Annotated in this window: 55 protein-coding genes (1 of these 55 cut by a window edge); 29 read left to right on the top strand and 26 right to left on the bottom strand. The window is 71.6% G+C overall.

The genetic code is table 11. The annotated features are described in order from the left end of the window. From ACFYL4_RS24895 to lpdA, 5 genes are all read left to right on the top strand, one after another. On the top strand, nt 1-438 hold a 438-nt coding region (locus tag ACFYL4_RS24895; RefSeq protein WP_387521503.1), incomplete at its 5' end, for a glycoside hydrolase family 15 protein. Between the two features lie 818 nt (nt 439-1256). Continuing rightward, on the top strand, nt 1257-2363 hold the full coding sequence (locus ACFYL4_RS24900; protein WP_387521505.1) for a winged helix DNA-binding domain-containing protein: 1107 nt from the start codon (nt 1257-1259) through the stop codon (nt 2361-2363). 84 nt (nt 2364-2447) lie between these two features. Further along, on the top strand, nt 2448-4094 hold the full coding sequence (locus ACFYL4_RS24905; RefSeq protein ID WP_387521506.1) for a hypothetical protein: 1647 nt from the start codon (nt 2448-2450) through the stop codon (nt 4092-4094). A 148-nt stretch (nt 4095-4242) separates the two neighbouring features. Continuing rightward, on the top strand, nt 4243-5172 hold the full coding sequence (locus tag ACFYL4_RS24910) for a DedA family protein (RefSeq protein ID WP_387521508.1): 930 nt from the start codon (nt 4243-4245) through the stop codon (nt 5170-5172). Nucleotides 5173-5304: 132 nt separating this feature from the next. Continuing rightward, on the top strand, nt 5305-6711 hold the full coding sequence (lpdA, locus tag ACFYL4_RS24915) for a dihydrolipoyl dehydrogenase (protein WP_387521510.1): 1407 nt from the start codon (nt 5305-5307) through the stop codon (nt 6709-6711). 66 nt (nt 6712-6777) lie between these two features. Here the strand turns inward: lpdA and ACFYL4_RS24920 are convergent, their stop codons facing one another. From ACFYL4_RS24920 to ACFYL4_RS24950, 7 genes are all read right to left on the bottom strand, one after another. After that, on the bottom strand, nt 6778-7749 hold the full coding sequence (locus tag ACFYL4_RS24920) for a dimethylarginine dimethylaminohydrolase family protein (protein WP_387521512.1): 972 nt from the start codon (nt 7747-7749) through the stop codon (nt 6778-6780). A 200-nt stretch (nt 7750-7949) separates the two neighbouring features. Beyond that, entirely contained in the window at nt 7950-8306 is a 357-nt protein-coding gene (locus ACFYL4_RS24925; RefSeq protein WP_387521514.1) for a hypothetical protein, read from the bottom strand. Next, nucleotides 8296-9147, bottom strand: a complete 852-nt coding sequence (locus ACFYL4_RS24930; protein WP_387521516.1) for an ABC transporter ATP-binding protein — start codon at nt 9145-9147, stop codon at nt 8296-8298. The genes ACFYL4_RS24925 and ACFYL4_RS24930 overlap by 11 nt, the downstream gene beginning before the upstream one ends. Then, nucleotides 9144-10061: an ABC transporter permease gene (locus ACFYL4_RS24935; RefSeq protein ID WP_387521518.1), complete on the bottom strand. Its 918-nt coding sequence runs from the start codon at nt 10059-10061 to the stop codon at nt 9144-9146. The genes ACFYL4_RS24930 and ACFYL4_RS24935 overlap by 4 nt, the downstream gene beginning before the upstream one ends. Then, complete coding sequence (locus ACFYL4_RS24940; RefSeq protein ID WP_387521520.1) at nt 10061-10915, bottom strand: ABC transporter permease; 855 nt, start codon at nt 10913-10915, stop codon at nt 10061-10063. Before ACFYL4_RS24940 ends, ACFYL4_RS24935 begins: the two co-directional genes overlap by 1 nt. Continuing rightward, nucleotides 10912-12045, bottom strand: a complete 1134-nt coding sequence (locus ACFYL4_RS24945; RefSeq protein WP_387521522.1) for an ABC transporter substrate-binding protein — start codon at nt 12043-12045, stop codon at nt 10912-10914. The genes ACFYL4_RS24940 and ACFYL4_RS24945 overlap by 4 nt, the downstream gene beginning before the upstream one ends. A gap of 237 nt (nt 12046-12282) precedes the next feature. After that, a complete protein-coding gene (locus ACFYL4_RS24950; RefSeq protein WP_387521524.1) occupies nt 12283-13254 on the bottom strand; it encodes a LysR family transcriptional regulator in 972 nt (323 codons plus the stop codon). Nucleotides 13255-13551: 297 nt separating this feature from the next. On the opposite strand from ACFYL4_RS24950, the gene ACFYL4_RS24955 reads away from it, so the two are divergent. Then, entirely contained in the window at nt 13552-14235 is a 684-nt protein-coding gene (locus tag ACFYL4_RS24955; RefSeq protein ID WP_387521525.1) for a hypothetical protein, read from the top strand. 127 nt (nt 14236-14362) lie between these two features. Here ACFYL4_RS24955 and ACFYL4_RS24960 read toward each other — a convergent pair whose 3' ends face one another. After that, the gene (locus ACFYL4_RS24960; protein WP_387521527.1) at nt 14363-15139 is read right to left on the bottom strand and encodes a DUF4352 domain-containing protein; all 777 of its coding nucleotides are present in this window, start codon (nt 15137-15139) and stop codon (nt 14363-14365) included. A 238-nt stretch (nt 15140-15377) separates the two neighbouring features. After that, nucleotides 15378-16970 carry an OmpA family protein gene (locus ACFYL4_RS24965; protein WP_387521529.1) on the bottom strand — a complete coding sequence of 531 codons (1593 nt, stop codon included), beginning with the start codon at nt 16968-16970 and terminating at the stop codon, nt 15378-15380. A 260-nt stretch (nt 16971-17230) separates the two neighbouring features. Between ACFYL4_RS24965 and ACFYL4_RS24970 the strand changes: the two genes are divergently transcribed. The 5 genes from ACFYL4_RS24970 to ACFYL4_RS24990 all read left to right on the top strand — a co-directional run bounded on the left by ACFYL4_RS24970 (nt 17231) and on the right by ACFYL4_RS24990 (nt 22047). Continuing rightward, nucleotides 17231-17860 carry a fasciclin domain-containing protein gene (locus tag ACFYL4_RS24970; RefSeq protein WP_387521531.1) on the top strand — a complete coding sequence of 210 codons (630 nt, stop codon included), beginning with the start codon at nt 17231-17233 and terminating at the stop codon, nt 17858-17860. A gap of 123 nt (nt 17861-17983) precedes the next feature. Beyond that, nucleotides 17984-19744 carry a molybdopterin-dependent oxidoreductase gene (locus tag ACFYL4_RS24975; RefSeq protein ID WP_387521533.1) on the top strand — a complete coding sequence of 587 codons (1761 nt, stop codon included), beginning with the start codon at nt 17984-17986 and terminating at the stop codon, nt 19742-19744. A 123-nt stretch (nt 19745-19867) separates the two neighbouring features. Further along, entirely contained in the window at nt 19868-20527 is a 660-nt protein-coding gene (locus ACFYL4_RS24980) for a fasciclin domain-containing protein (RefSeq protein WP_387521534.1), read from the top strand. A gap of 192 nt (nt 20528-20719) precedes the next feature. Then, on the top strand, nt 20720-21313 hold the full coding sequence (gene sigK / locus ACFYL4_RS24985) for an ECF RNA polymerase sigma factor SigK (RefSeq protein ID WP_387521536.1): 594 nt from the start codon (nt 20720-20722) through the stop codon (nt 21311-21313). Nucleotides 21314-21321: 8 nt separating this feature from the next. Next, on the top strand, nt 21322-22047 hold the full coding sequence (locus ACFYL4_RS24990) for an anti-sigma factor domain-containing protein (RefSeq protein WP_387521593.1): 726 nt from the start codon (nt 21322-21324) through the stop codon (nt 22045-22047). 147 nt (nt 22048-22194) lie between these two features. Here ACFYL4_RS24990 and ACFYL4_RS24995 read toward each other — a convergent pair whose 3' ends face one another. Together ACFYL4_RS24995 and ACFYL4_RS25000 are read right to left on the bottom strand one after the other, a co-directional pair. Next, nucleotides 22195-23544, bottom strand: a complete 1350-nt coding sequence (locus tag ACFYL4_RS24995) for an MFS transporter (RefSeq protein WP_387521538.1) — start codon at nt 23542-23544, stop codon at nt 22195-22197. Between the two features lie 258 nt (nt 23545-23802). After that, entirely contained in the window at nt 23803-25080 is a 1278-nt protein-coding gene (locus ACFYL4_RS25000; RefSeq protein ID WP_387521540.1) for a CynX/NimT family MFS transporter, read from the bottom strand. A gap of 202 nt (nt 25081-25282) precedes the next feature. Between ACFYL4_RS25000 and ACFYL4_RS25005 the strand changes: the two genes are divergently transcribed. From ACFYL4_RS25005 to ACFYL4_RS25025, 5 genes are all read left to right on the top strand, one after another. After that, nucleotides 25283-25768 (top strand): Lrp/AsnC family transcriptional regulator, encoded by a 486-nt coding sequence (locus ACFYL4_RS25005; protein WP_357769316.1) that lies wholly within the window; start codon nt 25283-25285, stop codon nt 25766-25768. 130 nt (nt 25769-25898) lie between these two features. Beyond that, entirely contained in the window at nt 25899-26738 is an 840-nt protein-coding gene (locus ACFYL4_RS25010; protein WP_387521542.1) for a DMT family transporter, read from the top strand. A gap of 151 nt (nt 26739-26889) precedes the next feature. Next, nucleotides 26890-27573: a hypothetical protein gene (locus ACFYL4_RS25015; RefSeq protein WP_387521544.1), complete on the top strand. Its 684-nt coding sequence runs from the start codon at nt 26890-26892 to the stop codon at nt 27571-27573. A gap of 49 nt (nt 27574-27622) precedes the next feature. Next, nucleotides 27623-28597, top strand: coding sequence for an amidohydrolase family protein (locus ACFYL4_RS25020; protein ID WP_387521546.1), 975 nt, complete (start codon nt 27623-27625; stop codon nt 28595-28597). After that, nucleotides 28582-30153 carry a long-chain-fatty-acid--CoA ligase gene (locus ACFYL4_RS25025; RefSeq protein WP_387521548.1) on the top strand — a complete coding sequence of 524 codons (1572 nt, stop codon included), beginning with the start codon at nt 28582-28584 and terminating at the stop codon, nt 30151-30153. The genes ACFYL4_RS25020 and ACFYL4_RS25025 overlap by 16 nt, the downstream gene beginning before the upstream one ends. 117 nt (nt 30154-30270) lie before the next feature. Here the strand turns inward: ACFYL4_RS25025 and ACFYL4_RS25030 are convergent, their stop codons facing one another. Further along, nucleotides 30271-31065, bottom strand: a complete 795-nt coding sequence (locus tag ACFYL4_RS25030) for a VOC family protein (RefSeq protein ID WP_357769308.1) — start codon at nt 31063-31065, stop codon at nt 30271-30273. A 108-nt stretch (nt 31066-31173) separates the two neighbouring features. Here ACFYL4_RS25030 and ACFYL4_RS25035 point away from each other — a divergent pair, with 108 nt between their 5' ends. From ACFYL4_RS25035 to ACFYL4_RS25045, 3 genes are all read left to right on the top strand, one after another. Next, complete coding sequence (locus ACFYL4_RS25035) at nt 31174-32100, top strand: PfkB family carbohydrate kinase (RefSeq protein ID WP_387521551.1); 927 nt, start codon at nt 31174-31176, stop codon at nt 32098-32100. Nucleotides 32101-32232: 132 nt separating this feature from the next. Next, complete coding sequence (locus ACFYL4_RS25040; RefSeq protein ID WP_357769305.1) at nt 32233-32484, top strand: type II toxin-antitoxin system prevent-host-death family antitoxin; 252 nt, start codon at nt 32233-32235, stop codon at nt 32482-32484. Beyond that, nucleotides 32481-32741 carry a Txe/YoeB family addiction module toxin gene (locus ACFYL4_RS25045; RefSeq protein ID WP_387521553.1) on the top strand — a complete coding sequence of 87 codons (261 nt, stop codon included), beginning with the start codon at nt 32481-32483 and terminating at the stop codon, nt 32739-32741. The genes ACFYL4_RS25040 and ACFYL4_RS25045 overlap by 4 nt, the downstream gene beginning before the upstream one ends. Nucleotides 32742-33026: 285 nt before the next feature. Here ACFYL4_RS25045 and ACFYL4_RS25050 read toward each other — a convergent pair whose 3' ends face one another. From ACFYL4_RS25050 to ACFYL4_RS25060, 3 genes are read right to left on the bottom strand one after another with little or no spacing between them, the layout of a single operon-like run. After that, nucleotides 33027-33545 carry a GNAT family N-acetyltransferase gene (locus tag ACFYL4_RS25050; RefSeq protein WP_357769301.1) on the bottom strand — a complete coding sequence of 173 codons (519 nt, stop codon included), beginning with the start codon at nt 33543-33545 and terminating at the stop codon, nt 33027-33029. Nucleotides 33546-33559: 14 nt separating this feature from the next. Next, the gene (locus ACFYL4_RS25055) at nt 33560-33811 is read right to left on the bottom strand and encodes a Smr/MutS family protein (protein WP_357769299.1); all 252 of its coding nucleotides are present in this window, start codon (nt 33809-33811) and stop codon (nt 33560-33562) included. After that, complete coding sequence (locus tag ACFYL4_RS25060) at nt 33748-34734, bottom strand: hypothetical protein (RefSeq protein ID WP_387521556.1); 987 nt, start codon at nt 34732-34734, stop codon at nt 33748-33750. The genes ACFYL4_RS25055 and ACFYL4_RS25060 overlap by 64 nt, the downstream gene beginning before the upstream one ends. A gap of 102 nt (nt 34735-34836) precedes the next feature. Between ACFYL4_RS25060 and ACFYL4_RS25065 the strand changes: the two genes are divergently transcribed. Then, complete coding sequence (locus ACFYL4_RS25065) at nt 34837-35457, top strand: MerR family transcriptional regulator (RefSeq protein WP_387521558.1); 621 nt, start codon at nt 34837-34839, stop codon at nt 35455-35457. Nucleotides 35458-35652: 195 nt separating this feature from the next. Here ACFYL4_RS25065 and ACFYL4_RS25070 read toward each other — a convergent pair whose 3' ends face one another. Continuing rightward, nucleotides 35653-36024, bottom strand: a complete 372-nt coding sequence (locus ACFYL4_RS25070) for a hypothetical protein (protein WP_387521560.1) — start codon at nt 36022-36024, stop codon at nt 35653-35655. A gap of 191 nt (nt 36025-36215) precedes the next feature. On the opposite strand from ACFYL4_RS25070, the gene ACFYL4_RS25075 reads away from it, so the two are divergent. Next, a complete protein-coding gene (locus ACFYL4_RS25075) occupies nt 36216-36374 on the top strand; it encodes a hypothetical protein (protein WP_387521596.1) in 159 nt (52 codons plus the stop codon). A gap of 99 nt (nt 36375-36473) precedes the next feature. Further along, entirely contained in the window at nt 36474-37397 is a 924-nt protein-coding gene (locus tag ACFYL4_RS25080; RefSeq protein WP_387521562.1) for a helix-turn-helix domain-containing protein, read from the top strand. Between the two features lie 30 nt (nt 37398-37427). On the opposite strand, the gene ACFYL4_RS25085 is transcribed toward ACFYL4_RS25080, so the two are convergent. Then, complete coding sequence (locus tag ACFYL4_RS25085; RefSeq protein ID WP_387521563.1) at nt 37428-37916, bottom strand: GNAT family N-acetyltransferase; 489 nt, start codon at nt 37914-37916, stop codon at nt 37428-37430. Between the two features lie 145 nt (nt 37917-38061). On the opposite strand from ACFYL4_RS25085, the gene ACFYL4_RS25090 reads away from it, so the two are divergent. Then, nucleotides 38062-38604: an RNA 2'-phosphotransferase gene (locus ACFYL4_RS25090; RefSeq protein WP_387521565.1), complete on the top strand. Its 543-nt coding sequence runs from the start codon at nt 38062-38064 to the stop codon at nt 38602-38604. A 186-nt stretch (nt 38605-38790) separates the two neighbouring features. On the opposite strand, the gene ACFYL4_RS25095 is transcribed toward ACFYL4_RS25090, so the two are convergent. The 3 genes from ACFYL4_RS25095 to ACFYL4_RS25105 all read right to left on the bottom strand — a co-directional run bounded on the left by ACFYL4_RS25095 (nt 38791) and on the right by ACFYL4_RS25105 (nt 41680). Beyond that, nucleotides 38791-39615, bottom strand: coding sequence for a class I SAM-dependent methyltransferase (locus tag ACFYL4_RS25095; protein WP_387521567.1), 825 nt, complete (start codon nt 39613-39615; stop codon nt 38791-38793). A 26-nt stretch (nt 39616-39641) separates the two neighbouring features. Next, nucleotides 39642-40493 (bottom strand): SURF1 family protein, encoded by an 852-nt coding sequence (locus ACFYL4_RS25100; protein ID WP_387521569.1) that lies wholly within the window; start codon nt 40491-40493, stop codon nt 39642-39644. A 140-nt stretch (nt 40494-40633) separates the two neighbouring features. Then, nucleotides 40634-41680 carry a chaplin family protein gene (locus tag ACFYL4_RS25105; protein WP_387521570.1) on the bottom strand — a complete coding sequence of 349 codons (1047 nt, stop codon included), beginning with the start codon at nt 41678-41680 and terminating at the stop codon, nt 40634-40636. Nucleotides 41681-42569: 889 nt separating this feature from the next. On the opposite strand from ACFYL4_RS25105, the gene ACFYL4_RS25110 reads away from it, so the two are divergent. Then, nucleotides 42570-43685: a CapA family protein gene (locus ACFYL4_RS25110; RefSeq protein WP_387521572.1), complete on the top strand. Its 1116-nt coding sequence runs from the start codon at nt 42570-42572 to the stop codon at nt 43683-43685. 84 nt (nt 43686-43769) lie between these two features. Here the strand turns inward: ACFYL4_RS25110 and ACFYL4_RS25115 are convergent, their stop codons facing one another. Both ACFYL4_RS25115 and ACFYL4_RS25120 read right to left on the bottom strand, forming a co-directional pair. Continuing rightward, nucleotides 43770-45656, bottom strand: a complete 1887-nt coding sequence (locus tag ACFYL4_RS25115; protein WP_387521595.1) for an amino acid transporter — start codon at nt 45654-45656, stop codon at nt 43770-43772. Between the two features lie 345 nt (nt 45657-46001). Continuing rightward, a complete protein-coding gene (locus ACFYL4_RS25120; RefSeq protein ID WP_387521574.1) occupies nt 46002-46997 on the bottom strand; it encodes a GntR family transcriptional regulator in 996 nt (331 codons plus the stop codon). A 295-nt stretch (nt 46998-47292) separates the two neighbouring features. Here ACFYL4_RS25120 and ACFYL4_RS25125 point away from each other — a divergent pair, with 295 nt between their 5' ends. After that, nucleotides 47293-48462, top strand: coding sequence for a DUF418 domain-containing protein (locus ACFYL4_RS25125; RefSeq protein ID WP_387521576.1), 1170 nt, complete (start codon nt 47293-47295; stop codon nt 48460-48462). Nucleotides 48463-48485: 23 nt separating this feature from the next. Here the strand turns inward: ACFYL4_RS25125 and add are convergent, their stop codons facing one another. Next, nucleotides 48486-49523 carry an adenosine deaminase gene (gene add / locus ACFYL4_RS25130; protein ID WP_387521577.1) on the bottom strand — a complete coding sequence of 346 codons (1038 nt, stop codon included), beginning with the start codon at nt 49521-49523 and terminating at the stop codon, nt 48486-48488. 164 nt (nt 49524-49687) lie between these two features. On the opposite strand from add, the gene ACFYL4_RS25135 reads away from it, so the two are divergent. After that, nucleotides 49688-50317, top strand: a complete 630-nt coding sequence (locus ACFYL4_RS25135) for a hypothetical protein (RefSeq protein ID WP_387521579.1) — start codon at nt 49688-49690, stop codon at nt 50315-50317. Nucleotides 50318-50404: 87 nt separating this feature from the next. Here ACFYL4_RS25135 and ACFYL4_RS25140 read toward each other — a convergent pair whose 3' ends face one another. Beyond that, a complete protein-coding gene (locus ACFYL4_RS25140; RefSeq protein ID WP_387521581.1) occupies nt 50405-51865 on the bottom strand; it encodes an aldehyde dehydrogenase (NADP(+)) in 1461 nt (486 codons plus the stop codon). Between the two features lie 463 nt (nt 51866-52328). Here ACFYL4_RS25140 and ACFYL4_RS25145 point away from each other — a divergent pair, with 463 nt between their 5' ends. From ACFYL4_RS25145 to ACFYL4_RS25155, 3 genes are all read left to right on the top strand, one after another. Continuing rightward, nucleotides 52329-52919, top strand: coding sequence for a TetR family transcriptional regulator (locus ACFYL4_RS25145; protein ID WP_357769361.1), 591 nt, complete (start codon nt 52329-52331; stop codon nt 52917-52919). Continuing rightward, complete coding sequence (locus ACFYL4_RS25150) at nt 52913-53806, top strand: alpha/beta hydrolase family protein (protein ID WP_387521583.1); 894 nt, start codon at nt 52913-52915, stop codon at nt 53804-53806. The genes ACFYL4_RS25145 and ACFYL4_RS25150 overlap by 7 nt, the downstream gene beginning before the upstream one ends. 206 nt (nt 53807-54012) lie before the next feature. Further along, nucleotides 54013-54636 (top strand): HD domain-containing protein, encoded by a 624-nt coding sequence (locus tag ACFYL4_RS25155; protein WP_387521585.1) that lies wholly within the window; start codon nt 54013-54015, stop codon nt 54634-54636. Between the two features lie 61 nt (nt 54637-54697). Here ACFYL4_RS25155 and ACFYL4_RS25160 read toward each other — a convergent pair whose 3' ends face one another. Together ACFYL4_RS25160 and ACFYL4_RS25165 are read right to left on the bottom strand one after the other, a co-directional pair. Continuing rightward, complete coding sequence (locus ACFYL4_RS25160; protein WP_387521586.1) at nt 54698-55456, bottom strand: sulfite exporter TauE/SafE family protein; 759 nt, start codon at nt 55454-55456, stop codon at nt 54698-54700. Between the two features lie 225 nt (nt 55457-55681). Then, nucleotides 55682-56587 carry the 3' portion of an SPFH domain-containing protein gene (locus ACFYL4_RS25165; RefSeq protein WP_357769354.1) on the bottom strand. The gene runs 21 nt beyond the window's last position, so 906 of the gene's 927 nt are visible here — the last part of the coding sequence; its start codon lies off the right edge, out of view; the stop codon is at nt 55682-55684.

The raw sequence follows: 56587 nt of genomic DNA on the forward strand, positions 1-56587 counted from the left end.
CTGGAGAAGGGGTGGAACGAGCAGGCGCAGGCCTACACCACCGCCTATGACGGTACGGATCTGGACGCGGCGTCGCTGCACATCGGTCTGGCGGGGTTGATCGATCCGGCTGACGAGCGGTTCCAGGCCACGGTGACGGCGGTGGAGGCGGAGCTGCGGTCGGGGCCCACGGTGTACCGGTACCACCGTGATGACGGGTTGCCCGGTGGTGAGGGCGGGTTCCATCTGTGCACGACGTGGTTGATCGAGGCGTATCTGCTCACGGGCAGGCGTGCCGAGGCCGAGGAGTTGTTCAAGCATCTGGTGGACTGCGCGGGGCCGACGGGGTTGATTCCGGAGGAGTTCGATCCGGTGACCGAGCGGGCGTTGGGCAACCACCCGCAGGCGTACTCGCACCTGGGGCTGATCCGCTGCGCCCAACTCCTCGACCAACACTGATCCTCGACCAACACTGACCCAGACCCCACGAAGCGCATCGCGGTGAGGGGCGTTCCCACCGGGAACGCCCCTTCCGCTTTCTGGTCGGTTGTGGTTGTTGTTTGTGGCGGGCACTGGGGTCTGTGGTTGATGTGAGCTGTGGGTACGGGGGTTGTGGTTGTTGTGTGTGGGACCCTCTACGGCCAACCCGCTGATCCCTTTGGGCCGGTAGGTCCTGTGCGGGTTACTGCGTACCCCTTGTGTGTTGAGGACTCTGGTCAGGGCGGGGTGTGTGGATGGTGCTCTGCCCGGACCGCACTTGGCGGACGTGTTCTCGTGTGACACGACTGGCGGTTCAGGGCCAAGCACGGCACCGGGCCACCCCCCAGGACAACCGATGTGTTCCAGAGATGCGTGTCCCCCGGACTGGTAAAAACCCCGCCGTCCGAGCGCCCGCCTACCGCTCTACGGCCAACCCGCTCTACTGAACCCAGCACTCACGTGCACGTTTGTACCCCGCTGTGTCTGAGGGGGTTTGCGCCGTGCGGCTTACTACCGCGCATGTCTGAGGTTCCAACCCCCCGGGGGTGAAGGGGGAACCTCGCCTTCAGCCGCACCCCGCTGTGTCTGAGGGGGTTTGCGCCGTGCGGCTTACTACCGCGCATGTCTGAGGTTCCAACCCCCCCGGGGGGTGAAGGGGGAACCTCGCCTTCAGCCGCACCCCGCTGTGTCTGAGGGGGTTTGCGCCGTGACCGGGCCGGACGCGGCGTGGTACACCCGTCCGCGTCGTAGGCCCGGGATAGGGTTCCGGCACGTTCCGCACACCGGGAGGGACCACCATGACCGCGACCCTCAGCCGCCGCGAACTCAACCGCGCCACCCTGGAGCGCCAGTTCCTGCTGCGCCGCACCGATCGACCGGCCACCGAGGTGCTCGCCCGGCTGGCCGGACTCCAGGCCCAGACGCCGCACACCTGGTACATCGGGTTCCAGAGCCGTATGGAGGACTTCGACCCGCACGAGGTGGGCCGACTCCTGACCGACGGCGCGCTGGTGCGCATGTCCCTGATGCGCTCCACCCTGCACCTGGTCTCCGCCGAGGACGCCGCGTGGATGCGCCCCACCACCCAGGAGGTCATGGAGCGCGACCTCGCGCACGGATCGCACGGCAGGGCCACCGCCGGTGTGGATCGGGACGAGGTGGTCGCCCTGGGCCGCAAGATCCTGGAGGAGCGGCCGCTCACCCCCAAGGAGTTGGGCGAACAGATCGGAGCCCGGTGGGAGGGCGTGGACGGCGCCGACCTGGCCTACGTGGTCCGCTGCCTGCTTCCGGTCGTGCAGCTTCCGCCGCGCGGCGTGTGGGGCGCCTCCGGGCAGCCGGTACTGGCCCCCGCCGACACCTGGACCGGCCTGCCGCCGGCCCCCGGACCGGACCCCGGGGCGCTGGTCCTGCGCTACCTGGCCGGATTCGGCCCGGCCAGCGTACGGGACGTGCAGGCCTGGTCCGGGATGACCAGGACGAAGGCCGTGGTGGACGGGCTGCGGGAGCGGCTGGTGTCCTTCCGCGACGACTCCGGCACGGAGCTGTTCGACCTGCCCGACGCCCCGCGCCCGGAGGCGGACGCCCCGGCGCCGGTGCGCTTCCTCTACGACTTCGACAACCTGCTGCGCGGGCACGCCGACCGGAGCCGGGTCGTGTCCCGGGAGAACCTGAGCCGGCTCTCCGCCCGCAACGGCATGCCGCCCGCGACGGTGCTCGTCGACGGCGAGGTGGCCGCCTCCTGGAGGGTGGACCGGAGCCGCAGCACACCCGCGCTGGACGTCACTCCCTTTCGCGCGTTCAACTCTTCGGAAAACGAGGAGATCACCGAAGAGGGGGAGCGTCTACTCGCCTTTCTCTTCCCCGAGGACGAGGACGCGCGACTCCGTTTCACGCTTCCCGCCTGAATCGACCACCACCCGGGAATCGACCGTTTTGTGCACGTGCGTCCTGACCACGGAGGGCGCGTGTGGGTATGACAGGATTCTGGGGTGACTGAAGAGTTCCGTGCCGCGTTCCAACGCGTGCTCGACACCGCCGCCAGCCAGGCACCCGGCTTCCCCGAGGCCGTGCACGACGTGTTCCGGCTCTCCTCCCAGGTGCCCCGGGAGGAGCTGGCCATCGCGCTGGAGGCGCTGACTCCGGTCCTGGGCGACAGCGAACCCCACGCGGGAGTGGCCGCCGACCTCTCCGTCCTGGCCGGGGCCCTGGTCGAGTCCGGAGCGCCCGCCGGCCAGGTGGGCCTCGAGGTACTGCGCCAGCTCGGCAGCTACGGCCAGGCCGCGGTCGCCTTCCTCCACGCGTGGGAGAAGACCGGCGGCGGCCCGCTCCCCGCCCCGAACGACGTGGGCGAGGGCGAGGAGGCGCGCGTCGAGCAGGTCCTGGGCGACAACGCCCCGCTGGCCACCGTCGGCTGGTGGACCTCCCTGCGCTACGGCCTGGCCGCCAAGGCCATGCTGGGCGACTCGGGGGTGCGCGCGGCCGTACGCGCCGACCCCGGGGCGCTGCACGAGCTGGGCCAGATCGTGCAGGCCCTCTCCACACGGCTCAGCGAGTTCGGCGAGACGGCCGAGCTGCTGCGCATGTCCGAGGTGGACCGGCTCCTGGTGCTGGACCGGGCGTCCTGGCGCGGGTTCCGGGTCGCCTTCGACGGCCTGAGCGACAACTTCCAGCTGCACACCCTGCTCGCCGACGCGCTGATCGGCAAGGAGGGGCACCGCCTGCCCGGTACCCGGCCCGACCCCCGCTGGGTCGCGGCCTCCCTGGACGCCGCCGTGGACCCGCTGGCCGACGTGGTGCGTGGCGAGTGGGACCTGGTGGGCGGGGACGGCACCTGGGTGGGGAACGAGGCCTGTCCCGGCGACGTCCCGCTGGTGGACGGCGAACGGGTGCTGGTGCTCGAACCGCAGTCGCTGTTGCACTCCTGGCGGGCCGGGCGCCGCCACCCGCACGTCCCCGGTTCCCTCACCGTCCTGGCGGAGCTGCACCCGGACGAGGCCGCGGTCTGGTGGGCCCGCGTCCACCCGGCCGGGTCGGTCCGCCACCCGCAGGCACCGGCCATCGAGAACGACGACACCGGCGCGCACCGGCGCCCGCCCACGCACTTCGGTGTGGCCGCACACTTCGCCGAGGTGGACTCCGGCCCGATGTCGGCGCCCTTCGCCGCCCTGGACCCGCACCTGGACGCCCCGGGCGGCGAGTTGTCCGCGTCGTTCGAGGACATCACGATCAACCCCGGGGCGGGCGCGGCCTTCCCCGACTCCCCCGCGTCTCTGTTCGACCCCCCGGCACGGCCGCCCGAACCCGTGGACGACGCCGAGGACGAGCCCGACGACTTCACCGTGCCCGCCGCCTGGTCGGGCGCGCTCACTCCCACGGCGCCGGGGACGGACGACCCGACGGAGTTCCCCGGCTCCCTCTCTGAGCCACCGCTCGACGAACCGCTGTGGCGCGACCCCCGCCCCCTGCCTGACCCCGGCGCGGACGTCCGCCCGGCCAACGCCCCGGCCGCGGACGACCCGCGCGACACCCCCCTGCCCCCCGGCGCCCGCCTGCTGCCCCCCATGCCTCCCGGGGTGTCGGACGGCAGCACGTGGGCGCCGCACTGGAAGTGGCCGATGGGGCCGCCCGGGCGGTGACCCGCCCCCGACCGGGCCGTTCCGTGCCGCCGCGCCCTCCCGTACGCGGCCGCGTGACAACTGTCATCCCCCGAGCACCGCACCGCTCACAGCCTGACGGTGATGGGTGGGACTGGAGCGCGGTGCCCGGGCGCGAAATCATGGGGACATGACGACGACGAGGGACACCCCCCGGGAGCACGGGCCACAGGACACGGCTCCCTCCCCCCGACCCACCCGCGAAGAGGCGCTCCAGCGGGCGGGCCGCGCCTGGGACGAGGAGGAGAGCCGCAGGGCCAAGGAACAGTGGAGGAACCAGCGCCCCTGGCCGAGCACCATGAAGCGGCAGGACAAGGTCCTCGCCTGGATGCTCGTCGGGATTCCGGCGTTCTTCCTCCTCACGATGCCGCTGCGCCCGCTCTTCATCGCGGACCACGCCCTCCCCCTAGCGTTCGTCACCGGCAGCCACGCGGCCGTCGGCGCCGCCGCGGCCTTCGCCAGCATCGGTGAGGCGCCCCTGTGGCTGGTGATCGTCGCGGGCGTCGTCGGCAAGATCAAGATCGACTGGCTGTTCTGGTGGGTGGGCCGCCGCTGGGGGCAGGGCATGATCACCTTCCTCGTGCCCAGCGAGCGCGGCCGCCACTTCGCCGAGCGCCTCCAGACCATGAACCCGTGGGTGATGCGGATGCTGATCCCGCTGAGCTACCTGCCCGGCGTCCCCGGGGGCATCCCCCACATCGTGGCCGGGGTGAACGGCATGCGGCTGAGCACCTACATGCTGTTGGACGCCCTCGGCGCCCTGTTGGTGACCGCGGTCGTGGCGGGCATCGGGTACGGCTCGGGCCAGGCCGGGGTGGACGTGGTCCTGTTGATCGACGGCTACGCGGTCTGGCTGATGTTCGCGCTCATCTTCGCCATGGCGGCCGTCCCCGCGATCAGCGGCATCAGGGACATGAGTGTCCGCAGGGCGCGGGTGCTCAAGGAGGTCGGCGCGGCCTACGACGCCGAGACCGAGCGCCTGGCAGCCCGGGAGAACGACGAATCGGACTCCGCCGTTCGCACCCCATCCGCACCCGCCGCCACCAGCGAGGACTCCTGAAAGTCAGCACGGCCTCACGTACGGTCGCGCGCGAAGGCGGACTCCTTGACTAGGCTGGCGATCGGCAATCCGACACCCCGGGCAAGCCGGCTGCGCTGGGTGCGTCACAAACACACTCAAGGAGATCCCGTCATGGGACAGCAACACTTCGATCTGGTCGTCCTCGGCGCCGGGCCCGGCGGCTACGTCGCGGCGATCCGCGCCGCCCAGCTGGGCCTCAGGGCGGCCGTCGTCGAGGAGAAGTACTGGGGCGGCGTCTGCCTGAACGTGGGCTGCATCCCCTCCAAGGCGCTGCTGCGCAACGCCGAGCTCGCCCACCTGTTCCACAACGAGGCCGACCTGTTCGGCATCAAGGTGAACGGCACGGTGGAGTTCGACTACGGCAAGGCGTTCAGCCGCAGCCGCGAGGTGGCGGACGGCCGGGTCAAGGGCGTCCACTTCCTCATGAAGAAGAACGGGATCACCGAGCTCAACGGGCGCGGCACCTTCGTCGACGGCCACACGATCGAGGTGCGGGCCGAGGACGGCTCCACCGAGACCGTCACCTTCGACAACGCGGTGATCGCGGCGGGGTCCTCCACCCGGCTGATCCCCGGCACCTCGCTGTCCGAGCGGGTCGTCACCTATGAGGAGCAGATCCTCAGCGAGGAGCTGCCCGGCAGCATCGTCATCGCGGGCGCGGGCGCCATCGGGGTCGAGTTCGCCTACGTGATGCGCAACTACGGCGTCGACGTGACCATCGTCGAGTTCCTCGACCGGGTCGTGCCGCTGGAGGACGAGGAGGTCTCCAAGGAGATCGCCCGCGCCTACAAGAAGCTCGGTGTGAAGGTCCTGACCTCCACGAAGGTGGAGTCGGTCGAGGACACCGGGTCCGGGGTGCGGGTCACCGTCACCGGTTCGGACGGCAAGCAGAGCACTCTGGAGGCCGACAAGCTCCTCCAGGCGATCGGCTTCTCCCCCAACGTCGAGGGCTACGGCCTGGAGAAGACCGGTGTGGCGCTGACCGAGCGGGGCGCCATCGAGATCGACGGGCGCGGGCGCACCAACGTCCCGCACATCTTCGCGATCGGCGACGTCACCGCCAAGCTCATGCTGGCGCACACGGCCGAGGCGATGGGGATCGTGGCGGTGGAGACCATCGCCAACGCCGAGACGCAGGAGATCGACTACCGGTTCATCCCGCGCGCGACCTACTGCCAGCCGCAGATCGCCAGCTTCGGCTACAGCGAGCAGGAGGCGCGCGAGGCGGGCTACGACGTCCAGGTCGCCAAGTTCCCGTTCATGGCCAACGGCAAGGCGCACGGTCTGGGCGACACCCGGGGCTTCGTCAAGATCATCTCGGACGGCCGGTACGGGGAGTTCCTGGGCGCCCACATGGTGGGCCCGGACGTCACCGAGCTGCTGCCCGAGCTGACCCTGGCCCAGCAGTGGGACCTGACCGTGCACGAGGTGGCGCGCAACATCCACGCGCACCCCACGCTCAGCGAGGCGGTCAAGGAAGCGGTGCACGGTCTGGCCGGGCACATGATCAACTTCTGATCCGCCGAAGGCTCCCCGTGTGAGGGAGGCGGGGCCGGTCCCTGGCGGGGTCGGCCCCGTCGTCGTTCAGCCGTACCGGGCCAGCGGTTGGGTGCTGCACCGGAAGGCGCCGCCCAGGGAGCGGGTGGCGCGCAGGTCCACGTACTCGACGCGCACCCCGAAGGCCTCCAACCGTTCGCCGACGTCCTCGAACTCCGGGTCCGTGACGTAGGTTCGCGGGTTCAGTGGGAGCCCGTTGGCGGCCAGCGCGGTGGCCTGGTCGAAGCTCACCGGAATCGAGTCCCACGAGTCCAGGGACTCCGGCACTCCGTCGAGGAGCGCCTCCTCGCACACGATCATCAGTCCTTCGCGGACCAGGCCCAGCGCGCAGTCGAGGTGCAGCATCCCCGGGTGCAGGCGCACCTCCTCCACGACCCGGCCGTAGGGTGCGAGGAACTTGCGGAGCCAGGCGATCCCGGCCGCGTTGGTGGCCAGCCCCGACGTCCCCACGTACACCCGGCGCCCCAGGACGAGGACGTCTCCGCCCTCCAGGAAGGGCCCGGACCCCAGAATGGCGTCCCCGGGATCGGGGACCTCCGGAACGGGGACCGCCACGCGCACCGAGGCCGCGGGGTCCACCCGTTCCCGGAGGACGTCGCGCAGGGGCAGGACCTCGCCCCGCCGATAGGGGAACCTCAGGGAGCCCTCGATCACGAGGTTTCCCACGGTGATCAGCGGGTCGCGGACGAAGAGGTTCGCGTACCCGCGTCCCTGGGAGACCGCCTTCTCCTGGTCGGTGAGCAGACGGGGGAACAGGACCTCCACCCCGTGGGAGACCAGGAGCGATCCCAGTTCCTCGCGTTCACGCCGCAGGACCCGGGCGAAGTCCGGCAGGTCCCTGTCCAGGTCGGCGCCGGGTGTGGCCGCATGGGCCGCGTCGCCCCCGAGGAAGTCCGTGTCCCACGTCTCGGGCGGGGTCTCTGGCAGCCCGAGCTCGGAGCGGGACAGCACCACCGTCCTCAGGGTGGAGAACTCGTCGTCGACCCTTACCTCGGGCATGGGCGCTCCCTCGCGTCACCGTCGTGCGGTGCGCCTCACTCGGGCGTCACCCGCGCACTCGACCTCCCCATCATCGTGCAGGCCCGGTTCGACGGGCCCGGCTCACGAGCGTACGGCGTGTCCCCGCGGTGGAGCGCGGCCCCGCCCCGCCCCACCGCGCCGTCCCCACGTCCGGTGTCCGGTTCCCCGCCCCACCGCGCCTATCCGCGCGCGTCGGACTCCGGGGCGGTGAGGGACTCGATCCAGTACTCACGGGCCAGGGCGTCGACCCCGGCCGGGGACACACCCCGCAGGTGGACCGTGGTGTCGGTCGTCCCGGCGACCCGTCCGTGGTCCTGGAGCCGGAGGAAGTGGTACCGCTCCGGCGCGAACCCGAGGACCACGTCCACGTCGAACCTGCCCCGCTCGTCGGGGGCGTCTCCGAGCCCCGGCTCGGCCTTCCCGACCGCCTGGACCCCCAGCCACCCCTGGTAGAGGAGGACGAGCAGCAGCACCAGCGCGATCCGGCGCAGGGTCGCGCCGCGCAGCGCCCGCGCCCCCAGGGACCTAGCCGACATCGCCGACTCCCCCCTCGGTTCCCCCGGAGGCGTCCCCTCCGGCTCCCGGGGCGGCCTCACCCCCGTCCTCCCGCTCGGCGTCCACGGCCAGGAGTTCGTTGATCCGCGCCACGGCCGCCCGGAACCCGGGGTCGTCCACCGCCGTACGCCACGAGCGCGGGCGGGGCAGGTCCACGGTGACGCTCTCCCGCACCGTGCTCGGCCGCGACGACAGCACCACGACCCGGTCGGAGAGGAAGACGGCCTCGTCGATGTCGTGGGTCACGAAGAACACCGTGGGACGGCGCTCCTCGAAGATCCGTGTGAGGTCCTCCTGGAGCCTGCGCCGGGTCTGCGCGTCGATGCTCGCGAACGGCTCGTCCATGAGCATCACGGCGGGCTCGTTGGCCAGGACCCGGGCCACGCCCAGGCGTTGGCGCATCCCGCCGGACAGCTCGTGCGGGTAACGGTTCTCGAACCCCGCCAGACCCACCAGCTTGAGGAACTCACGGCCGCGCTCCTCGCGCTCACGCCGCCCCACACCCTTCATCCGCAGTCCGAAGACCACGTTGCCGAGCACCGACTTCCACGGGAACAGGGCGTGCCCCTGGAACACCACCCCCCGGTCGGGCCCGGGGCCGCGCACCTCGCGGCCGTCCACCGACACCGTCCCGGAGGTCGGGGCCACGAACCCCGCCACCGTGTTGAGGACGGTGGTCTTGCCGCAGCCGCTCGGGCCGAGGACCGACACGAACTCGCCCCGCTCCACAGCGAAGGACACGTCGCCGATCGCGACGACCTCGTCCCCCGTGTAGGAGTCGGTGTAGACCTTCTCCAGGTGTTCGATCACCAGCGCGGTCATCCGTCGCCCTCCATCCTTCGCACCATCCCCCACCGCTCCACGGTGGCCCGCTCGAACGGCGCCAGGACCAGCGCGTCGAGCATGTACCAGAGCACCCCGAGCACGACCATGCCAAGGAACACCTGGCTGACGTCGCCCACCCGGCGGGCGTCGAACATCATGAACCCGATCCCGCTGGTGCCGACGATGATCTCCGCCGCCACCAGCGCCCGCCAGCCGTAGCCCAGGCCGGTGCGCACGCCCGTGGCCACGGACGGCAGCGCGCCCGGCAGGATCACCTCGAAGAACACCCGGACCCGGCCCGCGCCGAGACTGCGCGCGGCCCGGACCAGCTCCTTGGGGACCTGCTCCACCCCGGACACCACGCTCAGCATGAGCGGGAACACGATCGTGTAGACGATGACGAACGTGACGGCGGTCAGGCTGAACCCGAACCACACGATGACGATCGGCAGCCACGCGATGTCCGCGATCGCCTGGAAGAACAGCAGGATCGGCCACACCGCCCGGCGCAGCCGCCAGAACAGGGCGGTGAGGAAGCCCATCGGCAACCCGATGAGCAGTCCGAAACCGACCCCGTAGGCCAGCCGCTCCAGGGAGTCGCCCAGGTATCCGGGCAGGACCCCCTTGCGCAACAGCTCGACGAACTCCACGACCACCCGGTCGGGGCCCACGAAGAACGCCTGCGGGAACACGCCGCTCTCGGCCAGCGCCCACCACAGCGCGACCACCGGAACGAACGGGCCCAGCGTGCGGAAGGCCGGGCTGCGGGTCAGCCGCAACCACACCCGCCTGTGCAGCGGGGCCCGTCTGCGGACCCCGCGCGCCGTCGCGGCTCCCGTCCGGCTCGTGCCCGCCCCGGACGTTGCGGGCGCGGACGTTCCCGGCCCGGTTCCACGCGTCTCGGTCGACATCAGTGGCCACCCCCCGTCATGCCCCACCGCAGTACCGTGTTCCGCTCCAACGGAGCGAGCAGAAGACGGTCGGTCAGGAGCCACAGGACTCCGATGACCACCATCGAAGCGACGATGACGTCGGTGGCGTAGAAGGTCTGGGCCAGGAAGAGCGCGTACCCCAGGCCCGCGCTCGTCGCGATGATCTCCGCCGCGACGAGCCCGCGCCACCCGTAGCCGAGGCCGATCCGCAATCCGCTGACCACGCTCGGCAGCGCGCCGGGCAGCAGGACCTCCCAGAACATCCGCCAGGGCCCCGCCCCGAGGGACCGGGCCGACCGCAGCAGTTCCTCCGGGATGCCGCGCACGCCCAGCATCGTGTTGTAGGCCAGCGCGAAGAACATGGCGTTCCACACGATGAAGATGACGGCGCCGTTCCCGTACCCCAGCCACAGGGTGGCCACCGGAATCCAGGCGATCCCGGCGAGGGCCACGGAGAAGCGCAGCAGGGGCGTGAAGAAGGCCGACAGCACGCGGCTGGTTCCGAGGGCGATCCCGAAGGGGATCGCCGTGGCGATCGCGATGACGCTCCCGACCAGGACCCGGTAGAGGCTGGCGCTCAGGTGTCGGAGCAGGTCACCGCTGAGGGCCATGTTCCACAGCGCGGCGCTGACATCGGTGACCTGGGGAAAGATCCGTTTGGGCACGCCGGTCACACCGACCGCCGCCGCCCACACCCCGGTCAGCGCCACCAACGGGAGCACGAACCAGAGCAGTCCGACGACCCGCTCCCCCGCACGGCCGCGCCTCGGTGCGGCCGTGCGGGGTCGCGTGGCGGTCCCGCGTGCGGGACCGCCTGCGGGGCCGCTCGTCATACGGCGCACGCGTCCTGGTCGACCTCGCGGACGAAGGAGTGGTCGGACTCGATCTCGGCGGTGTTCGGGGTCTCGGCCAGGTCGTCGAACAGCTCCGGGTGGTTCTCCTCCACGGACAGGATCGGGGTGGGCTTCAGGTGGTCGTTGATGTCGAAGTCGTAGGAGATGACCTCCTGCTCCTCCAACAGGTTCGCCACGGTGTCCATGGCCAGGAAGTTGCAGGCGGAGAACCGGGCGTCCAGCTGGGCGATGTTGAACTCCATCGCGGTCTGGGCCACCTCGAGGTCCGTGCCGGTCAGCCAGCGGGTGGCGGTGTCGGCCGCCTCCTCGGGGTTCTGCCGAATCCACTGGTCGGAGGCGGCGCGGGCGGCCAGGAAGGCCTCGACCATCTCCGGGTTCTCCTCCAGGTAGTCCGGAGTGGTCGCGATGTAGCCGACGTAGGGGATGTAGCCGCCCCCGCGGACCACCTCGTAGGCGCCCTCCACCTGCTCCTCGATGGTGATCGGCCAGGGGTCCCAGTTGACGGTGGCGTCCACCCCGCCGGTCTCCAGCGCCACCGGCATGTCCGGCGGAGCGGTGTTGACCAGCTCGACGTCGTCCACGTCGATACGCAAGTCCTTGAGGATGCTGAGCAGGTAGAGGTGGTTGATGGTGCCCACGCTCGTGCCGATCGTGGCGCCTTCGAGGGTGGACAGGTCCTCGGGGTCGATGTCGGAGTCCTCGGACGCCACGATGCCCATGGTCTCGTCGATGCTGCGCTGGGTGGAGGAACCGGAGTAGTTGCCGACGAAGACCAGGTCGACGCCCTCGGAGACGGCCACCAGGCCCGGAACTCCGACCTGGATGATGTCGACCTCACCAGCCTCCAGGGCGTTGATCGCGTCGACGCCGGTGGGGAACGGGTCCGCCAGGGTGACGTTCAGACCGTGGTCCTCGAAGTGCCCGATCTCGGTCGCGACCGGTAGGCCCAACTGGTCGATCGCGGACACGTACCCGGCGGTGAGGGAGCCGTCGGCCGTGCTCTGCCCACCTGACACGTCGTCGTCGACGGTGGCGCCGCCGCCGCACGCGGTGGCGACCAGGACAGCGGAACAGGCAAGGGAGAGCGGTGTGAGCGGAAATCGCTGCATGGGGGTTCTTCCGGTAACTGGGGGGGTCGCCCTCATCCGGGCGCGCGTACCGCTTCAGCCGATGAGCACGGACCTGGGGCCCGCCCGCCGACGGAGAGGGAATGGAGGAAGCGCGAACTGCTGCGGGGAGGATGCGCTCCCGCGCCTTTCGTGCTTTCGACACACGACCGTACCGGGGACGGGACAGAACGTGAAGAACCATTCGCTTATATCCTTATTCGGAAAACGAATACTCCCTTACCCAGGCACGACGCTCTCGACCCTGTTCGCTTTGTGCGCACGAACGGGAATCGTTCCGGCAGGTCGGCGGGCCTCGGAAACGGCTTGGAGTATTCTCCGCGCCGCCGGGGTGAGCGCCCGGGCGGTGTCCCAGCAGACCGCGACGCGGCGCTGCGGGGAGCTCTCCAGGAGCCGGACCCGCACCCCGGTGGTGTCCGAGCTCTGGGCGGCCAGCCAGTTGGTCACCCCCACACCGATCCCCCGGGCCGCCAGTGACACGAGTGTCTGCGGCTGGTTGGTCGCCTGGACGGCGTCGATCGCCAGACCGTGTTCCTGGAAGGCCTGGTAGGACTCCAGCTCCGCCGCCCCCGGAGCGTCGAGGCGACCGATGGTGACGATGGGGTACGCGGCGATGGCCGCCAGCGGAAGCGGATCGGGGACCTCCGAAAGCGGGTGGTCGTCCGCGTGTACGGCCACCAGCGGCTCCGCCCACAGGGCCCGGCTCGCCACGGAGGGTGCGGGCTTGGGGCTCATGGGCCGCAGGCACAGGTCGACCCCGCCGGAGGCGAGCGCCTCGTCCAGTTCGAGGGGTGCGTGCTCGGTGAGCACCACCCTGATGTCCGGGTCGCTGCCCGCCAGCGAGCGCAGGAGGTCGGGCACGAAGGCGGCGCTGGCACTCGGGCACGAACCGAGGATGACGATGCCCTGGGCGCCGCCGCGCCAGGGCGCCATCGCGGCTTCGGCCTCCTCCAGGGAGCGCAGGACGTTGCGGGCCTGGACGGCCAGGGCGGCCCCCGCCTCGGTGAGTCGCACCGGGCGTTTCTTGCGGTCGAAGAGGGATTGTCCGATCTCACGTTCGAGCGCAGCGACATGTTGACTAACGCGCGGCTGTGACCTGCGAGTCGACTCCGCGGCGGCGACGAAACTACCGGTTTCGACCACCGCCAGAAACGAGACGAACCACTCCAGGCGAATGTCCGCGTCGAGCATGGCGGGAGGATCTCCGGTTTATGTGGGGGGACGTGGAGAGCACTCACGATACCGCCCCAAAAGGCAAATCAAGCACCGTACCGACCACCTGGCACACGAGGGCCAGCGGCAACTCCCTTTGCAGACTATTAACGATTCTGATTCTGACATTCCAGAAACCGACCGCCGGGAGCGGATCGCCCCGTCCCGGCGGCGGGACCGCGCGGGACGTCCCCGGGGCGCCGGACTTGCTAAGTTTCCGTGTGTCCCCCGCCGGAGCGGCCTCCAGCCCGGCGCACCCCGAACCGAAAGCCACCCATGCGCCTGATCCCGTCCACTCCCCTCTCGTGCCTGGGCACGGCCGTCGCCGCAGTCGTGATCGGCGGTGTCGTCCTCGTCGGCTGCGACGTGGTCGACCTCGACCTGGACCTGAGCCTGTCAGCGGGCGGCGACTCCCCCGAAGAGGAGGCGAGCGCCAGCCCGAGCCCCGAGGAACAGACCGAGGAGGAGGCGCAGGCGTCGTCCTTCGGCCTCCCCGAGTCGTGCGAGGCGGCCGGAGCCGCCCAGATCGTCGGAGACCTCGCACCGGGGCAGGTGGTGACCGAGGAGAGCGGGGAGATCGAGGGGATCGAGGACGCGGAGCAGCTCTCCTGCACGTTCAGCGACGGGAGCACCGAGCCCGGGACGCCCTCCTTCACCCTGGTGTTCACGTCGGGCGCGGACCCCAGCGCCAACCCGGACGTCGTCCGGGTCCCGGGGGCCGAAGCGGAGATGAACTGGGAGGTGGACGTCGACGTGGACGTGGACACCTACCACACGGAGGACTCCGACGACCTGGGCGGCGACCTGGAGTACGTCGGCACGGTCGACGGTTCCAGCCGCCACCTGTACCTCCAGCTGCCCGGTGACTTCTACGTGACCGCGATCGCGTACTTCGAGGACGTCGAGCGCGGCGACCTGGAACGGGTGGTCTTCCAGGCCGCGGGCCAGATCCGCGACTAGAAGACGAGAACGACCGAGGGGCCGCCGACGTGTGTCGGCGGCCCCTCGCGGTGTCTCACGGGGCACACGGCGCGGAGGGTGCGCGGTGCCAGCACCGGTGCGCGGAGGAGGCCCCGGCCCTCCCGGCCTAGCCGACGTCGGCGGAGAGGGTCTCCTGGAGGCCGAACAGCTCCTCCATCTCGACGGACACGATGTCGAGGTCGTCGCCGACCACGGCGATCTGGCCCTCCAACGTCTCGCCGGGGGCGAGGCTGACGGCGTCGAGCTGCTCGATCTCGGCGAACATCGCCTCCGCCCAGTCGGAGCGGACGGTCCCGTCGGCGAGGGTCACGTTGAAGTAGATCGGGTTGACCTCGATCGATTCGTCGCTGTTGTTCTCGATGGTGATGTCGATGGCGGTGTACACCGTGTCGTCGATCGTGTCTCCGACGGTGCCCGCGACGGAGGCGGTCAGTACGACGCCGGTGGCCTCCTCGGTGGTCTCCTCCTCCGTGGCCTCGTCGGTCTCCTCGGTCGCGGCCTCCTCCGACTCCGAGGAGCTGGACCCGCCGGAGGACGAGCTGTCGTCTCCGCCGCCCAGGACCGACACGAGCCCGACGACGAACAGGAGGACGAGGATGACGCCGAGGCAGCCCCCGCAGCCGATGCCGATCTTCTTGCCGGTGGACATGCCCTGCTTCGGGGGCTGACCGTAGGGAGGCTGGTCGCCGTACGGAGGCTGAGCGCCGTACGGAGGCTGCTGCCCGTAGGAAGGCTGGTCACCATACGGAGGCTGCTGGCCGTAGGAAGCCTGGTCACCGTACGGAGGCTGCTGGCCGTAGGGCTGCTGGGGGTCGTACGGCGCCTGGCCCCCATACGGCTGCTGGGGGTCGTGCGGCTGCTGGGGACCGTTGGGATAGGCCATGAGGCTCCCTCTCTGGGAGTGCGGCGAACGGGAGCCGCAGGGGACGACGTGTGCGCCGATCTGACGTGGATCGCCCGGGCCGGGTTCCCACTCCGCACATCGCGAACCGACGTTAACCGACCATGGTGACGATTCACCACGCGTTCCGGACCAATGCGGACATCAGCGGCCGACGCCCCGCGCGCCCGGGAAACGCGGGAGGGGCCGCCGTCGTCGGCGGCCCCTCCCGGTTCACCGGTCAGTAGTCGACCGGGATCTCCTCGAACTCACCGAACGGGCCCGCCCGCAGGGTCAGTTCCTTCACGTCCACCGGCGGCGCCGGGTACACCGCCACCAGCTCGTGGGTGTTGCCCGGCTGGATCACGTGCACCTCCTCGGCGAAGCTGCTGTAGCGCCCCTCGCCGAAGTCCATCTGCGCCACGTACCGCACCAGGCCGTTGTCCGGCTCGAACAGCTGGAACCCGCCCAGGGTGCCCTTGTTGAACTGCTCGGGTCCGCCCGCCACCGTCTCGGAACCGCCGAGTTCGGGGGCCAGCGGCCGGTCCGTGGTGTTGGTCATCGCCACCGTGCCGATGACGTACGCGCCGTCCCGCCGCAGCGGGTAGACCTCCAGACGGATACCGTCCTTCTCCCCCTCGGCGACCACCGAACCCGGGTCGTCGCTGTACGGCGCGGGCCAGGTGACGTTGCGCTGCGCGACGCCCAGGCCGTCGTCGTCGTACTCCTCGTCCTCCGTGGCCTCCACCGTCGGGTTGAACACGTACGAGAACTCCACACGGCGGTTGCGCGCCCGCGCCTCCTCGTCGTCCGGGCCTCCCTCCCGCGCGATCGGCTCGCGCTTGCCCCGGCCCTCGACCTCCAGCCTGTAGTCGGTGCCGAGCTCCTCCGCCAGGAGGTCGCGGACGGTCTCCGCGCGCTCCACCGACAGGTTGTCGTTGTAGGAGGCGTCGCCGATGCCGTCGGTGTGCCCGATCACGGTGATGGTGGGGTCGTCCGGGTCGACGTTGTTCGCGAGGGTGGTCGCGGCGCGCCGCACGACGTCGGCAGCGGTCTCGGTGAGGTCCGACCGGTCGAACTCGAACATCACGTCGGAGTGCAGCGAGATGATCTCGCGGTCGCCGTCACGCGTGGTCGAGGCGATCTCGGAGTCCACGAAGCTCTGCACCCACCCCTCGTCCGCGACCGCGTCCTCGTCGGGGCGCCGGTTGGCGAAGGTGAGGTTCTCCCCGCGCCCGGGCGGGTTGTCGAGGCTGAGGTGGTCCGGCCCGTTCGGGTTCTCGGGGTCCGCCCTCTCCTCGTCCACGTCCTGGACGGGGATGCCGGTCATGGCACCGAGGCCGCTGCCGACGAAGGTCACCTGGGCCACCTCGTCCGGAATCCTGGGGAAGTACCGGGTGTACTCGTTGGTGACCCCGTCGTGCACGGGGTACAGACCGTCCTCGTTGGGGCTCTCGGAACCGTACTTGAGTCCCCCCTCGTCGAGGAACTGCCGGTACACGCGGCCGGTCAGGGGGTCGACCAGCGTGTGCGCCATGCTCAGGTTCCGGTTGGGACCGGCGAAGTCGTCCAGGTAAGTGACCTCGTAATGCATGACCGTGTAGTCGTCGGTGCGCTCCAGGCCGGTGATCGAGAAGCGCATCTCGGCGTCCTGACCGGTGTCCTGGAAGATGCGGCCCTCGCGGACGTAGGGGAATTCCTCCCTCACCTCCGGCGGGCCCGACGCGTCGCCGAAGGTCTGTGACCACCAGTCGGACACGGGGGTACAGCCGCTGAGCAGGAGGCTGCCCGAGACCATGAGCGCGACCACGGTGAGGGGCGTCTTCCGCGCCATGTGGGGGAACTCCGATCGTTGAGGAGACGTACGGGCAATATCCTCCTGCACTCGCGGGGTCGAACCGACCACTGCGTCCGCGTAGGCCCGACGTCGACCGCCCTGGCCAGGGGTGACCCGTATGGGGGATTCTTCGGTCGTGGAACGGCGGATGGCACCGCCCGCTCGCGGTCCGTGGTGAGTCGAGGACCGCCCGACAATCCACCGACACGTAGCGTCGTATCCCGGTGACGGAAGGACATCGTCCGAAGGAGAGACGCATGCGCGGAACCACTCTCGCGGCGGCCACGACCGCCGTGGCACTCGCACTCGCGCTGGGGGCCTGCGGCTCCGGGGACGGGGACACCGGCGACGGGGCCGCCCGCGAGGCGGTCCGGGAGTCCGGGGAGGGGGGAGCGGCCGCCGACGGGGACACGGCCGAACCCTTCGGCCCCGGTTGTTCGGACTTCCCCTCGAGGGGCGCGGGCAGCCTCGGCGCGATGGCCGACCAGACCTTCACGACCGCCATCGCCGACAGCCCCGTCCTGGGCCGTCTGGCGGAGGCTCTGGAGCGCGCCGGGCTCGGGGAGGACCTGGACACGGCGGAGGGCGTGACCGTGTTCGCCCCCACCAACGAGGCCTTCGACATGTACCCGGACGGGGAGATGGACGACCTCATGCGGGACCGGGACGGCCTGGCGTACCTGCTCAACTACCACGTCGTCGCGGATCGGGTCGGCGGCGCCGATCTGGGCGCGGGCGTGTTCGACTCCCTCAGCGGCGGCCAGGTGCGTACCTCCGGATCGACGGGGGAGTACGTCGTGGACGACTACGCGCCGGTGGTGTGCGCGGACGTGCGCACCGCCAACGCCACCGTGCACGTGGTGGACATGCTGCTCATCCCGTCCTGACCCCGTGGGCGCGGCGGGCCCGGGCCCGGGTCGGCAAGCGGCACCGACCGGCCGTTTCCGGAAGCCGCGAAAAAAGTTCCGCCACCCACCCATCCGCTTCCCTGTGGGCCCCGAATACCCCATGTGACCACCAGGACACGCGGGGAACCGACCCCGCCACGTGACGGGACGAGCCGGGGCGCCGGGGCGGCCCTCGGACTGACCGTCGTCGCCTCGGCGCTCGGGTTCGGCGCACTCGCCGCCGGGCTCCTCGGGGCGACGTCCCCGGTGGTCACGGTCGGCGACGCGCTCGTCGACCACAGCCCCCGGTTCCTCACGTCCTGGGCGATCGCACTCTTCGGCACGGCCGACAAGGCCGTGCTGGTCACCGGGGTGCTGGTCGTCCTGGCCCTGTCCGGGGCGGCGCTGGGTGTCGTGGCTTCACGCCGCCCCGTGGCGGGGTACGTGGGGCTGGGGGCGTTCACGGCGCTGGGGCTCGTCGCCGTGGGCCTGCGTCGCGCCGACGACCCGGGGGCCGCGGTCGCGGTGGTCGTCGGCGCGGCGGCGGGCGCCGTCGCCCTCGCGGTACTGCTGCGCGGCGCGGGGGTGCGCACGACCGGACCCCGGCACGCGCCGGTGGGCGGGAGCAACGAGGTAGACGGGAACACCCCAGCGGACGGGGACACCCGGGTCAACGGTGCCGAGCCCGGTGACGCGGGCTCGTCTGCGGACGCAAGGACACTGACGGACGCTGACTCGTCAGCGGACGAGGCCGGGGACGGGGACGCGGACGGTGTCGCCTCCGACCCGGCGACAGCGACACCCCGAGGGGGCCGGGGTCCGGGCCGCCGGAGGTTCGTGCTCACCACCGCCGGGGTCCTGGCCGCCTCCGGGACCGCCGGAGCCCTCGGCCGCTGGGCGCCGTCGCTGATCGGTGGAGCGGACCCCTCCGCACGGCTGGCCCTGCCCACACCCGCCGACCCCCTGCCGGACCTGCCCTCCGGGGTCGACCTCGGTGTCCCCGGGCTGACCCCCTTCACCACCCCCGCCACGGACTTCTACCGGATTGACACCGCCCTGGCCGTTCCCCGGATCGACCCCTCCCGATGGACGCTGCGCGTGCACGGCAGGGTCGACCGCCCGTTCGAGATCACGATGGCCGAGCTGCTCTCCCGTGACCTGGTCGAGGCGGACGTCACGCTGTCGTGCGTGTCCAACCAGGTGGGCGGCGACCTGGTCGGCAACACCCGCTGGCTGGGTTTCCCCCTCGCCGACCTGCTGCGGGAGGCCGGGGTGCACGCGGACGCCGACCAGATCCTCAGTACCTCCAGTGACGGCTGGACCTGCGGCACGCCCACCGAGACGGTGCTGGACGGCCGCGACGCCCTGCTGGCCGTGGGCATGGGCGGTCGACCGCTCCCCCCGGAGCACGGGTTCCCCGCCCGCCTCGTCGTCCCCGGCCTCTACGGGTTCGTGAGCGCCACCAAGTGGGTCACCGACATCAAGCTCACCCGCTTCGCGGACGAGCGGGCCTACTGGGCGCAGCGCGGGTGGGGCGTGCGGGCACCGATCAAGACCATGTCGCGGATCGACGTGCCCGCTCCGCTCGGCCGGGTCGCCTCCGGGGAGGTGGTGCTGGCCGGGGTCGCCTGGGCCCAGCACCGGGGGGTGGCCGGGGTGGAGGTGCGGCTGGACGGCGGTGAGTGGTGGGAGGCCGAGCTCGCGCGAGTCCCCGGGATCGACACCTGGGTCCAGTGGGTCGCCGAGACCACCGTGGAACCCGGCGCCCACGCGGTCGAGGTGCGCGCCACCGACGCGACCGGCTTCACCCAGCCCTCCGAGCGGGTGGACCCGGTTCCGGACGGCGCCACCGGCTGGCACCGCATCCGATTCACGGCCACCTGAGGCCGACGCCCCCTCGCGGGCCCTGCCCCCTCCAGACCTCACACCAACCACACGTACACCACCGACCACACGCAGCACGGACACACCAGAACCAGAACGCAGTCACCGAACAGGGAGAGAACGATGATCCGCACCGCCACCCGCAAGAACACGCTCGCCGCCACCGCCGCGGCCGCCGCGCTCGCCTTCGGCCTCTCCGCCTGCGGCGGCATGGACGACTCCGACGCCGAGAACACGGACGCCGGTACCGCCGAGGAGACCGAGGGCACCGGCATGGACGAGAACACCGACGGGGACACCGCGACCGCCGGTGAGAACTTCGGCCCGGGCTGTGCCGAGGTCCCCGCGGACGGCGACGGCAGCTTCGAGGGCATGGCACAGGACCCGGTCGCCACGGCGGCGTCCAACAACCCGCTGCTGTCCACCCTGGTCACGGCGGTCGGAGAGGCCGACCTGGTCGACACGCTCAACTCCGCCGAGGACATCACCGTGTTCGCGCCCACCAACGACGCCTTCGACAAGATCCCCGAGGAGGACCTCAACGCCCTCCTGGACGACAAGGACCAGCTCACCGAGGTGCTCACCTACCACGTGGTCGAGGGCCGCCAGGCTCCGGACGCCCTCGCTGACGGCACGTTCACCTCTCTCCAGGGTGACGACGTGACCTCCGCCGGCTCCGGTGAGGACTTCACGGTCAACGGCGACTCCAAGGTGGTCTGCGGCAACGTGCAGACCTCCAACGCGACCGTCTACATCGTCGACACCGTCCTGATGCCCTCCTGATGAGAGGGCGCGCCACGGCGTGGCCGGTCCGGCTCCGGGGGGTCGGACCGGCCACGCTCCCGGCGGTCCCCCGTCCGGCGGACCGCCACAACGCCCGGGGATCATGGGGCGTACGCGGCGGGGGCGCGGGCCCCCGCCGCTCAGCCCGCTGAGAGAACGAAGCAACGCGTCACCCAGACGAGAAGGGTCCGGATGGACAGGGCAGCAGCCGTACCGCGCGACGCGGTCCACGACGCCGATCCGCCCCGGCTGGAGGAACTGCTCCCCCTCGTGGCACGCGGCGACGAGGGGGCCTTCGGCCGGGTCTACGACCTGATCAGCCCCACCGTGTACGGTCTGGTACGCCGCGTCCTGCGCGACCCGGCCCAGTCGGAGGAGGTCACGCAGGAGGTACTGGTCGAGGTGTGGCGCAGTGCCTGCCGCTACGACGCGCGGCGGGGCAGCCCCCAGGCCTGGGTGATGACCCTGGCGCACCGCAGGGCGGTGGACCGGGTGCGCTCCGAACAGGCCAGCAGCGACCGTGAGGCACGGGCGGCCGCCGCCGACACCCGTCGCCCCTACGACGAGGTGGAGGAGGAGGCCACCAACCGGCTCGAACGAGAACGCGTGCGCCGATGTCTGGACACGCTCACCGAACTCCAGGGGCAGTCGGTGCGCCTGGCCTTCTACGGCGGGTACTCCTACCGCGAGGTGGCCCGGCTGCTGTCGGCGCCGTTGGGAACCGTCAAGACGAGGATGCGTGACGGGCTGATCAGGCTCAGGGACTGCCTGGGGGTGGAGTGGTGAGAGGCACGATGGGGCAGGACCTGCACACACTGACGGGCGCCTACGCGTTCAACGCCCTCTCCCCCGGTGAGAGCGTCCGGTTCGAGGACCACCTGGCCGACTGTGACTCCTGTGTCCAGGAGGTCCGGGGCTTCACCGAGACCTCGGCACTGCTCGCCTCGGCCGCCGCCCGGACCCCGCCGGACGGGCTCCGGGACCGGGTGCTGGAGGAGGTCGCCCGTACCCGGCAGCTGGCTCCCGCGCCCGAGCGCCTCCCCGAACCCCGGCGCCGTGCCTGGCCGTGGGTGCTGGGCCTGGCACTGGCCGCGTGTGTGGCCGCCGTCATCGCGTTGGGCGCGGTCGTGCTCGAACAGGGCCGCCAGGTGGACCAGCTGCGGGCCAACGAACAGCGGATCGCGGCGGTGATCTCGGCTCCGGACGCGGTCTCCACCAGCGCCGAACCGATGGAGGGGGTGAGCGTCTCCGTGGTGCATTCGGAGACCCTGGGCGACCTGGTGTTCAGCGCGCACGGTCTTGAGGACCTGCGCGACGCGGACTACCAGCTCTGGCTGACCAGGGGGGACGGCAGCGTGTACTCGGCGGGTGTGCTCTCCGTGGACGGCGCAGGGTTCGTGCTGCCGATCCTGGCGACCCCGGACGAGGGCACCGAGGGAGTCGCGGTGACGGTGGAGCCCGAGGGCGGCTCGGAGCAGCCCACCTCGGAGCCGGTGATGGCGATGCCGGTCACCGGCTGATCCCCGAAGGCCGGGCCCGGGCCCGTGCGGGGCCGCGCCGTCTGTCGGCGCGGCCCCGATTCGGGCTCCGGCGGGGTACCGGGTCGGGTCCCGGCGCGGGTACCGGCAGGGCACCAGGCGCCCCGGAGCGGGCCCCGCGCACCGGGGTCAGCGCTCCGCGATCTCCTCGGGGCGGGGCAGGTGGCGCATGGTGGGTCCCAGGGTGAACAGGGCGGCCAGCGCCGACACCACCGCCATCATCAGGAACACGAGCGTGGGCCCGGCCAGGTCGAACAGCAGCCCGACCGCGACGATCCCGACCGGCTGGGAGAGCAGAGACATGAAGGTCACCGCCCCCAGCGCCCGGCCCTGGTAGCGGTCGGGGACCGACGTGGCGACGTAGCTGTAGAACACCGCGTTCACACACGGCACGGCGGCGAACACCAGCCCCATGATCAACCCGAGGCTCAACACGCCTGGCGCCACCAGGAGGGCGAGCGCGCACACCGGCGCCGACCACGCGGTGAAGAAGAGGATCGCGCTGGGTCGCACCACGCGCACGACCACCCCTGACGCCAGCGCGCCGACCAGCCCGCCCGTGCCCGCGAGCGAGACGGTGAGCCCGACCACGACGTGGGAGGCGCCCCGTTCGTCGGCGGTCGCGATCAGCGCCAGGAACGCCCCCGTCTGCGTGAACGCGAGATTGAAGCAGACGATCCACGCGAGCATCGGCCGCAGGATCGGGTGCCGGGACAGCAGCGCGAACCCCAGCACCGCACCGCGCGGACCCATCCGCTCGCCCCGGACCCGGTGGGCCTGCATGGGGCGTCGGACACGCAGCACCAGCACCATCGACACCAGGTAGAGGGCGGCCTCGGTCAGGAACGGGAAGGCGCGCCCCAGACCGAAGAGGAAGCCGGCCACGGGCGCGCCGAGCGCGGTCGTGGTGAAGAAGCGAATCTGGTTCTGCGCCGCCGCGCCAGCCATCTGCGACGACGGCACCAACTGTTTGGTCGCGGCCATGGCGACCGGGTTCGAGACTCCCATCAACGCCGAGCTCACCACCGCCACACCGATCACCATCGGCACCGTGACGTGGCCGCTCATGAGGGTCGCCGCGAAGGAGACGAGCAGGATCAGGCGGCCGAGGTCGCAGACCAGCAGCACGGCGCGGCGGTTGACCCGGTCCGCGAGGGAGCCGCCGACGACCGCCGCCACCATGGTGGTGGCCACCTGGGCCGCGCCGACCAGCCCCGCTCCGGCGGCGGAACCGGCGAGCGTCAGCATGAGCAGGGGGTAGGCGACCTCACCGCTCTCCTTGCCCAGTCCGGCGAGGAAGCGGCTCGACCAGAGGACCTGGAAGTCCTGGTTACGCAGGAGGGAGGCGGCTCCGACCCGGCTCCGGCGCGCCCGTCGCGTAGGGGCGGCGGCCCCCGGCGGGGGGCGCGAGTCCGGTGCGGGGTCCGGTACCGGGGGAGGCCCCGGGGGCGGGAGGAGGGCCCGCCGATCGATCGTCATGGTGTCCGACCACCCGTCGTGATGCCCGGTGCTCCCGGGAGTGCCCCGAGGCCCGGCTCCGAGGGTTGCCCCCAAGCGCCCCCGTCGCGGTCTCGCGCGGGTCGTGGGCGTCAGGAGGGGTGGGCGGGGATCACGAAGGAGGGTCTTTCGGGGGTGGGGTTGCTCAGACCGACATTATGCGCCCGTTGTGGCATTGGCGACCCCTAGTCCACACGAAAGGCGCATATCCGACCCATTGGCCACTATCGGCCGCCCCCTTCACGAACCGACGACGGGAAGGTCGGACGACCGGACCGGGCGGCGCCGCTGGGCGGCCGCCTCGATCGTCCACGGGGTGCGCTCGACGTAGGCCACGACCAGGGCCACCGCCAACGAACCGCCCGCGATCACCGCGTACGAGAGGGTCCACCCGCCGGTCAGCTCGTAGAACAGGCCGAACAGCAGCGGGCCGCCCAGGGCGATGCCGCTGCCCGCCCCCTGCACGAACCCGGAGAGGGCGGCGGCTCCCTGCGGAGTGGAGCTGCGGGCGTTGATCATGGTCATGGTGACCACGAACAGACTGGTGCCCAGGCCGAGGAAGAGCACCCACAGCACGGCGTACGCGGGGGCCACGGCTACACCCAGGTAACCGACGCCGTAGCCGAACAGCCCGAGCGCGACGATCGGGAAGGTGTTGGCCGCGCGCAGGGTGACGATCGGCGCGACCAGGCCGAACAGCAGGCTGACGCCGACCATCAGGGAGACCAGACTCCCGGCGAGAGCGGGGCTGTGGCCCGCGTCGTCGAGCAGGGCGGGAAGCCAGGTGAACAGCGTGAAGACGTTCCAGGTGACCATCCCGAACAGCAGCGCCATCCGCCAGGCCATGCCCACGCGCCAGATCGGCCGGGCCAGTCCGGGGCCCGCGGAGGACACGGCGGCGTTCGGCTCGCCACCGGGCCGCCGCCACTGGACGACCCACAGGAGCGCGGCGACCAGGGCCAGGAAGGACCACGCCCCCAGCGCCACACGCCAACCGGCGACCTCCGCCAGGGGGATCGCGACCAGGGGCGGGAAGAGGGCGCCCAGGTGGATGGCGACCATCTGCACGGTGCTCAGCGCGGCGAGCCGGTCCGGGAAGTACTGCTTGATCAGCGGCGGCAGGACGACGTTGCCCAGTGCGGCGCCGGTGAGAGCGATCCCGGTGAGCAGGAGCAGGGCCACGGTGTCGGGAGCGAAGGCGCGCATGACCTGGCCCGCTCCGGCGAGCAGCATGCTCAGGGCGGCCGTGGCCTCGGGGCCCAGACGGCGCATGATGGCCGGGGTGACCAGGCCGAACACGGCGAAGGCCACCAGCGGCAGGGTGCCGAAGACACCCACGACGGTGGCGGTGAACCCGAACTCCTCGCCGACGGTGGTCAGCAGAGGCGAGAGGGAGGTGACCACGAGGCGCAGGTTGAGCGCCGCGCAGACGATGGCGAGCAGGGCCAGGACACGGCCCCGGGCCCTGGGGCGTACCGACGGTCGGTCGGCGACGGCCACGGCGGAGGAAGGTCTCACGGTGACGGACGTCCCTTGTGTTGCGGTGGTGCGGCGTTGCGGTGGTGCGGCGTTGCACCGGTGCTGGGCCGACCGGCGGGCGACACTGCCGTCCGGGAAGGATCACTCCCCGGCGAGCCAAATACGACCTTTTCGCTCAGATGTTACGCATGCTCCGGAGTCAAATACAAACACCCGTATTAAGTACGGGTAAACTCTGGTTATGGCTGATCTCGACGAACTAGATACGGCGATCCTGGCCGAACTCCAGTCAGACGCACGAAAGACCAACCGCGACGTGGCCGCGGCGGTGGGCGCGTCGCCCACCACGACCCTGGATCGCACCCGCGCGCTGCGAGAAAGGGGTGTGATTCGCGGCTCACTGCTGGACGTCGACCTCGAACTCATCGGCCGCCCCGTCCAGGCGCTCATCACCGTGAGCGTCGTGAAGCCCTCGCGCCACAACATCGAGGCCTTCCGCGACTGGGTCCGCGCCCTGCCCGACACCCTGTCGGTCTTCGTCACCTCAGGCAACGAGGACTTCCTGGTGCACGTGGCCCTGCCGGACAACAACAGCCTCTACGCCTTCGTGGTGGACAAGCTGACCGAACGCCCGGAGGTGGCCGACGTGCGGGCGTCGATCGTCTACGAGCACCTGCGCAACAACCGGATCGCGCCCGCCAACGCCCGGGACCGCCACCACCCCTGATCACACGCCCTACCGGGAGACCAGGTCCACGCGGGCGGACGACGGGGGGCCACGGCGGGGGCGGTCGGGGGCGGCGCAGGGGCCGACGGCTAGCCTTGCGGGGTCCCCGACCCCTTCTGCGAGACATCCAATGACCACACCTATCGTCGTCGCGGTGCTGGTGGCGGCGCTCCTGCACGCGGCGTGGAACGCGATCGCGCACGCGATCACCGACCGCCTGCTCGGCTTCGCGCTGATCGGCCTGGGCGGGATGTTCGCGACCCTCCCGCTGCTGTTCGTGGTCGGGATGCCTCCGCCCGAGGCCTGGCCGGTCCTCCTGGGCTCCCTGGCCACCCATCTGGTCTACCTGACCCTGTTGATGGTGTCCTACCGGACCGGTGACTTCGGGCAGGTCTACCCCCTGGCCCGGGGCACCGCGCCCTGGGTGGTGGCCCTCATCGGCGCGGTCCTGCTCGGCGAGGCGCTCCCCCTCCGGGAACTCGTCGGCGTCCTGGTCATCTCGGCCGGGCTGATGATCCTGGTGTTCGCGGGCGGGCTGCCCCGGCGCCACCACGCGCCCGCGCTGCTGGCCGCCTTCGCGACCGGGCTCGCGATCGCCTCCTACACCGTGGTGGACGCCTACGGCGTGCGCCTCACGGAGAACCCGCTCGGCTACATCGCCTGGATCATGATGCTCCAGGGCCCGGTGTTCTTCCTGGTGGCGCTGGCCACCCGGCGGGGAAGACTGGCCGACCAGCTGAAGCCGATCTGGAAGGTCGGCCTGATCGGCGGCGCGGTGAGCGCGGGCGCCTACGGCCTGGTCCTGTGGGCCCAGCTGTCCGGGGCGGTCGCCGGGATCGCAGCCCTGCGCGAGACCAGCATCGTCTTCGCGGCACTGATCGGCCTGGTGTTCTTCAAGGAACGGGTGGGGCCCGTCCGGATCGCCGCCTCCGCCGTGGTCGTGACCGGCGTCCTCCTGCTCACCCTGTGACCCCGGCGGGGGCGCCGCACCGGACGCGGCCGGAGTACCTCCGGGCGCCCGCGCTCCGGTGACGGGCACCGGGCTCCCCCACCCCGGCGCGGGCTCCGCGTGAGTACTTCTACTCAGTAACCGCGCCCGCCCGGGCGCGGTCCCAACGGGTATGAAGAACCAGCGACCCACCTCCCCGCCGCTGCTCCTCCTCGCGACGCTCGGCGCGGGACTGTTCCTGACCGGCTGCGGCCTGCTGCCCGGCGGCCCCGACGATCCGCGCGACCCCGGCGTCTCCCCGGTGTCCGCCTCCCCCTCCGACGACCGTCCCTCCGCGTCGCCCGACGACCGCGCCCCCGGGGGCCCGCCCTCACCCGACGCCGCGTCCTCCCCCTCGGGAACGGCCCCCGACTGGGCGGCCCCCTCGTTCGCCACGGGCTGGGAGATCCAGTACCGCGCCGACATGAACCTGCACCAGGCCACCCAGGACGGCACCGGATGCGACGTCGTGTTCAGCCAGACCACCGGCACCGACCAGGCCCGCAGGGACGGATTCGAGCCCGGCGGGACCCTCGACGCCCTGGTGGAGAACGTGGCCGAGCGGGCGGGGAGCACGCCGGTCGACGTCCCCGCCGACCCCTACCGGATCGTCGCCGACTCGGGCCGGACCCACGAGTTCGAGACCCGGCAGGTCACCTTCGACACGCCCGACGAGCACCGCACGGCCCGCATGGGCGTGCTGTGGGTGGACGACGCCGAACTGGTGGTCAGCGCGTCGTGCCCTACGGAGGCGTGGGACGAACAGCAGTTCCCGATCGCCGTGCTCGTGGGCGCGGCGTCGATCAGCGGCGCCTGACCCCGCCCCGGCCCCGAGCGCGGCCCGGATCGGTCGTAGGCTGACGGATGTGACTGGAATCTCATCCGCCCCCGAGGGCGGGGAGGACACCGGGGTCCGCCGGATCTGGGGCGCGCTCGGACTCCCCGGCCTCGTGGACGTGCACACGCACTTCATGCCCCCCAACGTGCTGCGCAAGGTGTGGGCCTACTTCGACGCCCTCGGCGAGGGGGTCTGGCCGATCAACCCCCGCTACCGCGTCGACCAGACCGAGCGGGTCGCCCTCCTCCGAGGGTTCGGGGTCCGGGCCCACACCGCGCTGTCCTACCCGCACCGACCGGACATGGCCACCTGGCTGAACGCCTGGTCGGCCGACTACGCCGACCGGCACCCCGACGCCCTGCGCAGCGCCACCTTCCACCCCGAGCCCGGGGCGGGCGACTACGTGGCCGAGGCGATCGGCTCCGGTGCCCGCGTCTTCAAGGCCCACCTCCAGGTCGGCGGCTACGATCCCCGCGACCCGCTGCTGTCGGAGGTGTGGGGCGCCCTCGCCGACTCGGGAACACCCGTGGTGGTGCACTGCGGCTCCGGGCCCGAACCCGGGAACTTCACCGGCCCCGGCCCCTTCGAGGAGGTGCTGCGCGAGCACCCGTGCCTGACCGCCGTCATCGCTCACGCCGGCGCGCCCGAGTACACGGCCTTCCTCGATCTGGCCGAACGGTACGACCGCGTCCACCTGGACACCACCATGGCGTTCACCCCCTTCACCGAGCGGCGCTCTCCCTTCCCCCGCGCCGAACTGCCCCGCCTGCGCGCGCTCGGCCACCGCGTGCTCCTGGGCTCCGACTTCCCGAACATCCCCTACCGCTACCTCGACCAGCTCCGGGCCCTGACCGGCCTGGACCTGGGCGACGACTGGCTGCGCGGGGTCCTGCACGACAACGCCGCCGCGCTGTTCGGCCTCCGTGCCCGCCCAGACGACCCCGCACCGGCGCCCGACACCGGGCGGCACCACACAGAGAGGGAACGATGGAACTCGCCCTGACACCCCTGGAGTTCGCCCGCCGGACCCGCAGGCTGCACCCCCACCGCGAGGCGGTGGTCGACCGCGGCCACCGGTTCACCTACGAACAGTTCCTCGACCGCTGCGACCGCTGGTCGTCCGCGCTCCGGTCCATGGGGGTCGGGAAGGGCGACCGGGTCGCCTACATCGCGCCCAACACCCACGCCCAGCTGGAGTCGTTCTACGCGGTCCCGCAGCTGGGCGCGGTCCTGGTCCCGGTCAACTTCCGGCTCACCGCGGACGACTTCGTGTACATCGTCAACCACTCCGGCGCCCGGGTGCTGTGCGTGCACGCCGACCAGCTCGACGCCGTCGACGGCGTCCGCGACCGCATGCCCGGGGTGGAGAGGTTCGTCGCCCTGGAGGGCGCCCGCGACGGCTGGGAGGACTACGAGTCCCTGCTCGCGGCCTCCTCCGCCGACTTCGACCGCCCGGAGATCGCGGAATCGGACTTGCTCACCATCAATTACACGTCAGGAACGACCGCGCGCCCCAAGGGGGTGATGATCACCCACCGGAACGCGTACCTGAACTCGGTGGGGACGCTGCTGCACCTGCGGATCGGCCTCGGCGAGCGGTACCTGTGGACCCTCCCGATGTTCCATGCCAACGGCTGGACCTACACCTGGACGGTCACGGCGGCAGGGGGCACCCACGTGTGCCTGCCCGCCATGGACCCGGCACGGGTGTTCGAGCTGATCCGGGCGGAGGAGGTCACCTGGCTGTGCGCCGCTCCCACCGTGCTCATCATGCTCTCCAACACTCCCGAGGCGGTGCGCGGCTCCGTCCCGCCCGGAGTGCACGTGGTCACCGCCGGGGCCTCCCCGGCCGCCGAGACCATCGAACGGCTGGAGGAGGACTTCGGCTGGACCGTCACCCACGTCTACGGCCTGACGGAGACCACACCCTTCATCACGGTGTGCGAACCCCGGCCCGAGCACCGGGACCTGGGCGTGCGCGAACGGGGCGCGCTCAAGGCCCGCCAGGGGGTCGAGCTCATCACCTCCGGAGAACTGCGGGTGGTGGACGCGGACGGCGCCGAGGTGCCCTGGGACGGCAGGACCGTCGGGCAGATCACCGTGCGCGGCAACGTGGTGATGAAGGGCTACTACAACGACCCCGAGGCCACCGAACTGGCCATGGGCGACGGCTGGTTCCGCACCGGCGACGCCGCCGTCACCCACCCGGACGGCTACGTGGAGATCCAGGACCGGATCAAGGACGTCATCATCTCGGGCGGCGAGAACATCTCGTCCGTCGAGGTGGAGGGGGTGCTGCTGCGGCACCCGGCCGTACTGGAGGCGGCGATCGTGGGGGTCCCGCACGAGCGCTGGGGGGAGACCCCGCGCGCGTCCGTGGTGCTGCGTGAGGGTGCCACCGCCACCGAAGCGGAGATCATCGCCTTCGCCCGCGAACACCTCGCGCACTTCAAGGCCCCCACCCAGGTGGAGTTCGTGGAGCGGTTGCCCAAGACCGCCACCGGCAAGATCCAGAAGTTCGTCCTGCGCGGCGGTGCCTCGGCCGTCTCACGCCAGTAGGGCGGCGGCCCCGCCCGACGCCGACTCGGGCGGGGCCGCGGAGCGCGGGCACGTGTGCCGGGTGTCGACGCGCTCGTCGGCGAGCGCCCGGGCCGGTCGCCGACGCCCGTACCGGGCCTACCCGGGGTTCGGGGTGAGCAGCACGAACAGGGCTCCGGCCGGGTCGACGGCCACCGCCAGCCGCCCCACCCCCGGGACGTCGTCCGGCCCCATGTTGATCTCGCCCCCGGCCCCGCGAATCCGGTCGACGGTCGCGTCGCAGTCGACGACGTGGAAGACGGGATGCCAGTCGGCGCCCCCTCGGGTCCGGGCCAGGTCCGCGGCGCCGACGCCCATGATCCCGCCGAAGGCCCGGTCGTCACCCAGGCCCGCCGGGCGGGCCACGCCGTACACGCCCGCGGAACCCGGCAGTTCGAAGTCCGCGAACTCCCAGCCGAACAGGCCGCCGTAGAACTCCCTCGCGCCCTCGGCCGAGGGGGTCCACAGCTCCGTCCACACGAGGGTGTTCGGATCGTCGGTGCGTTCCATGCCCGGCAGGGTCCCGGCCTCCCAGAGCGCGACCGCCCCGCCCTGCGGGTCGCCCACGTGTGCCATCCTGCCCAGGCCCATGACGTCCATGGGCTCCACGTACGGCGTCGCGCCCAGTTCCCGGGCCCGCCGGAACGTCGCGTCCAGGTCGGGGGTGTTGTAGTAGATCGTCCAGGTGATGGGCTGGTCGTCGGTCATCCTCGGACCGAGCCCGCCGATCATCGAACCCTCGTACCGGATCAGCATGTAGCCGCCGGTGTCCGGACCGGCCGACTCCGCGGTCCAGCCGAACACCCGGCCGTAGAAGTCGAGCGCGTGGTCCACGTCGGCGGCGGTCAGCTCGACCCAACAGGGTGAACCGATCACGTAGTCGGTGGTGAGCATGGTGCCTCCCGTCTTGGCTCCACACGAGTGTGCTCCAGGGCGTCGCCATGCCGGGGATGAGCGGGGCAAAGTCTTGACAACGACCGAACCGACCCGGGAGGACCCGACATGACCGCACGCCTGCACCACGTGGGACCGGTGATCGTCGACGTCGTGATGACCGTCGACCGGCTGCCCGAGCAGGGCGGCGGCGCCTTCGCCGACACCGCGCGCACGGTCGCGGGGGGCGGCTTCAACGTGATCGCCGCGGCCCGCCGCGCGGGCATGGAGGTCGTGTACGGAGGTGCGCACGGCACGGGGCCGCACGGCGACCTGGTGCGGTCCGCGCTGCGCGACGCGGGCGTGGTGGTCGCGCACCCGCCCCGGCCCCGCGACACCGGGTTCTGTGTGGCCCTGGTGGACGCCTCCGCGGAGCGTACGTTCGTCACTCACCTGGGAGCCGAGACCGACCTGCCGCTGGCCGACCTGCGCACCCTGCGGCCGGTGGCGGGCGACTTCGTCTACACCGTGGGGTACTCGCTGCTGCCCGGGGAGCGCGCCGACGAACTCGTCACCTGGATCGGTGCGCTTGCCTCGGGGGTGCGGCTGGTCGTGGACCCGGCGCCGGTGGTGGGCGCGATCCCGCCCGCGACGCTCGACGCGGTGCTCTCCCGCACGGACGTGCTCAGTCTGAGCGCCGTCGAGGCGGCCGAGGTCACCGGGGTCACGGACCCGTCGGTCTCGGTGTCACTGCTGGCCGGGCGGGTGGCCCCCGGTGGTGTGGTGGTGCTGCGCGACTCCGCCGAGGGGTGCCTGGTGGTGTGCGGGGGCGACGCGCCCCGGCGGGTCCCGGGATTCCGGGTGGACGCGGTGGACACCAACGGCGCGGGCGACGCGCACGTCGGGGTGTTCACCGCCGCCCTGGCCGAGGGCCGACCGCCACTGGAGGCCGCCCGCCGGGCCAACGCGGCCGCCGCCCTCGCCGTCACCCGGCGCGGTCCCGCCACCTCCCCCACGGCGGAGGAACTGGAGCGGTTTCTGGCGACCCGGGTGTGAGCGCCAGACGTGGACGAACAGTCGGCCAGGGTACTTGCAGCGATCCACCTGCCGACGAATCGCCAACCTTACGCCATGCGTACAACTTCTTGTACAATAGAGTCAAGTTCGTGTGCGAGGAAGGACTGAGACATGAAGACCGTGACCTACTCCGAGTCCCGTGCCAACTACGCCGCCACCCTCGACTCCGTGATCGATGACCGGGAGGAGGTCGTCATCACCAGGGCGGGACGGGAGCCCGTGGTGATGATGGCGCTGTCGGAGTACGAGACCCTCAAAGAGACGGCCTATCTCCTGCGCAGTCCCGAGAACGCCCGTCGTCTGGTGACCGCGATCGAGGAACTGGAGTCGGGCCGTGGGATCGAGCGGGAGTTGAGCGAGTGAGGCTCGTCTGGGCGGAGAGCGCTTGGGAGGACTACGTCTGGTGGCAAAGCCAGGACCGGAAGATCCTCAAGCGCATCAACGCACTGATCAAGGACATCGCCCGTAACGGCAATGAGGGCATCGGAAAACCGGAGCCGCTGCGACACGGTTTCCAGGGCTACTGGTCGCGCCGCATCACCGATGAGCACCGGCTCGTGTACAAGCTGGTCGAGGATGAGACCCTCATCGCCGCCTGTAGGTACCACTACGGGAAGTGACCTCGACAACCGTCCGCCCCACGGACACCGCTAGGGCGTGTTTTGTGGATCATTCCGCGCTCGCGTGGCCAGGCTGCCTCTCGCTGCGCCGATGGAGCTCGGACAGCCAAACCCGGGCTGACCGTCGCTCATCGTCTTGCGAGAGATGGCCTGGCGGCCGCTCGCGGTGCTGGCGGCTCCGCCGCCAGTAGGCGAAAGCATCCACAAAACACACCCTAGTGGCGAAAATGGATGAACAGGCGGCCACGATACTCGCGAAGCCGCACTTCGCGACCTCGGAGGCGCTCAGGCCTGGCCAGGGAGGGCGACATGGACGCGGTGGGGACCGTTGTAGTGGTGCCCCTCGCCTACAGGGAGGAAGCCCAGTCGGGCGGCCAGGCGCAGGCTGGGCGCGTTGTCGATGTGGATGAGCGCCCAGACCGAGTGCAGGCCGAGAGAGTCAAGGCCATGGCGGAGCAGCGTGCCAGCCGCTTCCGTGGCCAGACCTCGCCCTCCGTGGCGGACAGCCAGGTACCAGCCGATCTCCGGCAGCCCGCCGGGCAGTTCCCCCGAGGGGCGCAGATGGGCGAGGCCGACCAGGTCGCCGTCGAGCAGCACGGCCCAGTGCCCCAGTGCCGGTGGCCCGTCGTAGGCCAGCCGATTGTCGACCATCCGGCGAGCCAGGGGCGGATCGGAGAGATCCGCCCCCAACAGGGAGCTCATGGCCGGGTCGGCGAACAGGTCCACCACGGCATCGGCATGCCGTTCCGCGAGGGGTTCCAGGACCAGCCGGTCGCTGAACAGGCACTTCTGCCGCTCACCCATCGGACCTCCGGAAGTCAGTGCTTGAAGTGGACGAACAGTCGGCCGAAGTTCTTCGAGTCCTTCTCCACCCGGTGGTAGCGGGCCTTGACGTCCTTGCGGTCCAGGAAGCGCAGCACCCGCTTCTTCAACTGTCCGGACCCCTTGCCCGGGATGATCTCGACGGTCTTGGCCCGCTTGCGTTCGGCCTCGTCCATGATGGCGTTCAGCGCCTGGTCGATGCTGGTGCCCCGGTTGTAGATGTCGTGCAGATCGAGTTTGAGTCGCACTCCCGCCCCTTCTCCGATGGCCCGGATGATACGCGCACGGACCACGCCAGGCCCAGCGCGGTGAGCGCCGCCAGCGCCCCGGCGGCCGTGAGGGTGAGGGTGTCGGGCGCGACCACCGACTGCCCCCTCAGGGCCTGCCAGACGGTCAGCGCCGTGAGCCCGGTGTAGGCGGCGCCCACCACCAGCGACACGCGCAGGCGCACGTCGTCGTCACGCAGCCGGGGGAACCGGACGCCGAGGGCGACCAGCGCCAACGCGAGCAGAATCATCACCTGGAGGCCGTGCATGCCGACGAAGTGGCCGACCCTGAGGTCGCCGCCGACGGTGCTCCAGCCGAGCACGGGCAGCCCCGGGCCGCCGTCGGGCAGACCCACCGTGTGCGCCCCGATCACGTCCATGGGCCCTTCGAGCTGGGCGGGGGTGGGGCTGGTCATGAGGGGGCCCACGGCCATGCCGAGGAGGGCGATGCCCATGCCCACACGCAGTGCCCAGGTGGTGGAGCGCTCCCGGACCCGCTGGAGCATGAGCACCACCGCGAGCGCGAACGACGCCACCCACAGGGTCGCGATCATCCCGCCCATGACCGCGTAGATCGCGGAGTCGAGGGGGGTCGCGTTGTTGAAGTGGCTCATCCGTCCGCGTGCGGCCTGGGTGACGAGCAGGGCCATCTCCCCCGCCGTCGTGGCGGCGACCACGGTGCCCAACCACCAGGCGGTCCGGCGGCCGCGTGTGAGCAGCGTGAGCATCCAGGCGAGGGTGGCGTTGTAGACGATGATCGACACGGCGAACTTGGCGGGTTTCAGCCAGATCGGGTCGTTGTTGACGAGCCGGTCGTCCAGGACGAGGCCGACGGCGCTGACGGCGAGGAGGGCGACGCACAGGTACACGACCAGCATGAGCGGCCGATGGAGGGGAGCAGGCACAGAGGATTCCCTGAATAGATAGTTCCACTATCCGCTATAGACACTCCTACTATCCATAAAGGGGAGCGTGGGCGCAAGGGCGCCTGCGCACGAAGGGACGGCATGCGCATCTCGGAACTGAGCCAGCGCTCGGGGGTACCCGTACCGAGCATCAAGTTCTACCTGCGGGAGGGGCTCCTGCCCCGGGGCGAGCTCACCAGCCCCAACCAGGCCCGTTACGACGAGGACCACCTGAACCGGCTCCGCCTGGTCAGCGCCCTCACCGGGGTCGGCGGCCTCTCGGTGGCCGCCGCGCGGGACGTGCTCGCCGTGATCGACGCCGAGGAACCCAACCTCGACGACCTCATGGGGGTCACCCTCAAGGCCGTCCACCCCATCACCACGGAGAACGAGCCCACCGACGCCGAGTTCGCGGAGGTGGACTCCCTCGCCGAACGGCACGGCTGGTACGTCCACCCGGACTCGCCGTTGCGAGAGGAGGTGGCCCAGGTGGTCGCCGCCCTCCACCGGGCCGGGCTCGACACCGGCGCGGGGTGGGTCGACGGCTACGCGCGCGCCGCCGACGACGTCGCCAGGCAGGACCACGAGGTCCTGACCGGACTCGACGGCCTGGACGAGGTCCTCAGGACCGTGGTGGTCGGCACCGTCCTGGGCGAGCGGCTCCTCGCCGCGCTGCGGCGCATGGCCCAGGCCAGCGAGGCCCACCGCCGCTACGGAGTGTGAGGTCGGGCAGCGGGTCGCCTGGCAGCGCGAGGACCCGCCCACCTCCGCCCCGGCCCCCGCGCCGCCCGCCTCGCTCCCGCCGCACAGGGCCCGTCCACCCCGCCAAGCGCCCGCACCCCCTCACCGCCCGACACCGGCACCGCGGCCACCGGCACCCGGCACCCGGCACCCGGCCACCGACACCCGGCACCCCGATCACCGGCACCCCCACTCCGAGGGATGGTCGCCCAGGCGCAGCTCCACCCACACGGTCATGACCCCCCGGGGTTCACGCGCCGTGTGCTGCCACTGCGTGCTGACCTCGCCCAGCAGGGCCACCACCCCGGCGGACAACACGGGCTTCCAGGCCTCGTCGGCGGAGATCGGCGGCCGGTAGTCCACGGACGTCGTCGCGTGCCGACCCATGCGCACGAGGCTCAGCCGCCAGGGGTCCCCGCCGGAGTCACGGATCTCCTGGGCCATCACCGCCATGAGCCAGATCATCCCCTCGCCGCCGGGACCCAGTTCCTCGGCCAGGAAGCGGCGCACCTGACGCACCAGGTTCACACCGGGCACCAGTGTCCGCACGACCACACTCAAGCAACACCCCCCAATTGAGCCACTCAGACATCATGACACGCGAGCTTGATGCTTACACAAGAATCATAGAATTGGCAGCACCCACCTGCAAAAACGTCGGAGTCTATTGAAGACGGACAGAATCTATGCTTATCTAAGCATCGTCATCAGCAGACACCTGGGAAGGGAGAGACATGCAGGTGAAGCAGATCCGAGGGTGCGAAAACGGAGGGTGCCCGAAGGTGTTCGCCACCGACCGGGGGACATTCCTCGTGCAAGGCGCTACGGTTGTCTCCATGCCCACTCCGGAGCACGAAACGGTCATCGAGGTCCCCGTGGAGATCATCCAGGGCCTGTGACCCACCGGTGCCCGAGGGAGGGGCGGGGCTCGTCTGGCGGCTACGCCCAGGACGGAGACGAGCCCCCACCGGGACGCGTAGGGAGAACAGGCAGAACTCGTGAGTGAGTACCGGAGGAAACGCCAAGGGCAATTCGGTCAGGAACTGAGGAACCTACGCGGATCGATGAGTCTGAGCGGCCGCGAGGCGGCGGAACTGGCCGGCACCGACCAATCCACCATCTCGCGCGTCGAGAACGGACACATCCGCCCCTCACACGAACTCCTCGCGCGACTCCTCGACACCTATCAGGCCTCCCCTGCCGCCAAGAAACGCCTCGCCGCCGAACTCACCGAACTCGACATCGGCGTCAGCAGTTGGAAGTGGCTCGAAGAACAGCAACAACTGCCGCGCCAGACCTACATCCGCAACCGGGAACGCGAGGCCCTGAAACGACGGGGCTTCCACATGGAGGTTCTCCCCGGCCTGCTCCAGACCCCCGCGTACGCCGCCGAGGTGCTGCGCGACAGCCCCACCATCGCACCGGAACAGGTCCCCGAAGGGGTCGCCCTGCGCACCGAGCGGCAGAAGGTCCTGTTCGAGGAGGGCCGGACCTTCGGCTTCGTCATCACCGAGTACGCGCTCCGCCGCCCCTTCGGCACCCCCGACCTCATGCGGACCCAGTACGAGCGCCTCCTCCACCTCGCCTCGGACCCCAGGATCAGCGTCACCGTCATCCCGATGTGGGCGCGCTACCCGGTCACCCCCAGCGGCTTCACGATCTTCGACGACTCCTACGTCTACATCGGCACCATCACCAAACCGTTGGAGATCGTCGAGGGCACGCAGGTCCAGGACTACGTGCAGCTGTACGCGACCCTGGAGGAGGCGGCGCTCACCGAGGAGGAGTCCCTGCGCATGGTCAAGGACCTGATCGAGAGGGGCCGCCGGACGCCGGAGGACGACGACCGGGGCGACGCCGCTCCCGGGGCCGCCCCCCTGCGGCACGGGCACCGGGGCGGCACGGGCACCGCGGGCCCCTGAGCCCGCGCCGCGCCTTCCGGCCACCCGCCCCTACAGGCGCAGCGCGAAGCACATCCGGTGGTCGCCCGGACCGTCGTAGTCGTCGAACGGCCCGGTCACGGTGAAGCCCAGGGACCGGTGGAAGGCGATCGAGCGTTCGTTCGTCACCGACGTGACCGCCCGCACCAGGGAACGCCCGTCCTCGCGGGCCGCCTCCGTGAACAGGCGGTACAGCTCGCGGCCCAGGCCCGACCTCCGGTGCTCCGGGGCCACCCCGGCGAAGTGCACGTACGCCTGGTCGCGGTGCGCCGGGCTGGCGAACCCCACGAGGAAGCCCGCGATCCCCCCGTCGTCCTCCGCCACCAGGGACGTGGTGGGGAAGTGGTCGAGGAACAGGCGCGGCAGGATGTGGGCCACAGGTCTGCCCCACCAGTCGTCGCACACGGCGACGATGCGCCCGTGGTCGTCGGGTACCGCGTTGCGCACCTCGACCCCGCCGGGGCCGCGACCCCTCCACACACCGCTCCACGCGTTCGTCACCCGAAGACCTCCCGAAGGGTCGGCGTACCCCGGGATCGCGATCCGACACCGCGAACAGCACCCGACCCGAACCGCCGGGGCCCAGGGGACGTCCCGCGCGGAAAACCCCTTGGAGGCCGTCCGGGAGTTCGGGGATCATCGGGGCGTGAACACGAAGGAACTCCAGCGCGCGTCCAGGTTCCTGGCCCTGGTCCTGCGCCACGCCCCCGACCGGGCCGGGATCGCCCTCGACCCCCAGGGCTGGGCCGACGTCGGCGACCTGCTCGCGGGCTGCCGCCGCGCCGGGCACCGCCTCACCCCCGAGGACCTCCGGAGCATCGTCGAGACCAACGAGAAACGGCGCTTCGCCCTCAGCCCGGACGGTGCGCGCGTGCGCGCCCAGCAGGGGCACTCGGTGGAGGTGGATCTCGAGCTGGAGGCGGTGGACCCGCCGGGGCTCCTCTTCCACGGGACCGTCGGGCGGTTCCTGCCCGCGATCCGCCGTGAGGGCCTGCGCCCGATGAACCGCCACCACGTGCACCTGTCGGTGGACCGGGGCACCGCACGCGCCGTCGGCGCGCGCCGGGGCGCACCGGTGGTGCTCACCGTCGACGCGGCCCGCATGCACGCCGACGGCCACCCGTTCGGCGTCAGCGGGAACGGCGTGTGGCTGACCGGGTCCGTACCCCCCGGCTACCTGCTGGACTAGGGCGTGTTCCGCGGATCATTCCGGGCTCGCGACCACCAGGCTGCCTCTCGCTGCGCCGACTTCGCTCGGACAGCCAAACCCGGGCTGACCTTCGCTCCTCGTCTTGCGAGAGATTGCCTGGAGGCCGCTCGCGTCGATCGGCGCAAGCGCCGAACCAACCGAAAGCATCCACGGAACACGCCCTAGCTAGCCGGGCCTGACCGCGGAGAAGATCGCCGTCCCGGGGATCATCCGCCCGCGCACCGGCCCCCAGCCGCCCCACACCTGGTCGTTCCCGTCCGGCCACTCCGGCTCGATCACGTCCCGGACCTCCAGCCCGGCCGCCACGATGCCCCGCAGCCAGTCGCCCATGGTGTGGTGGTGCTCGACGTAGACCGCCCGCCCCTCGTCGTCCTCCTCCACGTAGGCGCGGCGGTCGAAGTACGACTGCCTGACGGTCATGCCGTGTTCGGTGGGGTCGTCGGGGAAGCACCACCGGATCGGGTGGGTCACCGAGAACACGAACCGCCCGCCGGGCCTGAGCACCCGGCCCGCCTCGGCCAGCGCGGTCTCGGCGGCGGGCACGAACGGGAACGCCCCGAAGGACGAGAACACCACGTCGAAGGAGCCCGTCACGAACGGCAGCCGCTGGGCGTCGGCCTGGACCACGGGCAGCCGGTGGCCGGTCTCCTCGTCGATCCGCCGGGAGTGCTGGAGCTGCCGCAGGGCGAGGTCGAACCCCACGACCTCGCGCACACCCTGGGAGCGCAGCCACCGGCCGCACTGGCCCGCGCCGCAACCGATCTCCAGGACGCGCCCGCCCTCCAGGTCGCCGAGCAGCCGCACGTCGGCCTCGTCCACGCCCTCGGGCGACCAGACGAACCCCACGTCGCGGAGGAAGTCGCCGTGTTCGGCCTGGTAGGCGTCGGCGGCACCGTCCCACCACAGCCGTCCGGCCCGGGCGCTCTCCTCACCCGCCACGGCGCGCCGCTCCACCCAGCCGGGCGCCGGGTAGTCACTCTGATCGTCCACGTCGCTCCTCGGGCCGCTGCGCGGGCTCAGGTCCGGGTCGCCTGGCGGCTCTCCGCGGACTCGTCGGCGCCGCCGGGCCCCTCGGGGGCGGCGGCGGTCGTGTCACCAGTGTCCCCGGTCTCCGGTTTCGCCGGGGCCTCGCGCGCCTCGCGGAGCTCCCGGCGGATCAGGACGATCCACCCCACCACCGCGACGACGGCGAACACCCACCACTGGAACGCGTAGGAGGCGCTCATGCCGGTGTTCTCCTCGCGCAGGGCGACGCGTTCGGGGGCCTCCTCGGGCACGGGGTCCTGGGCGGTGAGTTCCACGTACCCGCCGTACAGGGGGTAGGGCAAGTCCTCGGCCAAGCGGTCCACGTCCACGATCATGATCTGCCCCTCGGGCAGGCCGCCACGCTCCCGCAGACCGGTGTTCTCCTCGGTCTCACCGAACTGGAGCCGGCCGGTCACGTGGACCTCCCCCTCGGTGGCGGGGGGCGCCTCGGGGGTGTCCTGGGCGGTCTCGCCGCGCTCGATCCACCCCCGGTTGACCAGCAGGGCCGTCCCGTCCTCGGTGACCAGCGGGGTGAGCACGTGGAAGCCCACCCCCTGGGAGCCGTCCCGGTGGCGGATCAGGAGCTCGTTCTCCTGGTCCCAGGTGCCGGTGGCCTCGACCGTGCGCCAGCGGTCGGCGCGGGCGACGTCCCCGCCCACAGAGGTGAGCTCCTTCACGGCCACGGGCTCGGCGGCGACGTTGTCGCGCTGGAGGTTGACCGCGGCGCTGCGGAGTTCGGCCCGGTCCAGCTGCCAGAACCCCAGCCAGACGAACGCGGGCACGAGGACCACGACCAGCGCGTGGAAGGCCACCATGCGTGAGGAGAACAGGACTTTGAGCACGTCTTCGAGGTTATGAGACGTTCCCGGCCGCCCCGCACCGACCCCGTGCACACAGGTGGGGCCGCCGGTCTCCCGGCGGCCCCGTGCTGGTGGGTGCGGCGTGTGTGCGCGCCTACGTCCCGGTGTCCCGGGCGGGCCGACTACTCGTCGTCGGTGGCGGCCGCGGCCCTGCGCTTGCGGGCGAAGTACAGACCGGCGCCGCCGGCGCCGATCGCGGCCACGGCCGCGGCGACCAGGCCGCCCAGGGCGCTGCCGGTCACGGCCAGCTCCTCACCGGCCTCCTGCTTGGGGGCGGGCTTGTCGTCGGTCTCCTCGGGCTTCTTGCCCGGCTCCTCCGGCTTCTCGGTCTCCTCGTTGCGCTCGGGGTCCTTGGGCTTCTCGGACTCCTCGGGCTTCTTCTCGGGGTCCTTGGGCTTCTCGGACTCCTCGGGCTTCTCCTCCGGCTCCTGGGGCTTCTCGGAGATGGTCTGCACGCAGGAGGCCTCGGCGATGCCGAGCACGGACACCGCGTTGCCGCAGATGCCGACGGCGGCGTTGACGGGAACGGTGACCTGGTTGCCGCTGGCCACGCCACCGGCGCCGCTCGTGGCGGGCCCGGCGGGGGCTCCCTCGTTGTCCGGGGAGGCGTGGATGATGTTGATGATCGTGGTGCACTGCGCGCTGGAGGCGCCCAGGACGGCGACGGAGTTGCCGCAGATCTCGATGGCGGTGTCGACCGGCACGGTGATCTGGTTGCCGCTGGCCACGCCGCCCGATCCGTCGGTGCTCATGGTGCTGGGCGCGTCCTCGGACTCCTTCTCCAGGACCTCGACGACCTCCACGCACTCGGCTTCGGAGATTCCGGCCACGGCCACGGAGTTGCCGCAGGCGTCCACGGCGGCGTCCACCGGGACGACGATCTGGTTGCCGCTGGCCACACCACCCGAGCCGTCCGTGCTGGCTCCCTGTCCGCTGCTTTCGTAGAGGACCTCGGAGACCTTGGTGCACGTGGCCTTGGAGATGCCCAGGACGGCGAGGGAGTTGCCGCACAGGTTGGCCTCGACGTCGACGGGGACGACGACCTGGTTCCCGCTGGCGATGCCGCCGGAGCCGTCCGTCTGGGCGTCGGCGAACGCGGCGCCGAAGGGCGCCAGGACCAGCCCCGCGGTCAGTGCGGTGGCGAAGGAGTAACGGAACGTGTTTCGCATGGTGCGGCTTGGACCCTTTCACGAAGTGCTGCCAGGGGATGCGCCGAGCGAGGCGCTCCGCCGTGCTCCCGGGCCCGGCCGTCGTCGCGGTCGGCCCGGGTCTCACGGCGAGCGGACCCGTCCGCGAAGACGTCGGGACGGCGGGGTGGTCCGCTTGCTCAAGACATGGGTGGCAGCCCGGTAATGACGGAGTTCTTTCCGGCCGGAACTGCCAACGGACCGAAACGTTAGCAGCCAGGGCGGCCGCGCACGCCTTTTCCGGAAATGTTGACGCGAATCATGAACACTCTACGCCCATGGGGCATGACGGAGAGTCATATTCCCTGTTCAAAGCGGCGCATTTCCGCGCCATGAGGGCCACTTCCACGCCCCACAGTGCCGGACTCCCACGCGAAAGGCACGCGACACCACCCCAGCAACAAAAAACTAAGTGACTTCGTAGGTTCGTTTACGGACACCCGGAGAGCGCCTCATACCCTGCGTTCGGCATTACACCGATCGCACTTTATGACCGATTAATCCTTTCCTTTTCCACCCCCATCCACCCGTACACGCACGCATCCGCTCACGTCCCGACCGGCGACGCGCCGCCCACGACAGAGGACCAGAAATCCCTGGTCAGGGCGGTTTAACCTGACCCCGCGGCAGGGCCGCCACTCCCACGACACCGCTCCCCGCCCCGCCGCCAGCACCGTGGGACGCATCGGCACCACGCTCCGTACGAGAGGAGACGCGGAAGGGACACCGAACCGCCGCCCAGCCCACCGACCTCGCGCCGCCCGGGATCAGGGACGGCGCACCACCGCACGCACGACAGAGCCAACTCGGGTCGGCCGGGCCGCGTCCTACCGGCAGGACATGCCCTCTGCCCTCCCCCACTGGAGTACGCATGCACCCAGACCAGCCGCGCGCCCGCAGGGCCCTCGCCACCGGCGCCGCGACCCTCGTCCTCGTCCTCGTCTCCTCCTGTTCCTCGGCGGAGGCCCCCGAGCGTCTCGGCGCGGGGGCCTCCGATCCCGGCACCGGAGGAGGCGCCGAACCGCAGTCCTCGTCGGACCCGGCCCCCGAACCCCTCACCGTCGCCTTCGGAGGCGACGTCATGTTCGAGGGCCTGCTCCGCTCCCGGCTCGACGATCCGGCCACCGCGCTGGGCCCGATCGCCGACCAGCTCTCCGCCGCCGACCTCGCCATGGTCAACCTGGAGACCGCCGTCACCGAGGGCGGCTCCCCCGCCGGAAAGGACTTCGTGTTCCGCGCCCCCGCCAGCTCTCTGGAGGCCCTGGCGGCCGCCGGTGTGGACGTGGCCACCGTGGCCAACAACCACGGCATGGACTACGGCGAACAGGGCCTGCTCGACACCCTCGACCACGGGGACGCCTCCCCCGTCGCGCTCGTGGGCGCGGGGCGTGACGCCGACGAGGCCTACACGCCCCATGTCGCCGAGGTCAACGGCCAGAGCATCGCCCTCTTCGGCGCCACCGACGTGCTGGACGACCACCTCATCCCGGCGTGGACCGCGGGCGGGGACTCCCCGGGCCTGGCCTCCACCAAGGGGGACATGCGCGAACGCATGCTCACCGCCGTCTCCGAGGCAGCCGCCGAACACGACAACGTCGCGGTCTTCCTGCACTGGGGGCTGGAGGGCGCGCACTGCCCACTGCCCCACGCCCCGGAGCTGGCGGACGACCTCGTGGCGGCGGGCGCCGGCGCCGTGGTGGGCGGACACGCGCACGTCCTCTCCCCCGGCGGGTTCCAGGGCAACGCCTACGTGCACTACGGCCTGGGCAACTTCGTGTTCTACAACTTCCCCGGGGCCGCCGCCGAGACCGGCGTACTCACCCTCACCTTCGACCGGGGCGGCGTCACGGCGGCCGACTGGGCCCCGGCCCGCATCCAGGGCGGTGTGCCCGTCCCCTACGAGGGAGCCGACGCCGACCGCGCCCAGCGGAGCTGGGTGGAGCTGCGCGCCCGGTGCGACCTGCCCCTGACCGACTCACCCGTGTGAGGTATCCGGGGGGCGGGGCGGCGCCGACCGCGCGGCCCCGGGCACCTCTCCGCTCCGCCGCCGGGCGCGGGACCACCCGCCCCGTCAGCTCACGTGCACCACGGGCCTGCGGTCGGCGTCCGGCTCGTTCTCCCGCAGGATCTCCCGGGTGAAACCGGCCGTCCCGCCCGCGCCGAGCACGAGGAACCGGAAGAACGCCCGCACCGGCGAGTACTCCGACCACGCGAAGTAGCAGTGCGGGATGCTCCCGGTGGCGTCGCGCAGGCACAGCAGAACCGCCGCCAGCGCGTTGGGGACCGCCGGGCTGCTCACCCTCAGCACGCGGTGCCCGTGCACCCACGTGCCCTCCACCCCGAGCGTTCCCTCGAAGTCCGACGGGTGGTGGACGCGCACCTCCACGAACAGCGGCGCGACCCGCAGCGTCACCGGGTTGAGCCGGTGTTGTTCGGCCTCGGTCGCCGCGTACTCGTCCGCCTCCCCCGACCGCGGCCGGTTCGCGAAGAGGAGGAGCTTGCCGTTGCGCGCCGCCTCCCGGACGAACCGCAGCGCCGTGGCGTCCAAGTCCACCGAGTGCGCGCGCAGCTCGGTGCTGCGCAGGGCCCGGGAGACCAGCGACACCACGATGATCGCCAGCACGAACAGCAGCGCGATGGCCAGCCCGTCCGGGCGGCTCACGACGTTGTCGGCCAGGGCGAATCCGAACACGGCGGTGAGCAGTGTGAACCCGGCCGTGGCCCACCTCGCCCGCTTCCTGTACACGATGACGGTCACCGCCACCGAGGAGGTCACCAGCATGGCCAGGATGCCCGTGGCGTAGGCGCCGGACTGCGCGTCCACACTGGCCTGGAAGGCGATCGTGATCACCATCGCCACGGCCGTGTACACCAGCACCACCGGTCGCACGGCGGTGCCCCAGGCCGGGGCCATCCCGAACCGGGGCAGGTAGCGGGGCACGATGTTGATCAGTCCGGCCATCGCCGAGGCCCCGGCGAACCACAGGATGAGGATCGTGGAGACGTCATAGAGGGTGCCGAACCCCTGCCCGAGCAGGTCGTGCGCCAGGTAGGCCATCACCCGGTCGGCGGCGGGCCCGCCGACCCGCACCGCCTCACGGGGGACCAGCACGCCGCTGACGAAGGTGGTGGACATCAGGTAGAGGCTCATGATCACGGCGGCGGTGGTGAGGAGCCTGCGGGTGGCCGCGATCCGCGCCCGCAGCCTCTCCTCGTGGTCCGCCCCCTCCGAACGGATCAGCGGCATCATGCTCACACCGGTCTCGAACCCCGACAGCCCCAGGACCAGCAGCGGGAAGGCGAGCAGCACCACGGTGGTGGTGGGCCACAGGCCCGCGCCGGTCACGGACGCCTCCCATTGGGCCAGGGTCTCGGGGTGGGCGGCGATGTGGGCCAGGGCCGCCACCACGACCACCAGGTTCAACGCGAGGAACACCACCACCAGGGGGATCGCCAATCGGACGGCCTCCTTGAACCCGGCCAGGAACACCGCCCCCAGCAGCGCCAGGAGCACCAGGGTCACCAGAACCGGGTGGTCCGCGAGCGCCCGGGGGGTGTACGGGTTGGCGCCCAGGTGTGCGGTGGCGTCGGCCGTGGACAGGGTGATGGTGACGATCCACGAGGTCGCCACGAACCCGATCAGGCACAGCACCAGGAACTTGCCCCGCCACTCGGGCAGCAGTCGGGCCAGCATCGCCACCGACCCCTGACCGTGCGGGCTGCGCTCGGCCACCCGACGGTAGATCGGCAGCATGCCGAACAGCGTCAGCAGCACGATCAGCAAGGTGGCGACCGGTGAGAGCGCCCCGGCGGTGAGGATGGCGATGCTGGGGAGGTAGCTCAGTGTGGAGAAGTAGTCCACGCCGGTCAGGCACATGACCCGCCACCAGGGGTGCTGCCGTTCCGCGCGGGGACGCGACCCGGCCCCTCCCACGTCGTCCACCTGGTGGGCCGTCATCCACCGTCGGAGGGGAGCCGACCACCGCCCGGCCCCGTTCCCCCTGCGGGGCACCTCCCAGTGGTACCCGTTCCGCGCGGCGTCCTGCTCCAACACGCCTCCCCCGGCCGAAGGTCCTCCGGACAAGTCTGCGCGGGTGCGGCGTCGGACCAGGTCAGGCCACGGGTGTGTCGGGGCTTTCCGTGCCAGTCCGGGCCGGGGTCGGAGGGCCACCCCCGCACGGGAACCCGGGGGCCGGGCCTCCCGGGCCGGGTGAGGACCCGTGGGGCGGGGCCGGAACCGGGGTCACGAGCGGCGCGGGGGACAGGGCTCACGGGACAGGGAGCAAGGGACGGGGCGCGGGAGTCAGGGCGCCCGGGGGACGTCCATCAGGGGGGCGATCCCGTCGAGCAGGCGTTCCAGCCCGGAGGTGAAGATCGCGTCGATGTCGGGCGGCGCGGAGACGCCGAACAGGACCGGGAAGCCGCCTCCCGCGGCGAGTTCCCTGATCCTCGGCCCACGGGAGCGCCACCAGCTCTCGGCGTCCGTGTCCTCCTCCTCGTGTTCCTCCATCGCCACCAGCGTGGCCTGGAGTGCCATCCCGGCCGTGTAGGCGGACACGACGGTCAGCAGCTCCATGGCCTGGTCGGGGGTGCGCCCCCGGGCGACGAACACCCGCATCATCCACTCGGCGTTCATCACGAGCCCGGGGGAGATGACACCGCCCGCCATCGCGGTGAGCCGGGGTGCCCAGGGGTGGGCCCGGTAGATGTCCCACTCGCCGACCAGGGCCAGTTCCATCGCCTCCCGCCAGTCCTCGGGAGGGGGCTCGGGCAGTTCGTGGGCCGTGTACAGGTGGTCGATCATCTCCTCCAGCAGTTCTCCCTTGCTGGCGACGTGCCGGTACAGGGCCATGGTGCTGACCCGCAGATCGGTCGCGACCCTGCGCATGGACAGGTTGTCCAGGCCCTCGGCGTCGGCGAGGGCGATGGCGGTCCGGACGATGCCCTCGCGGGTCAGCGCCGGTTCCGGCCGGGGGCGGGTGTCGGGCCTCCGTGTGCGCGGGGCGTGGTCGGGGGTTGGCCCGGCGACGGTCATGGGACCTGCCTCGGCCTCGGCTGGGGATTCTGGTTCGGGGGTGCCGCTCACCACGGTCCCCACTCCGCGCACGGCCTCCACCAGTCCCTCGCGGCGCAGCGCCGCGAGCGCCTTGGTGGCGGTCGCCATGGCCACGCCCCACTCCCGGGTGATCTCCCGTGTGGACGGCACCCTGCTCCCCGGCGGCAGTTCCCCGTCCCCGATACGCGCGCGGAGGTCGGCGACGATCCGCTCGTAGGGCGCGAGCCCGCCCGCTGTGTCCATGGTCATCCTCTCCTGGCCGAACAACGCCAGCCCCGAGCGTACTAGTGCACCAGCCGAGAGGGAACTCCACAGCACAGACGGACCCGGAGACGCGCACCCCTCCCAACAGGCTCCTAGTGCACTAGTACACGTCCGTTATACCCCAGTGAAATCGGGGTTTCCGTCGGCGGCAACTCATGTTTATAGTGTACGCACAGGGTGCACCACCCCACGGGCCGAGCTGCGGCGCGTACGGCGTTCCACATCGTGCGCCCACGGCCCGACCGCGCACCACCCGACACCACCGGAGACCACCATGCCCCAGACGTCCGTGTCCGCCCCCCGCCCCCCGGACCCCGGCCACCGCCCGCTCCCGTCGGACCACCGGTCGCTGGCGCCGGACCTGGCGCGCGGCGTCATGCTCCTGGTCATCGCCCTCGCCCACACCCACCTGTTTTCCGTGCTCCTGGGCGGGGCCGACCCCGCCCCCTCTGTCCTGGACCGCGTCGCCACCGCCGGAACGGTCGTGTTCGTCGACTTCCGCGGCTACCCGCTGTTCGCGGCGCTCTTCGGGTACGGGATCGCCCAGATCCACCGCCGCAGGACCGAACAGGGACGCGAGTGGCGCTGGACCCGGAAGCTGCTGCGCCGACGCGCCCTCTGGTTCCTCCTCATCGGAGCCCTCCACGGCCTCCTACTCTTCCCCGGCGACATCCTGGCCGTCTACGGCGTCGTGGCTCTGCTCTTCGTGGGAGTGCTGCGGTTGCGCGACCGCGCGCTGGCGGTCATCGCCCTGGTCTGGTTGCCCATGGCCGCCGTCGCCCACGCCCTGATCTCCGCTGGCGAGGCCATGACCGGCCAGGTCCTGCCCCCGCTGCCCGACGGCTTCCTGAGCGAACTCGTCTTCCGCCTCACCCTGTACCCGGCGCTCGTCGTGGTGATGGTGCTCAGCACGGTCGTCCCGTTCCTGCTCGGGGTCCTCGCCGCCCGGCACCGCGTCCTGGAACAGCCCCGGGAGCACCTGCGCCTGCTCCGCACGGCCGCGTCGATCGGCGTCCCCCTGTCCGTACTGGGCGCGCTGCCCCTCGCCCTCGCCAAGGCCGGAGTGTGGTCCGCCACCCCGCTGGACCACCTGTTCATCGCTCCCCTGCACCAGGTGACCGGGTACGCGGGGGGCCTGGGCTACGCGGCGCTCATCGCCCTGGCCTCCGTCCGCCTGGACCGACACCGCGGCCGGGTGACCGACGCCCTGGCCGCCCTGGGACAGCGTTCCATGACCTTCTACCTGGCCCAGTCGGTGGCGTGGGCGGTGCTCTTCTCCTCGTACACGCTCGGGCTTCCGATGACGTCCCCCGCGGTCGGGGTCGGGGTCGCCGTGACGGTGTGGGCGACCACCGTGCTGCTGGCCGACCTCATGCGCCAGCGGGGGCGGCGCGGCCCGGCGGAGGTGCTGCTGCGCCGCCTCACCTACGGCCCCGTCCGCTGAGGCCGGGGGCCGGGCCCGGCCCCTCAGAGCACGCCGTGGCGCCCGGCGACCGCGTCGATCTCCGCCAGCAGGGCGTGCCTGCGCGCGGCGCCCAGGTAGGAGGCGCACACACCGTTACGCGCCAGCCGCACCAGGCCCTCGGCACCCACCAGGTCGAGCGCGATCCCGTACTCGCCGTTCAGATCGGTGCCGAACAGTGTGGGGTCGTCGGTGTTGAGGGTGACGAGCAGGCCCGCGTCGAGCATGGCGGGCAGCGGGTGGTCCTCGATCCGCTCCACCACGCGCGTGCGGATGTTGGAGGTCGGGCTGACGTCCACCGGGATCTGCGCGTCCACCATCCGCTCCACGAGCGCCGGGTCCCTCATGGTGTCGATACCGTGGCCGATCCGCTCGGCGCCCAGCAGGTCCAGCGCCTCCCGGACCCGCTCCGGACCCGCCTGCTCACCCGCGTGCGGGAGGCTGGCCAGACCGGCCGCGCGGGCCCGGCCGAACACGTCCGCGAACGGACCGAGCGGCCCCTCCACCCCGCCGACACCGAACCCCACCACGCTCGGGGGCCCCTCCCGGAGCACCGCGTCCAGGGTCCGCTCCGCCGACTCCACACCGAAGTCCACCGGGAAGTCGGGAATCCACCGCAGCTGGACGCCGTGCTCGCGCTCGGCCCGCATCCGCGCGTGCTCGATGCCGTCGAACACGACCTTCGCCGGGACGCCCCGCATCAGGTGGGTGTACAGGCTGACGTGCACCTCCGCGTAGCGCACGTTCTGCTCGGCCAGCCGCTCGGCGACCACCGAGGCCAGCAGGGCGAAGTCGGCCTCGTCCCGCAGGGCGCGCACCGAGGCCAGGTACACCTCGATGAAGTGCGGGAAGTCCGTGAAGACGTACCACTCGCGGAGTTCGTCCAGCGTGGCGGGGATGTCCTCCACCCGGTGCCGCCGGGCCAGCTCGAAGAGGGTCTCGGCGGGGATGGAGCCCTCCAGGTGGACGTGCAGCTCGACCTTGGGCAGGTCACGCACGAGCGACGACACGGTCGACGGGGATGACGCGGTGTTGTGGTCCATGGCGTCAACCTAGGCGCCGCGACGGCCCCGGGGGCACCATCGGCGTCCAACCTGACGAAAGTTGGGGAGCTGCGCCCCGAGGTGCTGACGAAAGCGCGTGGTGTCACCCGGCCCCTCCTTCGTAGATTCGGGGCATCACTTCGCAGCTCACCGAGGAGCAGACCATGACCGGACCCTCCACGGCCCTCCCCCGGCCCTCCGCCCGCCAGGTTCTCGGCGCCCGCGTCCTCCTGCGCTCCCAGAGCGCCCCGACCGCCGTGGCGGTCGGCGGCGGGCTGGCCGCCGGTGCCGTCCTGGGGCTGATGGCGCTGGCCTCGGCCGCACCGGCCCTGACCGATCCGACCGGCACCCCGGGCTGGGTACTGCTCACGGTCGCGGCGGTGATGCTGGCGGCCGCCGCCCTGTGCGCCCTGTGGCTACGCCACGAGGTCAGGTCCCTGCCGCGGGTGACCGAGACCGACCCGGCCCGCTACGCGGCGGCCCGCCTGCGGGCGGCGAGCGGCGCCCTCGGTCCGGACCCCGAGGAGAACGGCCTGGCCCGCCAGTTGACCGACCGTCTGGAGCGGCGGAGCGATCCCCGGGTCCACATGGTTCCGGTCTTCACGATCCTGGCCTTCGTCACGGTGCGCGCCCTCGTCGAGGTCGTCGGCCCGGGCTTCGAACCGCTGATGCTCCTCCAGCTCGTCCCGGCCCTCCTGATCCTGCTGCTGGTGATCCCCGTCTACCGCCACGGCCGGGCCCTGCACACCCGGTACGCGACCTTCCGCCGCGCCTACGACGCGGCCCGCGCCTGAGGGCCGGGACGGTGTCCAGCCGCGACCGGGGCCCGGGGCCGGGACCGCCGGAACCGCCGGAACCCCGACCGTCCCGGCCGGATCGGCTCAGGCCGACGGCGGAGCGCCGTTCACCCTTCGGGGGACGGACCTCGGATTGTCGTCCCGCAGCTCCGGCGGCAGCAGCGACTGCGGCACCGACTGGTACGTGACCGGACGCAGGAACCGGCGGATCGCCGTGCTCCCCACCGAGGTGTGCGCGGGTGCGGTGGTGGCCGGGTAGGGGCCGCCGTGCGTCATCGCGTGGGTGACCGCCACCCCGGTCGGCCAGCCGTTCCAGATCACCCGCCCGGCCACCGAGGCGCCCAGGGCCAACAGCGCCGGGGCCAACGGGTCGTCGTCCTGGCCGTGCACGGTGACGGTGAGCTGGCCGTGCAGCGCCCCGCCCACCTCCAGCAGTCGGCGTTCGTCGGCGTAGGTGACCACCAGGGTGGACGGCCCGAAGCACTCGGTGAGCAGCTCCTCGGAGTGCTCCAGCAGGGAGTCCAGGTCCGTGCGCAGCAAGGTGGGCGACCATCCCTCGGCGTCCTCCCGCCCGCGCACCAGCACCTCCGTGGACGGGTGCCCGGACAGCGTGTCCACCCCCCGCGCGAACCCCTCGTTCACCCGGTCGTTGAGCAGCGGCGCGGCCGCCCGGCCCGCGAAGTCCGCCACGAGCGCGTCGAGCGGGGCGTCCTCGGGCACGAACACCACCCCCGGCTTGGTACAGAACTGGCCCGAGCCCAGCGTGGCCGAGCCCGCGTAGCCCGCGAGGATCTCCGCTCCCCTGGCGGCCATCGCCGCGCGGGTCACGAAGACCGGGTTGACGCTGCCGAGTTCCCCGTAGAAGGGGATGGGCTCCGGACGCGAGACCGCGAGATCGTACAGGGCCCGCCCGCCGGAGATGGACCCGGTGAAGCCGACCGCACGCGTGAGCGGGTGGGTGACCGCGCGCCGCCCCGCCTCGAACCCGCTCACCAGGGCGAACACCCCCTCCGGCGCTCCGGCGTCCGCCAGCGCGCCCACCACCGTCTCGGCGGTGAGCCGGGCCAGCTCCGGGTGGCCGGGGTGGGCCTTCACCACCACCGGGCACCCGGCGGCCAGGGCGGAGGCGGTGTCGCCTCCGGCCGTGGAGAACGCGAAGGGGAAGTTACTGGCCCCGAAGACCACCACCGGGCCGAGCGGCACCAGCAGCCTCCGCAGGTCCGGGCGAGGCGTGCCCCACTCCGGGTCCTCGGGGTCGACCATCGCCTCCAGGTACCCGCCCTCCTCCAGCACGTCCGCGAACAGGCGCAGCTGGAAGGTGGTCCGGCCCAGCTCACCCCGGCAGCGCGCCTCGGGGTAGCGCGCCTCGGCCATCGCCACCGGGACCAGGGTCCCGGCCGCGGCGTCCAGGGAGTCGGCCACGGTCCGCAGCGCGCGGGCCCGGTCGGCGGCGGGCAGCGCGGCGTAGAGCGGGGCCGCTGCGGCCGCGCGCTCCAGCACGGCGTCGAGTTCCTCGGGTGTGGTGTCGGGGGCTGCGGTGGTCATGGCCAGAACCTCCTGGAGGGGTGCGTGCGCGGCGTCGGGCACGGGCCCCACGATGCCACGGCCGCCCTTCCGGGGGCACCACCGTGTCACCGACGGCGCGACACCACCACGGGCCAAAGCGACATAACACGGCACACCAGACCAAGGGCGCAACCCTGTCACCGGATTCGGACACCCCGCCCCACCTCGCGAAACACCGCCCACACTGACCCTGGGCACCCCCTCCCGAGGTTCCTCCGCACGAAACTGGAATTTCCCCGGAACCAGGTGATTCCGGAAAGGCATCATAGGTTTCGTGACGACTAATTCCCGAAGCTCAACGCCCCCGCGCGCACGACGGGCTCCCGGTACCAACAACGGAGCCGCCGCGGCGCGTGAGAGCCGTGGACCCGCCAGCGTCGCCAACGACGAACTCGCGTTCGCGCAGGCGCCCCTGCGCCGGCTCCCGGCCCAACAGCGCAGCATGGTCCGGGTCCAGCGCATGCTCGACTGCTGCGCCGCCCTCCTCGACGAGGTCGGCTACGACAACCTCTCCACCACCCGGATCGCCGAACGCGCCGGCGTGGCCATCGGCTCCGTCTACCAGTTCTTCCCCGACAAGAAGGCCATCACCCAGGCCCTCGGCCTGCGCTTCCTCGACCAGTTCAGCGCCCGCGTCACCGAACGCCTCGCCGACGCCTCGTTCACCCACTGGACGATCGCCGTCGACGCCATCATCGACGAGTACATCGACATGCACCGCAACGTGCCGGGCTTCCGCAGCCTGCACTTCGGCGACATCGTCGACCCCCGCCTGCTCAACGGCGGCAGCGACAACAACCGCGTGATCTCGGTGCGCCTGCGCCGGATCATCGTCTCCGTCACCGGCATTCCCGACGACGCCGAACTCGACCGTGCCATCCACGTCGCCGTCGAGGCCGCGGACGCCGTGCTCAAGCTCGCCTTCCGCGACAACCCCGAGGGCGACCCCGCGCTGGTGCACGAGGCCAAGCGCCTCGTGAGCAGCTACCTGTCCCAGTTCTCCGAACCGGACGGAGACGACCGCTCTTGGTAGTCGACACCACGGCGTCCACCGCCGCACCCGTCACCGGCACCGTCGCGGGCGTTCCCTTCCTCGCCCTGCCCCCGGCCTTCACCACCGCCGCCCCGGCGCCGCTCGTCCTCGGCCTCCACGCCTTCGAACCGCCGCGCAGCCAGGCCGCACTCGCCGGGGCCGTACCCATGGCCCCGCTTCCCGCCTGGCGCGTCCACCTCGGCCTGCCCCTGTTCGGAACCCGGCTCCCCGACGGCGGCGTCGCCGAGATCAACCGGCGGGGCGCGCACGACTACCTCGTCGACCTCTACGGCCCCGTGGTGGAACAGGCCGCGGCCGAACTTCCCCGGGTCGCCGACGAGCTCAGGTCCGCCTTCCCCGTCGCCGACACCCCCGTGGGCCTGCTCGGTGTGGGAGCCGGAGCCACCGCCGCCCTCCTCGCCCTGGCGGAGAGACGGCTGCCGGTGGGGGCGGCCGCCGTCATCAACCCCATCGTGGACCCGGCACACCTGATCACCGCCCGGGAACGCCGTACGGGCCGCCCCTACCAGTGGAGCGACCAGGCACGGTGGGCCCGCGCCCGGCTCGACCTGACCGAACACGCCGAAGCGCTCACCGGCACCGGGACCCCCGTGCTCATCGTCAACGGCGGCCGCGACGAGGTCTGCCCACCCGAACACGGCCGCGCCCTCCACGACGCCCTCACCCCGCCCGGCCCGGACCCAGCCGCCGAACATGCGCTCCGTCACATCGTGGTCCCCGACCTCGCCCACGCGATCGGCCCCGAGCCCGGCCTCGAACCGGGCCCGCTCACCCCCGCGGGCGTCCTCACCGACCGCGCCCTCACCGAGTGGTTCCACCTGCACCTGACCGCTTCCCAGCAGGTCCAGGCGCCCACGGACTCCTGACCGCCGCCCGGCCGGTCCCCGGAAGCCCCCAGCCCCCGCCCGGAGACCGGAGGCGTTCACCCACACCACCCCGTGGTCTCGCCCCGTGGCCGCTTCCCGGACTCCGCCGCGACAGTCGACACACGTTCCATGGGATCATCCAGTGGCGACCGCGTCCGCGGTCCCACCTGAGCCGCTTCGACTCATCCATCAGGAGGGCGAACCACGTGACGGAACCGGCACCGGTCATGGCCAGCGGGGTCGACAACGAGCGGTTGAACGCGCAGCTGCGCTTCCTCCTCGAAGTGGACAAACTCAAGCGCGTCCTGCGCCAGAACCTGCTGGTGGACGGCTCCCGGCGCGAGAACTCCGCCGAGCACTCCTGGCACCTGGCCCTGTCCGCCCGAACCTTCGCCGAATACGCTCCCGAGGGCACCGACATCGACCGCGCCACCCACATGCTCCTCCTCCACGACATCGTGGAGATCGACGCGGGCGACACCTTCCTGTTCGACCCGGTCAACACCGAGACGCAGGACGAGCGCGAACGCGCCGCCGCCGACCGCCTCTTCCCCCTGCTCCCGGAGGACCAGGCCGCCCACGCCCGCGAGCTGTGGGACGAGTTCGAGGCCCGTGTGACGCCGGAGGCGCGGTTCGCCCGCGCCGTCGACCGGCTGTCGCCCATGCTGGCCAACTGGCACAACGACGGCGGCGCCTGGGTGCGCTTCGGCGTCACCAAGGCACAGGTCCTGGAGAAGGTGAAGCTGGTGGCCGAGGGCTCCGAGGCCCTGGGCTCCTACGCGAACGCCCTGATCGAGGACGCCGACCGGCGCGGGTACTTCCGGGGCTGACCCCGGGCCCCGCGACGGCCCAGGACGGCTTCGGGGCGGCTCCCAGGCGTGGGCCGGTGGGTCAGACCCGGCCCATGAGGAGCTGGACCGCCGCGGTCAGACCGACGGCGACCAGGACCATGCGCAGCGCGGTCGGGCTGAGCCTGCGCCCGAAGTTGGCTCCCAGGTAGCCGCCGACGATCGTCCCGGCCGCGATGAGGCCCACCACGGGCCACGCGGGCGACGCGAGCACGATGTAGAACACCGCCGCCGTGCCGTTGGCGATGGTGGCCAGGGCGTTCTTCAGGGCGTTGAGCCGCTGGAGGTCGTCGTCCAGGGTCGCGCCGAGCAGGCTGACCAGGATGATCCCCTGTGCCGCCGCGAAGTACCCGCCGTAGGTCCCCGCCCCGTAGGCGCCCAGCGGCATCAGGACACCGCCGTTCTTCGACGCGGGCCTGCGCGCCCGTACCCACTTGGTGATGCGGGGCTGGAAGATGATCAGCACGCACGCGCCACCGATCATGAACGGCACCACGGACTCGAACACGCCCGCGGGCAGGTAGATGAGCAGCATCGCGCCGGTGATCGCCCCGAAGAACGACATGGTGCCGAACCGGATCAGCCGGGACCGCTGCCCGGCCAGTTCGCGCCGGTAGGCGATGGTGCCGCTGAGCGTTCCGGGGGCCAGCCCGATGCTGTTGGACACCGTGGCGGTGATCGGCGGGTAGCCGAGTGCCAGCAGGACCGGGAAGGTGAAGAGCGTCCCCGAACCCGCGATGGCGTTGATCCCGCCGGCGGCGACCCCGGCGAGCAGGATGGCCACCGCCTCCCAGAGTTCCATGGCCGCGCCCCCAGATCCCCCCTCGACCGTCGAGGGCCAGAACAGACTACGAGACCGGGTCGCGGCGCCCCGGGGCCGGGGCCTGAGCAGCGGGGGTGACCGGAGCCACACGTGACCGGGGGCGATGCGCCGGGAGGGCGCGGACACGGGGTCCGACACGCGTGTGGGCCCCGCCGATTCCCCGGCGAGGCCCACACGGTCCGGGCGCGGCCCGGTCGGCGCGGATCAGGTCGGGATCTTCACGACCTCGTTCTGGATGCGGTCGAAGGCCGTGCTGACGCCCTGGAGCGCCTTGCCCATCTCCGCCGGGACCACCCACACCTTGTTGGCGTCGCCCTTGGCGATCTCCGGGAGCTTCTGGAGGTACTGGTAGGCGAGCACGTCCGGGTCGACCCGGCTGGTGTGCAGCGCCTTGAACACCATGTGGATGGCGTCGGCCTCACCGCGGGCACGCAGCGTCTGGGCGTCCGCGTCGGCCTTGGCCGTGAGCATCTGCGCCTCGGCGTTACCCTTCGCCCGCAGCACCGAGGAGGAACGCTCACCCTCGGCCCGCAGCACGGCGGCCTGCTTCTCACCCTCGGCGCTGAGCAGCTGGGCGCGCTTCTCACGGTCCGCGCGCATCTGCATCTCCATCGCCTCCTGCACGGAGGACGGCGGCTCGATGCCCTTGAGCTCGATCCGGCTGATCTCGATGCCCCAGTCGCGAGTGGCCTCGTCCAGCACGGACTTGAGCTCGCGGTTGATCTCGTCCCGGGAGGTGAGCGTGCCCTCCAGGTTCATGCCGCCGATCACGTTGCGCAGGGTCGCGAGCGTGAGCTGCTCGACCGCCTGGATGAAGTTGGCGACCTCGTAGGTGGCGCGGTAGGCGTCGACGACGCGGATGTAGACCGCCGAGTCGACCTCGACGGCCAGGTTGTCCTCGGTGATGGCGGACTGCGGCGGGAAGCTGACCACCTGGACTCGGCGGTCGATCCGTTCGCGGACCTGGTCCACACCGGGAATCACGATGTTGAAGCCGGAACTGAGGGTTCGGTGGAACTTACCGAACCGCTCGACGACGTCCTCCATCGAGTGCGGAACGATGCGCACACTTCGCCAGAAGATGATGAGGAGTACGGCGACGAAGAGAAC

The organism is Nocardiopsis sp. NPDC006938, assembly GCF_042869555.1.
Lineage (GTDB): Bacteria > Actinomycetota > Actinomycetes > Streptosporangiales > Streptosporangiaceae > Nocardiopsis.

Excerpts from the sequence above, each read along its gene's own strand:
- ACFYL4_RS25145 (WP_357769361.1), top strand. The coding sequence starts at position 52,329 with ATGGTCCGGGTCCAGCGCATGCTCGACTGCTGCGCCGCCCTCCTCGAC.
- ACFYL4_RS25035 (WP_387521551.1), top strand. The coding sequence starts at position 31,174 with ATGACCGCACGCCTGCACCACGTGGGACCGGTGATCGTCGACGTCGTG.
- ACFYL4_RS25065 (WP_387521558.1), top strand. The coding sequence starts at position 34,837 with ATGCGCATCTCGGAACTGAGCCAGCGCTCGGGGGTACCCGTACCGAGC.
- ACFYL4_RS25040 (WP_357769305.1), top strand. The coding sequence starts at position 32,233 with ATGAAGACCGTGACCTACTCCGAGTCCCGTGCCAACTACGCCGCCACC.
- ACFYL4_RS24955 (WP_387521525.1), top strand. The coding sequence starts at position 13,552 with ATGCGCCTGATCCCGTCCACTCCCCTCTCGTGCCTGGGCACGGCCGTC.
- ACFYL4_RS25010 (WP_387521542.1), top strand. The coding sequence starts at position 25,899 with ATGACCACACCTATCGTCGTCGCGGTGCTGGTGGCGGCGCTCCTGCAC.
- ACFYL4_RS25160 (WP_387521586.1), bottom strand. The coding sequence starts at position 55,456 with ATGGAACTCTGGGAGGCGGTGGCCATCCTGCTCGCCGGGGTCGCCGCC.
- ACFYL4_RS24995 (WP_387521538.1), bottom strand. The coding sequence starts at position 23,544 with ATGACGATCGATCGGCGGGCCCTCCTCCCGCCCCCGGGGCCTCCCCCG.
- ACFYL4_RS25110 (WP_387521572.1), top strand. The coding sequence starts at position 42,570 with ATGCACCCAGACCAGCCGCGCGCCCGCAGGGCCCTCGCCACCGGCGCC.
- ACFYL4_RS24965 (WP_387521529.1), bottom strand. The coding sequence starts at position 16,970 with ATGGCGCGGAAGACGCCCCTCACCGTGGTCGCGCTCATGGTCTCGGGC.
- ACFYL4_RS25030 (WP_357769308.1), bottom strand. The coding sequence starts at position 31,065 with ATGCTCACCACCGACTACGTGATCGGTTCACCCTGTTGGGTCGAGCTG.
- ACFYL4_RS24940 (WP_387521520.1), bottom strand. The coding sequence starts at position 10,915 with ATGACGAGCGGCCCCGCAGGCGGTCCCGCACGCGGGACCGCCACGCGA.
- ACFYL4_RS24980 (WP_387521534.1), top strand. The coding sequence starts at position 19,868 with ATGATCCGCACCGCCACCCGCAAGAACACGCTCGCCGCCACCGCCGCG.
- ACFYL4_RS24935 (WP_387521518.1), bottom strand. The coding sequence starts at position 10,061 with ATGTCGACCGAGACGCGTGGAACCGGGCCGGGAACGTCCGCGCCCGCA.
- ACFYL4_RS24920 (WP_387521512.1), bottom strand. The coding sequence starts at position 7,749 with ATGCCCGAGGTAAGGGTCGACGACGAGTTCTCCACCCTGAGGACGGTG.
- add (WP_387521577.1), bottom strand. The coding sequence starts at position 49,523 with ATGGACCACAACACCGCGTCATCCCCGTCGACCGTGTCGTCGCTCGTG.
- ACFYL4_RS25105 (WP_387521570.1), bottom strand. The coding sequence starts at position 41,680 with ATGCGAAACACGTTCCGTTACTCCTTCGCCACCGCACTGACCGCGGGG.
- ACFYL4_RS25120 (WP_387521574.1), bottom strand. The coding sequence starts at position 46,997 with ATGGACACAGCGGGCGGGCTCGCGCCCTACGAGCGGATCGTCGCCGAC.
- ACFYL4_RS25025 (WP_387521548.1), top strand. The coding sequence starts at position 28,582 with ATGGAACTCGCCCTGACACCCCTGGAGTTCGCCCGCCGGACCCGCAGG.
- ACFYL4_RS25125 (WP_387521576.1), top strand. The coding sequence starts at position 47,293 with ATGCCCCAGACGTCCGTGTCCGCCCCCCGCCCCCCGGACCCCGGCCAC.
- lpdA (WP_387521510.1), top strand. The coding sequence starts at position 5,305 with ATGGGACAGCAACACTTCGATCTGGTCGTCCTCGGCGCCGGGCCCGGC.
- ACFYL4_RS24925 (WP_387521514.1), bottom strand. The coding sequence starts at position 8,306 with ATGTCGGCTAGGTCCCTGGGGGCGCGGGCGCTGCGCGGCGCGACCCTG.
- ACFYL4_RS24990 (WP_387521593.1), top strand. The coding sequence starts at position 21,322 with ATGGGGCAGGACCTGCACACACTGACGGGCGCCTACGCGTTCAACGCC.
- ACFYL4_RS24960 (WP_387521527.1), bottom strand. The coding sequence starts at position 15,139 with ATGGCCTATCCCAACGGTCCCCAGCAGCCGCACGACCCCCAGCAGCCG.
- ACFYL4_RS25015 (WP_387521544.1), top strand. The coding sequence starts at position 26,890 with ATGAAGAACCAGCGACCCACCTCCCCGCCGCTGCTCCTCCTCGCGACG.
- ACFYL4_RS24950 (WP_387521524.1), bottom strand. The coding sequence starts at position 13,254 with ATGCTCGACGCGGACATTCGCCTGGAGTGGTTCGTCTCGTTTCTGGCG.
- ACFYL4_RS24945 (WP_387521522.1), bottom strand. The coding sequence starts at position 12,045 with ATGCAGCGATTTCCGCTCACACCGCTCTCCCTTGCCTGTTCCGCTGTC.
- ACFYL4_RS25135 (WP_387521579.1), top strand. The coding sequence starts at position 49,688 with ATGACCGGACCCTCCACGGCCCTCCCCCGGCCCTCCGCCCGCCAGGTT.
- ACFYL4_RS24930 (WP_387521516.1), bottom strand. The coding sequence starts at position 9,147 with ATGACCGCGCTGGTGATCGAACACCTGGAGAAGGTCTACACCGACTCC.
- ACFYL4_RS25005 (WP_357769316.1), top strand. The coding sequence starts at position 25,283 with ATGGCTGATCTCGACGAACTAGATACGGCGATCCTGGCCGAACTCCAG.
- ACFYL4_RS25115 (WP_387521595.1), bottom strand. The coding sequence starts at position 45,656 with ATGACGGCCCACCAGGTGGACGACGTGGGAGGGGCCGGGTCGCGTCCC.
- ACFYL4_RS24970 (WP_387521531.1), top strand. The coding sequence starts at position 17,231 with ATGCGCGGAACCACTCTCGCGGCGGCCACGACCGCCGTGGCACTCGCA.
- ACFYL4_RS24900 (WP_387521505.1), top strand. The coding sequence starts at position 1,257 with ATGACCGCGACCCTCAGCCGCCGCGAACTCAACCGCGCCACCCTGGAG.
- ACFYL4_RS24910 (WP_387521508.1), top strand. The coding sequence starts at position 4,243 with ATGACGACGACGAGGGACACCCCCCGGGAGCACGGGCCACAGGACACG.
- ACFYL4_RS25140 (WP_387521581.1), bottom strand. The coding sequence starts at position 51,865 with ATGACCACCGCAGCCCCCGACACCACACCCGAGGAACTCGACGCCGTG.
- ACFYL4_RS25050 (WP_357769301.1), bottom strand. The coding sequence starts at position 33,545 with ATGGGTGAGCGGCAGAAGTGCCTGTTCAGCGACCGGCTGGTCCTGGAA.
- sigK (WP_387521536.1), top strand. The coding sequence starts at position 20,720 with ATGGACAGGGCAGCAGCCGTACCGCGCGACGCGGTCCACGACGCCGAT.